The sequence below is a fragment of the Nocardia neocaledoniensis genome (assembly GCF_003182135.1).
Taxonomy (GTDB): domain Bacteria; phylum Actinomycetota; class Actinomycetes; order Mycobacteriales; family Mycobacteriaceae; genus Nocardia; species Nocardia neocaledoniensis.
The window spans coordinates 57,672-114,539 of record NZ_QGTL01000016.1 but is presented as its reverse complement, the minus strand read 5'-3'; the positions used below and the strand labels follow the sequence as shown (position 1 = coordinate 114,539).

54 protein-coding genes (2 of these 54 running past the window's edge) are annotated in these 56,868 nt (G+C 68.5%); 19 read left to right on the top strand and 35 right to left on the bottom strand.

What is annotated here, in order from left to right; all coding sequences use genetic code 11:
- The 3 genes from DFR69_RS30640 to DFR69_RS30630 form a co-directional block, all read right to left on the bottom strand.
- Positions 1-1,846, bottom strand: the 5' portion of a protein-coding gene (locus DFR69_RS30640) for an ABC transporter permease (RefSeq protein ID WP_167456470.1). It extends 209 nt beyond the left edge of the window; 1,846 of the gene's 2,055 nt are visible here — the first part of the coding sequence; its start codon is at positions 1,844-1,846; the stop codon falls past the left edge of the window.
- Positions 1,847-1,966: 120 nt separating this feature from the next.
- Entirely contained in the window at positions 1,967-3,040 is a 1,074-nt protein-coding gene (locus DFR69_RS30635; protein WP_167456469.1) for a sugar ABC transporter substrate-binding protein, read from the bottom strand.
- Between the two features lie 44 nt (positions 3,041-3,084).
- Entirely contained in the window at positions 3,085-4,104 is a 1,020-nt protein-coding gene (locus DFR69_RS30630; protein WP_110041163.1) for an ABC transporter permease, read from the bottom strand.
- A 341-nt stretch (positions 4,105-4,445) separates the two neighbouring features.
- On the opposite strand from DFR69_RS30630, the gene DFR69_RS30625 reads away from it, so the two are divergent.
- Together DFR69_RS30625 and DFR69_RS30620 are read left to right on the top strand one after the other, a co-directional pair.
- The gene (locus DFR69_RS30625; protein ID WP_167456468.1) at positions 4,446-5,489 is read left to right on the top strand and encodes a helix-turn-helix transcriptional regulator; all 1,044 of its coding nucleotides are present in this window, start codon (positions 4,446-4,448) and stop codon (positions 5,487-5,489) included.
- A gap of 111 nt (positions 5,490-5,600) precedes the next feature.
- The gene (locus DFR69_RS30620) at positions 5,601-7,034 is read left to right on the top strand and encodes an MmgE/PrpD family protein (protein WP_110041161.1); all 1,434 of its coding nucleotides are present in this window, start codon (positions 5,601-5,603) and stop codon (positions 7,032-7,034) included.
- A gap of 158 nt (positions 7,035-7,192) precedes the next feature.
- Here the strand turns inward: DFR69_RS30620 and DFR69_RS30615 are convergent, their stop codons facing one another.
- Positions 7,193-8,794: a sigma-54-dependent Fis family transcriptional regulator gene (locus tag DFR69_RS30615; RefSeq protein WP_110041160.1), complete on the bottom strand. Its 1,602-nt coding sequence runs from the start codon at positions 8,792-8,794 to the stop codon at positions 7,193-7,195.
- A gap of 199 nt (positions 8,795-8,993) precedes the next feature.
- Between DFR69_RS30615 and DFR69_RS30610 the strand changes: the two genes are divergently transcribed.
- The 3 genes from DFR69_RS30610 (at position 8,994) to DFR69_RS30600 (ending at position 11,504) form a co-directional block, all read left to right on the top strand.
- Positions 8,994-9,872 carry a helix-turn-helix transcriptional regulator gene (locus DFR69_RS30610; RefSeq protein ID WP_110041159.1) on the top strand — a complete coding sequence of 293 codons (879 nt, stop codon included), beginning with the start codon at positions 8,994-8,996 and terminating at the stop codon, positions 9,870-9,872.
- 107 nt (positions 9,873-9,979) lie between these two features.
- Positions 9,980-10,189 (top strand): hypothetical protein, encoded by a 210-nt coding sequence (locus DFR69_RS30605; protein WP_110041158.1) that lies wholly within the window; start codon positions 9,980-9,982, stop codon positions 10,187-10,189.
- Positions 10,190-10,289: 100 nt separating this feature from the next.
- Positions 10,290-11,504: a CoA transferase gene (locus tag DFR69_RS30600; RefSeq protein ID WP_110041157.1), complete on the top strand. Its 1,215-nt coding sequence runs from the start codon at positions 10,290-10,292 to the stop codon at positions 11,502-11,504.
- Positions 11,505-11,613: 109 nt separating this feature from the next.
- Here DFR69_RS30600 and DFR69_RS30595 read toward each other — a convergent pair whose 3' ends face one another.
- Positions 11,614-12,348, bottom strand: a complete 735-nt coding sequence (locus tag DFR69_RS30595; RefSeq protein WP_110041156.1) for a nitroreductase — start codon at positions 12,346-12,348, stop codon at positions 11,614-11,616.
- Entirely contained in the window at positions 12,345-13,523 is a 1,179-nt protein-coding gene (locus DFR69_RS30590) for a CaiB/BaiF CoA transferase family protein (RefSeq protein WP_110041155.1), read from the bottom strand. The genes DFR69_RS30595 and DFR69_RS30590 overlap by 4 nt, the downstream gene beginning before the upstream one ends.
- Positions 13,524-13,803: 280 nt before the next feature.
- Between DFR69_RS30590 and DFR69_RS30585 the strand changes: the two genes are divergently transcribed.
- Together DFR69_RS30585 and DFR69_RS30580 are read left to right on the top strand one after the other, a co-directional pair.
- Positions 13,804-15,285: an aldehyde dehydrogenase gene (locus DFR69_RS30585; protein WP_110041154.1), complete on the top strand. Its 1,482-nt coding sequence runs from the start codon at positions 13,804-13,806 to the stop codon at positions 15,283-15,285.
- A gap of 23 nt (positions 15,286-15,308) precedes the next feature.
- Positions 15,309-16,703, top strand: coding sequence for an MmgE/PrpD family protein (locus tag DFR69_RS30580; RefSeq protein ID WP_110041153.1), 1,395 nt, complete (start codon positions 15,309-15,311; stop codon positions 16,701-16,703).
- 58 nt (positions 16,704-16,761) lie between these two features.
- Here the strand turns inward: DFR69_RS30580 and DFR69_RS34250 are convergent, their stop codons facing one another.
- The 10 genes from DFR69_RS34250 to DFR69_RS30535 form a co-directional block, all read right to left on the bottom strand.
- Complete coding sequence (locus DFR69_RS34250; protein ID WP_146229469.1) at positions 16,762-16,980, bottom strand: hypothetical protein; 219 nt, start codon at positions 16,978-16,980, stop codon at positions 16,762-16,764.
- Positions 16,981-17,073: 93 nt separating this feature from the next.
- Positions 17,074-18,294, bottom strand: coding sequence for an acetyl-CoA C-acetyltransferase (locus tag DFR69_RS30575; protein WP_208644075.1), 1,221 nt, complete (start codon positions 18,292-18,294; stop codon positions 17,074-17,076).
- Between the two features lie 12 nt (positions 18,295-18,306).
- On the bottom strand, positions 18,307-19,455 hold the full coding sequence (locus tag DFR69_RS30570; RefSeq protein WP_110041202.1) for an acyl-CoA dehydrogenase family protein: 1,149 nt from the start codon (positions 19,453-19,455) through the stop codon (positions 18,307-18,309).
- A 37-nt stretch (positions 19,456-19,492) separates the two neighbouring features.
- Positions 19,493-20,149, bottom strand: coding sequence for a GntR family transcriptional regulator (locus DFR69_RS30565; RefSeq protein ID WP_110041152.1), 657 nt, complete (start codon positions 20,147-20,149; stop codon positions 19,493-19,495).
- A complete protein-coding gene (locus DFR69_RS30560) occupies positions 20,149-21,324 on the bottom strand; it encodes a CaiB/BaiF CoA transferase family protein (protein WP_110041151.1) in 1,176 nt (391 codons plus the stop codon). Before DFR69_RS30560 ends, DFR69_RS30565 begins: the two co-directional genes overlap by 1 nt.
- Positions 21,321-22,112 carry an enoyl-CoA hydratase/isomerase family protein gene (locus DFR69_RS30555; protein WP_110041150.1) on the bottom strand — a complete coding sequence of 264 codons (792 nt, stop codon included), beginning with the start codon at positions 22,110-22,112 and terminating at the stop codon, positions 21,321-21,323. Before DFR69_RS30555 ends, DFR69_RS30560 begins: the two co-directional genes overlap by 4 nt.
- Positions 22,113-22,123: 11 nt before the next feature.
- Complete coding sequence (locus tag DFR69_RS30550; protein ID WP_110041149.1) at positions 22,124-23,281, bottom strand: CaiB/BaiF CoA transferase family protein; 1,158 nt, start codon at positions 23,279-23,281, stop codon at positions 22,124-22,126.
- A 14-nt stretch (positions 23,282-23,295) separates the two neighbouring features.
- Entirely contained in the window at positions 23,296-24,465 is a 1,170-nt protein-coding gene (locus DFR69_RS30545; RefSeq protein ID WP_110041148.1) for an acyl-CoA dehydrogenase family protein, read from the bottom strand.
- 2 nt (positions 24,466-24,467) lie between these two features.
- Complete coding sequence (locus tag DFR69_RS30540) at positions 24,468-26,423, bottom strand: AMP-binding protein (RefSeq protein WP_110041147.1); 1,956 nt, start codon at positions 26,421-26,423, stop codon at positions 24,468-24,470.
- Positions 26,424-26,459: 36 nt separating this feature from the next.
- Positions 26,460-26,921 (bottom strand): MaoC family dehydratase, encoded by a 462-nt coding sequence (locus DFR69_RS30535; protein WP_110041146.1) that lies wholly within the window; start codon positions 26,919-26,921, stop codon positions 26,460-26,462.
- Positions 26,922-27,051: 130 nt separating this feature from the next.
- Between DFR69_RS30535 and DFR69_RS30530 the strand changes: the two genes are divergently transcribed.
- From DFR69_RS30530 to DFR69_RS30510, 5 genes are read left to right on the top strand one after another with little or no spacing between them, the layout of a single operon-like run.
- On the top strand, positions 27,052-28,215 hold the full coding sequence (locus DFR69_RS30530) for an acyl-CoA dehydrogenase family protein (protein ID WP_373866993.1): 1,164 nt from the start codon (positions 27,052-27,054) through the stop codon (positions 28,213-28,215).
- Positions 28,212-29,111, top strand: a complete 900-nt coding sequence (locus DFR69_RS30525; protein WP_110041144.1) for an HpcH/HpaI aldolase/citrate lyase family protein — start codon at positions 28,212-28,214, stop codon at positions 29,109-29,111. Before DFR69_RS30530 ends, DFR69_RS30525 begins: the two co-directional genes overlap by 4 nt.
- Complete coding sequence (gene fabG / locus DFR69_RS30520; protein WP_110041143.1) at positions 29,108-29,854, top strand: 3-oxoacyl-ACP reductase FabG; 747 nt, start codon at positions 29,108-29,110, stop codon at positions 29,852-29,854. The genes DFR69_RS30525 and fabG overlap by 4 nt, the downstream gene beginning before the upstream one ends.
- Entirely contained in the window at positions 29,851-30,714 is an 864-nt protein-coding gene (locus DFR69_RS30515) for an HTD2 family dehydratase (protein WP_110041142.1), read from the top strand. The genes fabG and DFR69_RS30515 overlap by 4 nt, the downstream gene beginning before the upstream one ends.
- A 12-nt stretch (positions 30,715-30,726) precedes the next feature.
- Positions 30,727-31,179, top strand: a complete 453-nt coding sequence (locus tag DFR69_RS30510; protein WP_110041141.1) for a MaoC family dehydratase — start codon at positions 30,727-30,729, stop codon at positions 31,177-31,179.
- Positions 31,180-31,236: 57 nt separating this feature from the next.
- On the opposite strand, the gene DFR69_RS30505 is transcribed toward DFR69_RS30510, so the two are convergent.
- From DFR69_RS30505 to DFR69_RS30490, 4 genes are all read right to left on the bottom strand, one after another.
- On the bottom strand, positions 31,237-32,130 hold the full coding sequence (locus DFR69_RS30505; protein WP_110041140.1) for an HpcH/HpaI aldolase/citrate lyase family protein: 894 nt from the start codon (positions 32,128-32,130) through the stop codon (positions 31,237-31,239).
- A gap of 58 nt (positions 32,131-32,188) precedes the next feature.
- Positions 32,189-33,322, bottom strand: a complete 1,134-nt coding sequence (locus tag DFR69_RS30500; protein WP_167456467.1) for a lactonase family protein — start codon at positions 33,320-33,322, stop codon at positions 32,189-32,191.
- A 294-nt stretch (positions 33,323-33,616) separates the two neighbouring features.
- A complete protein-coding gene (locus DFR69_RS30495; protein ID WP_110041138.1) occupies positions 33,617-35,116 on the bottom strand; it encodes an aldehyde dehydrogenase in 1,500 nt (499 codons plus the stop codon).
- 128 nt (positions 35,117-35,244) lie between these two features.
- Complete coding sequence (locus DFR69_RS30490) at positions 35,245-35,958, bottom strand: GntR family transcriptional regulator (RefSeq protein ID WP_110041137.1); 714 nt, start codon at positions 35,956-35,958, stop codon at positions 35,245-35,247.
- Positions 35,959-36,168: 210 nt separating this feature from the next.
- Between DFR69_RS30490 and DFR69_RS30485 the strand changes: the two genes are divergently transcribed.
- A complete protein-coding gene (locus DFR69_RS30485; protein ID WP_110041136.1) occupies positions 36,169-37,302 on the top strand; it encodes a PucR family transcriptional regulator in 1,134 nt (377 codons plus the stop codon).
- 40 nt (positions 37,303-37,342) lie between these two features.
- Here the strand turns inward: DFR69_RS30485 and DFR69_RS30480 are convergent, their stop codons facing one another.
- The 6 genes from DFR69_RS30480 to DFR69_RS30455 form a co-directional block, all read right to left on the bottom strand.
- Entirely contained in the window at positions 37,343-37,666 is a 324-nt protein-coding gene (locus DFR69_RS30480) for a nuclear transport factor 2 family protein (protein WP_167456466.1), read from the bottom strand.
- Positions 37,667-37,906: 240 nt separating this feature from the next.
- The gene (locus DFR69_RS30475) at positions 37,907-38,347 is read right to left on the bottom strand and encodes a nuclear transport factor 2 family protein (RefSeq protein WP_110041134.1); all 441 of its coding nucleotides are present in this window, start codon (positions 38,345-38,347) and stop codon (positions 37,907-37,909) included.
- 48 nt (positions 38,348-38,395) lie between these two features.
- Complete coding sequence (locus tag DFR69_RS30470) at positions 38,396-39,892, bottom strand: aldehyde dehydrogenase family protein (RefSeq protein WP_110041133.1); 1,497 nt, start codon at positions 39,890-39,892, stop codon at positions 38,396-38,398.
- Positions 39,889-40,338 (bottom strand): VOC family protein, encoded by a 450-nt coding sequence (locus DFR69_RS30465; RefSeq protein WP_110041132.1) that lies wholly within the window; start codon positions 40,336-40,338, stop codon positions 39,889-39,891. The genes DFR69_RS30470 and DFR69_RS30465 overlap by 4 nt, the downstream gene beginning before the upstream one ends.
- A 69-nt stretch (positions 40,339-40,407) precedes the next feature.
- On the bottom strand, positions 40,408-41,961 hold the full coding sequence (locus DFR69_RS30460; protein ID WP_110041131.1) for an aldehyde dehydrogenase family protein: 1,554 nt from the start codon (positions 41,959-41,961) through the stop codon (positions 40,408-40,410).
- 169 nt (positions 41,962-42,130) lie between these two features.
- Positions 42,131-43,105 carry a lactonase family protein gene (locus DFR69_RS30455; RefSeq protein ID WP_167456465.1) on the bottom strand — a complete coding sequence of 325 codons (975 nt, stop codon included), beginning with the start codon at positions 43,103-43,105 and terminating at the stop codon, positions 42,131-42,133.
- Between the two features lie 343 nt (positions 43,106-43,448).
- On the opposite strand from DFR69_RS30455, the gene DFR69_RS30450 reads away from it, so the two are divergent.
- Both DFR69_RS30450 and DFR69_RS30445 read left to right on the top strand, forming a co-directional pair.
- Positions 43,449-43,742, top strand: coding sequence for a putative quinol monooxygenase (locus DFR69_RS30450; RefSeq protein ID WP_167456464.1), 294 nt, complete (start codon positions 43,449-43,451; stop codon positions 43,740-43,742).
- 8 nt (positions 43,743-43,750) lie between these two features.
- A complete protein-coding gene (locus DFR69_RS30445) occupies positions 43,751-44,899 on the top strand; it encodes a lactonase family protein (RefSeq protein ID WP_110041128.1) in 1,149 nt (382 codons plus the stop codon).
- Positions 44,900-44,969: 70 nt separating this feature from the next.
- Here DFR69_RS30445 and DFR69_RS30440 read toward each other — a convergent pair whose 3' ends face one another.
- Entirely contained in the window at positions 44,970-45,884 is a 915-nt protein-coding gene (locus DFR69_RS30440) for an alpha/beta hydrolase (protein WP_110041127.1), read from the bottom strand.
- A 314-nt stretch (positions 45,885-46,198) separates the two neighbouring features.
- On the opposite strand from DFR69_RS30440, the gene DFR69_RS30435 reads away from it, so the two are divergent.
- Entirely contained in the window at positions 46,199-47,428 is a 1,230-nt protein-coding gene (locus DFR69_RS30435) for a CaiB/BaiF CoA transferase family protein (protein ID WP_110041126.1), read from the top strand.
- Positions 47,429-47,676: 248 nt separating this feature from the next.
- Here the strand turns inward: DFR69_RS30435 and DFR69_RS30430 are convergent, their stop codons facing one another.
- Genes DFR69_RS30430 through DFR69_RS30405 form a run of 6 tightly spaced genes read right to left on the bottom strand, consistent with a single transcriptional unit; the run spans position 47,677 to position 53,538 of the window.
- Entirely contained in the window at positions 47,677-48,828 is a 1,152-nt protein-coding gene (locus DFR69_RS30430; RefSeq protein ID WP_110041125.1) for a CaiB/BaiF CoA transferase family protein, read from the bottom strand.
- Complete coding sequence (locus DFR69_RS30425) at positions 48,821-50,155, bottom strand: CaiB/BaiF CoA transferase family protein (protein ID WP_244198537.1); 1,335 nt, start codon at positions 50,153-50,155, stop codon at positions 48,821-48,823. Before DFR69_RS30425 ends, DFR69_RS30430 begins: the two co-directional genes overlap by 8 nt.
- Before the next feature lie 46 nt (positions 50,156-50,201).
- Positions 50,202-50,624: a Zn-ribbon domain-containing OB-fold protein gene (locus DFR69_RS30420; RefSeq protein WP_110041201.1), complete on the bottom strand. Its 423-nt coding sequence runs from the start codon at positions 50,622-50,624 to the stop codon at positions 50,202-50,204.
- An 18-nt stretch (positions 50,625-50,642) separates the two neighbouring features.
- Positions 50,643-51,848: a thiolase family protein gene (locus DFR69_RS30415; protein WP_110041124.1), complete on the bottom strand. Its 1,206-nt coding sequence runs from the start codon at positions 51,846-51,848 to the stop codon at positions 50,643-50,645.
- Between the two features lie 4 nt (positions 51,849-51,852).
- Positions 51,853-52,356: a MaoC family dehydratase gene (locus tag DFR69_RS30410; protein ID WP_110041123.1), complete on the bottom strand. Its 504-nt coding sequence runs from the start codon at positions 52,354-52,356 to the stop codon at positions 51,853-51,855.
- 36 nt (positions 52,357-52,392) lie between these two features.
- Positions 52,393-53,538: an acyl-CoA dehydrogenase family protein gene (locus DFR69_RS30405; RefSeq protein WP_110041122.1), complete on the bottom strand. Its 1,146-nt coding sequence runs from the start codon at positions 53,536-53,538 to the stop codon at positions 52,393-52,395.
- A gap of 359 nt (positions 53,539-53,897) precedes the next feature.
- Here DFR69_RS30405 and DFR69_RS30400 point away from each other — a divergent pair, with 359 nt between their 5' ends.
- Positions 53,898-55,253 (top strand): phenylacetate--CoA ligase family protein, encoded by a 1,356-nt coding sequence (locus DFR69_RS30400; protein WP_110041200.1) that lies wholly within the window; start codon positions 53,898-53,900, stop codon positions 55,251-55,253.
- 79 nt (positions 55,254-55,332) lie between these two features.
- Positions 55,333-56,277, top strand: coding sequence for a LysR family transcriptional regulator (locus DFR69_RS30395; RefSeq protein WP_110041121.1), 945 nt, complete (start codon positions 55,333-55,335; stop codon positions 56,275-56,277).
- Positions 56,278-56,340: 63 nt separating this feature from the next.
- On the opposite strand, the gene DFR69_RS30390 is transcribed toward DFR69_RS30395, so the two are convergent.
- Entirely contained in the window at positions 56,341-56,520 is a 180-nt protein-coding gene (locus DFR69_RS30390; RefSeq protein ID WP_110041120.1) for a hypothetical protein, read from the bottom strand.
- 6 nt (positions 56,521-56,526) lie between these two features.
- The gene (locus DFR69_RS34695; RefSeq protein WP_167456463.1) at positions 56,527-56,700 is read right to left on the bottom strand and encodes a hypothetical protein; all 174 of its coding nucleotides are present in this window, start codon (positions 56,698-56,700) and stop codon (positions 56,527-56,529) included.
- Positions 56,701-56,759: 59 nt separating this feature from the next.
- Between DFR69_RS34695 and DFR69_RS30380 the strand changes: the two genes are divergently transcribed.
- Positions 56,760-56,868, top strand: the 5' portion of a protein-coding gene (locus DFR69_RS30380) for a low temperature requirement protein A (protein WP_110041199.1). It continues 1,037 nt past the right edge of the window; 109 of the gene's 1,146 nt are visible here — the first part of the coding sequence; its start codon is at positions 56,760-56,762; its stop codon lies off the right edge, out of view.

Genomic DNA, 56,868 nt, shown 5'->3' with positions numbered 1-56,868 from the left:
CTTCGCCGCGATCGTTGAACTTCATCACGCACGAGACGTTGAGCTGCGGCACCACCCAGCTGTCGAGCGGCACCTCCTTGGTCATCCGCCTGCGCACCGCCGGGTAACGGTTGAGCAGATCCGACATCGGCGTCCGCATCGAGACGAACGGCAGCCAATAGTTGCCGTCGGAGGAGCGGTTGAGATTGTCGGGATTGCCGGGCAGGTTCTCCAGGACCGGTTCCAGCTGTCCCTGTTTGGTGCCGGCGATCCAGAGCCGATCGACCCGGCACAGGCCGGTGCTGGCGATGAGGATCGATTGTCCGTCATGGGACGTACAGATGCCGTTGGGGAACACGCTGTTCGAGACGACCACCTCGGTGCCGCCGTCGGGATCGATGCGGACCACGCGACCGTTCGCCCGCGACTCCACCAGTTCGACCAGGTACTCGGCCGCGTTGGTCCGCGTCGAGAAGTCCGAGACGTAGATCGAGCCGTCGGGCGCGACGTCGAGATCGTCCACGGCTCGCAGACCGGAATCGTCGAGCAGGGAGAAGCGGCTGCGTCTGACCTTCGTCGCGATCGGTTCGGACTCACCGTCCGGGGAGAGCCGGTAGATGCCCATGCCGCCGACAGCGACGAGCAGCTGCCCGTCCCGGTCCCAACCGTGCCCGAGCGGGAAACCGCCTGTGCGCGCGAAGATCTCGCCCTCATCGGGGTTGTCGGCGGAGAAGCGCCACACCCAGCCGCGGCGGTCGCCGCAGTAGACGTTGCCCTCGGGGTCGACCGCGCAGTCCTCGGCGCCTTCGATCTTGCCGAGGCCGATCGGCGGCGCGTCGGTGGTCCTGTTGTTGATCGTCCACACCGTGCCCGGTTCGGTGACGTCGAGGAGGGGGCCCAGCGTGATCCGGCCGGGATCGATCTTCAGCTTGTCGGCCGTGCGCTGCCGGTACTTACCCCACTGCAGGTCGAGCACCGCGAACACCAGCAGCGCGGTCGCGAGAACGACCGTGTAATAGGAACCTTCGAGGCGCAGTGCCACGGTGGCCTGCTGGATCACCTGCACGACGATGATGCCGACGGTGGCCCGCAGCACCGAGCCACGCCCGCCCTTGAGGCTGACACCACCGAGCACGACTGCGGTCAGCGCGATGATCTCCCAGCCCTGCCCCACGTCCGGATCGGTACGCCCGACGCGAGCCGACGTGAGCAGCGCCGCCAACCCGGCCAGCGCACCCGAGAGGACGTAGACGCAGAAGGTGACCCGGTCGACCGGGATACCGTTGCGCCGCGCGGATCGCCGATCGCTGCCGACCGCGGCGACCCACCATCCCCAGCGCGAGCGGGTGAGACCGACGTGCACGGCGATCAGCACGCACCCGAAGAAGAACCAGCCGGTCGGGATCAACGCGATGGTGCCCTCGCCGAGGAAGTCCCACACGATATCGGGCTTGGGCATGCTCAGCTCGAAACTGAACGCCGACTGCAACGCGGCGGCTGCACCGCCGAACGCGACCAGCGTGACCAGCGTCGTGATGAACGGCCGCATCTTGCGGTAGGCGATGAAGTAGCCGTTCACACTGCCGAGCAGGGCACCGAAGACGACGGCGCCCGGAGCGACGAGCGCCATCGGCCAGTCCCAGGCACGGGAGGCGACCATCGCGCCGATCGCGGTCAGCCCGACCATCGAACCGATCGACAGATCGATGCCACCGCACACCAGCACCACGGTCAGCCCGATGGCGAGCAGCCCCTTCTCCGACACCTCGTCCATGATGATCGGGGTGTCGGCGGGACCCACCGGAGTGAAGAAGACGAACAGCATGCTGAGCAGCAGGGCGAGGCCGAGCGGGACCGCGCCCTCCATCCAGCGCTTCTCGAACAGATCCGACAGGGTCCTCGCCGGCGCGAACCGATCACGCCGCTTCCCGCCGGTCAGGGGGAACGCATCGATTCCCCGGGATCGTGAGAGCAGTGTCATCGCCGCTCACTGACCCTTGTAGCAGGCGATGGTGGTGTTGTCGACGTTCGCGCGGTCCACGATGGTGTGCGGCACGAACGCGACGGTGTGGCTGCTGCCCGCCGGTGCGCCGGTCTGGACGAGCTGCTGGGTCGTGACCACCGCGGCGGTGCCGACGCCCTGGACGTCGTAGGAGGCCGAGGCCGTCACCTTGCCCGCGCGCAGCGCGTCGCACCAGAGGGTGTCGGTCGCCATCGTGTAGGTGCCGAGGGAGTCGGCCGGAATCACCCCGCGCGAGACCGCGCTCTGCACCGCGTCACCGACCGCGACCGAGTTCAGGTCGTAGGTGACCAGGAACCCGCAGAAGTTGTTCTTCTGCTGCTGGATGATCGACTCGGCAGCCTGCTGCGCGAGGGAGTTCTGCCACTGGGTGTGCGCGGTGGTCACCACCTCGAAGCCGGCGGGATCGAGCACGTTGTGCACGCCCCGGGACCACAGCAACGAGGCCGCGTCGTTGCCCGGACCGTCGATGATCGCCAATCGCTTGGGCGCGCCGCGCTTTTCACAGTCCTGCACCGCCCGCTGGGCGATGTCCTCGGCGGCGGCGATGTTGTCGACGCCGATGTAGGCGTCGCCGAGGCGGCTGGAGATCATGTTGACCACCACCGTGTAGATCCCCGCGCGCTGGGCGTCCTCGATCTGCTTCGACAGCACGCCGACGTCGGGGTTGTGCAGGATCAGCACGTCGGCCGCCTTGCGGGCGATCAGGTCGCTGATGATCCTGGTCATCTTGTCGGTGTCGAAATTCGGGTCGTAGACCTGGAATTCGGCGCCGAGGTTGCCGAAGGCGCGCTCCATCGAGGCGCCCCAGTTCATCGTCAGGTTGTAGCCCTTGTAGAGGATCGGCACGAAGGCGACCTTCTTGCCCTGCATCGACTCGTGCACCTTCTGCGTCGCGTCGAACAGCTGGACGTTCTCGCCGAAGGTCTGACCCTCACCACCCGCTGGACCGGTGGCGGCGGTGCGTCCGCCGGTGGAACAGCCCGCGAGCACGACGGCGGCTACCGAGGCCAGCGCGAGGGCGATCATATTCTTCTTCATCGTTGAAGACTCCTTGTGAGCGAAGGTGTTTCGGGGCGAGGGCATTACAGTTCGCCGCTCTTGGCGGTCTCCTCGTCGCGCGGATGCAGCCACGAGTCCAGCGCGATGGCCGCGATGAGCACGCCGCCGCGGATGAGGTCCTGCACCGCGGACGTGAGGCCGTGCAGCACGAGCAGGTTGTTCAGCACGCCGATGAACAGCGAGCCCGCGAGCACACCGAGGATCGAGCCGCGGCCACCGGCCAGCGAGATGCCGCCGATGACGGTCGCGGTGAGCGCGGTGAACAGCAGCGGGTCGAACGAGGTGACCGTGGTCTGCACGCTGCCCTGGATCGACACGGTCAGGTAGCCGGCGAGCAGCGCGAGCAGCGCCGAGATCACATAGGTGAGCACCTGCAGCGGCCGGACGGGGGCACCGGTGGCACGGGCGGTGGCGAAGTTGTCGCCCATCGCGCGCACCAGCCGGCCCGCCGAGGTATAGGTGACGAAGAGCCAGGCCAGCACGAACACCGCCGCCGCGATGACGATCGGCCGCGGGACGCCCAGGACCGATCCGTTGCTCAACTCCGCGATCCACGAGCCGCCGGGCAGCGCGTAGTAGTTGCTGTCGAGCAGCAGCATGTCGACCGCGCCGATGACCAGCAGTCCGGTCGCCAGGGTGACGAACAGCGAGGGCACTTCGACATAGGCCACGAGCACGCCGTTGACCAGCCCGACGATCAGCGCGACCGCCGCGGCGATCGCGATCGCCTGCCATTCGGGCATGCCACCCGACATCAGGGCGAGCGTGGCCTGCGCGCAGCCGAGCGCGACACCGGCGATCGAGAGGTCGATCCCCTTGCCCAGCACGACGATCGCGACGCCGACGGCGAGGATCCCGAAGGCCGCCGACAGCCGCAACAGGCTGGCGAAGTTGCCGGTGGTGAGGAATCCCGGCGTGGTCGCGGCGCCGATCACACAGAGCACCGCGGTGATACCGAGAACGAAATAGGCCTGCTCCGAGCGACCGAGCTGGTCGCGCAAGCTGGGGCGGGGCGTGGTGCCCGCCGCGGTCGAGGTCGTCATGATGCTCCCGTGCAGAACTCGATGACGGCCTTGCCGCCTGCTTGTCTGTCGAACTCGGCTACTTCGAGGTCGCGATCACCGTTGAACACAACACCCCGCATTGCTTCTCCTCTGAGATTCAGATCACTCCCGTAAACTGTGCGAAATATTAAATATGTGGTGTTCTGGCTCACAAGAGGTGTCGTCACCGATCAACCGAAGGATCGACAGCGCTACGACCAGCGGCCGATGGCGGAGCCGAGATTCGGGCACGATTCGGGCCAACCTCGCGCCATCCTTCGATATATTGCATATTCTGTAGATACGTGGTACTGGACCGGAGTAGACACATGGTGACCGACATGAGGACCTCCAGCACCGACGTCGTCGTCGAGGCCGAGTTGATCGCGGTCGCCGCCGAGGCGTCGGAGATTCTCGGGCGCCGGATCCCGCCGACCGATGCCCACTCTCCCGCCGCGGCCGCACGCCTGCTCACCCAGCTGTGGGACGACGCGGTCGCCGCCCTGTCCGGCACCACAGCCCCCACGGACATCCAGCGAACGATCGCGCTGCTGGGCCGCATTCGCGCAGTCGAGGCCGAACTGGCCGCACTCGATGCCGGGCGCTCGGCCACTCACCTGCGGATGGCCGCGCAGGCGATCGCCCGGCTCCAGGGCGCCCGCGGGGTCGACGATCTGCTGAGCAGAGCCGCGGAGGCGATGGGCACCATGGGGTTCGACCGGGCACTGGTGTCGACCACCGAGGGCAGGCGATGGGACCTGCACACCATGTTCGTGGTCGACGACAAGCCCTGGGCCGAGGCGATTCTGGCGGCGGGGCGCGAGTCGTCACCCACCCTCGACGGGCATCTCGTCGAGAGCGACATCGTGCGGCGGGCCCGACCGGGGCTCGTCTTCGACGTCCAGCGCAATCCCCGGGTGATCCGGCCGCTGGTCGAGATGACGCACTGCAGCTCCTACGCCGTGGCACCGCTGACCGTGAACGGTGCCGTCGTCGGCCTGGTCCACGGCGACTACTACTTCCAGCAGCGCGAAGCCGACGCGACAGCCAGGGCCATGCTGGCCGTCTTCGCCGCCGGCCTCGGGCACGCCCTCGCGAGCGCGCGCCTGCTCGACGGCGTGAGCGCGCTGCGCTCCGGTCTGGACCGGCTGGTCTGCGACACCCCCGCGGTCGCCGAGCACGTCGAAGGAGCCGCGCTGTCGGCACGCGAACGCGAGGTCGTCGAACAGCTCGCCGCGGGCCGGGCGAATCGCCAGATCGCCCGCGAGCTCGCGATCTCCGAGGCGACGGTGAAGACCCACATCACTCATATTTTGCGCAAACTCGGTGCGGCGAACCGGGCCGAAGCCGTCGCCTACTGGCTGCGCGGCACCGTCGTGCGCTGAGTCGTACCCTGGGCGACATGGTTGCCGGAAACCCGTTCGCAATGCTTACATAATATATAGTGCAATGACTGGTGTGCTGCACTGCCGCGCACCCCTGTGAGAGGACAGTCCATGGCCGACACCATCGTCGAGCAACTGGCCCGGTTCACCACCGGCGCGAACTACGACACCCTGCCTCCGGAGGCGGTCGAGGAGTCCAAGCGGTTGCTGCTCGACGCAATGGGCTGCGCGCTGGGCGCTGTCGAGGAGCCCAAGGGCAAGATCGGGATCCAGTACGGCAAACTCACCGGCGGCACCGACGGCGACGCCACCATCATCGGCACCGACGACCGGGTGTCGATCTTCGGCGCCTCCTTCGCCAACGGTGAACTCATCAACGCCCTCGACTTCGACGCGGTGCTGCCCCCCGGCCACGTCTCCCCCTACGTGCTGCCGACCACCATGGCCATGGCCGAGAGCCGGGGCCGGTCCGGTCGCGAGGTCCTCGCCGCGGTCGCCCTCTCGCACGAGATGTCCTACCGCTTCTACAAATCGATGGACTACCTGCGCGACGTCCAGAACGACTCGATGGACCTGTCCCCGGTGATCGGCTACAGCGTCACCGTCTTCGGTGGCACGGCCGCAGCGGGCAAGCTGGCGGGCCAGTCCACCGAAACCCTCGCCAACGCGTTGGGCATCGCCGCCGCGACCGCACCGGTCAACGCCATGCGGCCGTGGATCAAGCACGCCCCGAGCTCGACCCTGAAGTACCTGCTCGCCGGCACGCTCACCCAGGCCACGCTCACCGCGGTGCACATGGCCGAGCTCGGCCACACCGGTGATCTGGAGATCCTCGACGACGCCGAGGTGGGCTTCCGCAAGTACATCGGCACCCGGCGGTGGGAACCGCAGAACATCACCGACGCGCTCGGCACCGAGTGGCGGTTCCTGGCCGAGCAGTCCTACAAGCCCTACCCGCACTGCCGCATCCTGCACGCCCCCTTGCACGCGCTCACCGAGATCCTCGAGACGAATGACATCCGGCCCGAGGAGATCGACGCGATCCGGTGCTGGGGTGAGGCCGCGGTCATGCACCCGCTGTGGCAGAGCCGGGTGATCGAGAAGACCCACGACGCGCAGTTCGACATCGCCCACGGCCTCTCGGTCGGCGCGCATCGGGTGACCCCGAGCCGGGCGTGGCACGCACCGGAACTCGTGTTCAGCGACTCGGTGCTCGGCCTGATGGACAAGGTCACCTTCGCACCGCACCCGGACTACTTCGCGGCGCTGTCCGCGCACCCGTCCGCCCGGCCTACCAAGGTCGAGGTCGACGCGCGCGGGACCACCTTCGTCGCGGAGCGTACCTACCCCAAGGGCAGCCCCTCCCCCGACCCCAGCACCCGGATGACCACCGACGAACTGGTCGCCAAGTTCCGGATCAACGCCCAGGAGGTGCTGTCCGGGAGCCGGATCGATCAGGTCGTCGAGACCGTCCTCGGCGTGGACAAGGTCGACGACTTCGCCACGGTGATGCGTCTGCTCGCGCCACACAGCGCGAACGCCTGATCCCACGCTGCCGAAAGGCCCCGCTCGCCCCCTACGCGAGCGGGGCCTTTCGGTTTCCAGCTCGGCCGCTGTCCGGCCGGCCGGTGCTGACCACAGTAGTCGCGACAGCGGGCACGGCATGTCCAACTATCTGGACATGCCGTGCCCGGCAACATCTTTCACGCGATACGCAGCGCCCTGATGCGGTTGTAGAGCGTCGAGCGGCTCACGCCGAGCGCACGCGCGGCCTGGATCTTGTTGCCGCCGGCGGCCTCGAGGGCCGCCATGATGACCTCCCGCTCGGCTTCACGGATCGGTGAGCCGGGTGCCTGCCCACCGCGGTGGGAGGCGGGCAGGTCGGCCGGGATGATGTCGCCCGCCGACCGGACACTCGCCACCACTTCGACGACCCGGTGCAGCTCCGCGAGGTTGCCCCGCCACGGTTGCGACGCCAGCACCCGCATCGTCTCGGCGGTGAACCGGGTGCTGGAGCTGCCGGTGACCTCGGCCAGCATCTGCTGGGCCAGTCCGGGCACCTCGTGCCGGCGCCTGCGCAGCGGGACCAATTCCCTGCGGTCGTTGCACAACGCGGGCAGGACGGCGTGCTCCGCGTCGAGGTGGGCCCCCGGGGTCGAGGTCAGCACGACATCGCGGGTGGCCTCCCGGAGCCGCTGGGCCAGCAGGGCGGTCAGCTGTTCCGACAGCAGCTGGATGTTCTCGATGACGACCGCGGGCCCGTCACCGGCGAGCGCCGCGTCGAGCTGGGCGGCCCAGCCGTTGTCGCCCACCAGGACGATGTCGGTCGCGTCGAGGACGACGGCGTCACTGCCCGCCAGATCGCGCGCCTCGGTGGTCCGCCCGGTCCCCGCCTCGCCGACCACGAGCAACGGCCACCGCGGTGGCCGCTCCGAGGCCACGCCGCCGCGCCGCATGCCGGATTCCTGGGTGATGTCGACGAGCACACCCTCGGTGCCCTCGATCGATTGGCAGATCAACCGCACCGTGCGGCCCGAGGCCAGCACGAGCGTCTGGCTCTCCTGAGCTCCGACCGGGACGGCCTCGGCGCAGGCGCGCAGCGCCGCGTGGTCGGCCGGCTCGAGCAGGTCGACCGCGGCGGGGGTGGCCAGCACCAGTCCCTCACCGATGACCACGACAGCCCGCCCCCGGCGATTGGCCGCCGCCTGGAAGGCGCTCATCAGCCTGCTCTGCGCGCGGGGGGAGTCCCGCTGCAGCCGCTCTTCGATGTCGCGGACCATCCGCCGGGCCAGCAGTGCCGACAACCGGTGGTCGGCACTGGTTTTCGCGCCGATGCCGAGCACGCCTTCGAGGCGCCGGGTCACCGGGTGGAAGATCGGGTGTCCATAGCAGGTGAATCCGCGGAACAACTCCAGATAGTGCTCGTCGGCGCGCACGAGCAGGCTGCGCCGGGTCTCCAGGGGCGTACCGAGCGCGTTGGCGCCGATCCGATCCTCACCGAGTTCGACGCCCGGCACGATGCCGAGGTCGGTCACCGCGTGGCGCATGGATCGGGCCGCACCACGGATGTCGACCACCCGGCCGCCCTGATCGGCGAGCACCAGCGCCATCGGCGTGCCTTCGAGCTCACTCGCGACCCGGCGCAACACCGGGCTCGCCGCCCGCTCGAGGACGCTCTCGACGCTTCTCGTCGCGAGGGCGAACGGCGGCCTCGCGTCTTCGCGGACACCGTTGAGCCGCGATCTGGCCCACGCCGACTCGATGTCCGGTCGAGTCGAATCCCGGTGAGCCTGCAATACAGTCATGGACACTCAACACCACCTTGTCCCGGCCGCCTGAAAACGCGCGGTCGACACCCGGTCTCCTGTGACCGAGCACACTTGTATTTTATACACAATATCTGCTTGGTTCCTCGGGATTCGGCGCCGATTCCGGCGATTTTCCGCCCGGCATGGGAAGAAATTGTCCCAGGCACGGCGCCGGCGGAAGGCATAACGTGGAGAAATGACCGAGAGAGCGCCACACCTGCGCGAGCTGGGCGGATTCCTCAAAGCCCGCCGCGCCGAGCTGAACCCCCAGGACGTCGGGCTGACCGTGCACAGCGCCGTGACCCGCCGGGTGGCCGGGCTGCGCCGGGAGGAAGTCGCCGACCTGGCGGCGATCAGTCACGACTACTACACCAGGATCGAGCAGGGTCGCCTCGCCCCGTCGGAGCCGGTGCTGGACGCGCTGGTCCGCGTCCTGCGCCTGGACGACGCGCAGCGCGACTACGTCGAGAATCTGGCCCGCCGCACCGATCGCCGTCCGGCCCGGCGCGGCCAGAAATCCGTCCGCCCGCAACTGCAACGGCTGCTCGACCAGCTCAGCGAGACGCCGGCGCTGGTGTTCGGTCGCTATCTCGACATTCTCGCCTGGAACCATCTGGCGGCGGCGTTGATCACCGACTTCGGGGCGATGCCACCCCGGCAGCGCAACTATGTCCGGATGGTCTTCACTGATCCGGCGATGCGTACCCTCTATGACGACTGGGAGAGCGTCGCGCGGACATGCGTGGCCATCCTCCGCATGGACGCGGCGGCCAATCCGACCGATCCCCAGCTCACCGCGCTCGTCGGCGAGCTGTCCATCGCCGACGAACAGTTCCGGCAGTGGTGGGCGGCACGCAACGTGGCCAGGCAGGAGTTCGGTTCCAAAACCCTCCAGCACCCGGATGTCGGCGAGATGACCCTGAATTGGGACACCTTCAGCTCCTCGGGCGATGCCGAGCAGCAGCTGGTGCTCTGGTCGGCGGAGCCGGGGACCACGTCCCACGAGAAGCTACGCATCCTCATGTCCTGGTCGGCACCGACCACCGACCGCGACAAGGTGGAGCGCCCGAGCTGACCTCCGCTCCTGGCCACGGTGGCAAGCCACGCGAGCAATCAATATATTATGCGTAATTATCGGCGGCCGTCACGACGAGCCGCCACGACCGATCCCCGGAGCGAACCGTGCCAGCGCCCGTCAGTACCACCGTTCACGAACTCCTCGACTACTTCGGACGATGCGGCGCGTGCGGCTACCCGGCCTCGGCGTCGCGGGTCGTCCAGCACTTCGCCGACGGCTCCGTCCAGCACGAGGTCGTGGCCACCTGCGGACTTCCCTGCGGCTGGCGCGCACCCGTCTCGATGCGCAGGATGACCGACCCTTCCGGCGGCTGAGATATATTATATTTCAACCAGGAGGAGCGGTTCGCCGCGAACGAAGGAGCAACGCGATGCAGATGCCAGGCCAGGTCGATCACTCCCCGGCGGTGCGCGCGTGAGCGGGCAGCCGCTGGCGGGCCTGCGCGTCGTGGAATTCGCCAGCTTCGTGGCGGGGCCGTCGGCGGGCATGACCCTCGCCCAGCTCGGTGCACAGGTGATCCGCGTCGACCCGCTCGGCGGCGGGCCCGACTACCACCGCTGGCCGGTCGCCGCGCGCAACGGCGAGAGCCTGTACTGGAACTCGCTCAACCGCGGCAAGCGGTCCGTCGCCGTCGACGTGCGCAGTGAGCGCGGCCGGGAACTGGTGCTGGCACTGGCGACGGCGCCCGGCGCGGACGCGGGCATCGTCGTCGACAACGCCGTGGGCCGGCCGTGGTTCTCCTACGAGGCGCTCGCCGCCCGCCGCGCCGACGTGATCAAGGTGCACATCGGCGGCCAGGCCGGCGGCGGTCCCGCAGTGGACTACACCGTCAACACCGAAGTCGGCGTCACCGATCTCACCGGACCCGCCGACACGCGCACCCCGGTGAATCATGTCCTGCCCGCGTGGGATCTGATCGCGGGGATGACCGCGACCACCGCCTTGCTCTCGGCACTGCACCGGCGCGAACGCACCGGCGCGGGCGCGCATCTGCAGATCGCGCTGGCCGACGTCGCGCTGGCCGGTGTCGCGAATCTGGGCTGGCTCAGCGAAGTTCGCGAACGTGGCGACCGCGCTCGCCACGGCAACTACATGTACGGCTCGTTCGGCGCCGATTTCGTCACCGCCGACGACGGGCGCGTCATGGTGGTCGCGCTCACGCCGCGCCAGTGGGACGCACTGTGCACGGCGACGGGCACAGCGAAGGTGATCGCCTCGCTCGAGCAGACCCTCGGCGTCGACTTCGCCGACGAAGCGCACCGCTACATCCATCGCGAGACCATCGCGGCCGTCATGCGTCCCTGGTTCGCCGGGCTGCCGCTGGATGCCGTCGGCACGGCACTGACCGACGCGGGCGTGCTCTGGAGCCGCTACCGCCAGATGAGTGACGTGGTGGCCGATTTCGAGGCGGGCGCGGGGAGCCAGGTCCTGACCGAACTCGACCAGGCCGGCATCGGTCCGGTCATCTCGGCGCACAGTCCCATCCGCGAGGACGGCGAGTACGGGCCGGTGCGCCCGGCCGCCGCCCTCGGCGCCGACACCGAGCAAGTCTTCGCCGAAGTCCTCGGCCTCGGCGACAGCGAACTCGGCGAGCTGCGCGCGACGGGCGTCTTCGGTACCGCCGGATAGACAACGAACGGGCCGGTGCGCGAACACGACAGTGTGTTCGCGCACCGGCCCGCCCCTCGGCCCCGTTGTTCGCGCCGCCCTCCGTCCGTGGCCGGCGCGAACCGGAGGGTCATTCGCTACGCCAGGTCACGACCTCGTCGAGTGGCGCGCGGCTGGTGCGATAGCTGTTGGCGGGATGATCGGCCGCTGCGTAGCCGAAGGAGATGCCCGCCAAGACCTTTCGATCGGCGGGAAGGTCGAAGTACTCCCGGATGAACGCCGACCGACCCGCGAGCGCCGCCTGCGGAATCGTGGCGATCCCCATGCTGGTCGCGGCGAGCAGGAAGGTCCCGATGTAGAGCCCGCTGTCCACCGCCGCGTAGACACCTTGTTCGGCGGGCGTGGTGACGATGGCGACATGCGGCGCCCCGAACAGCCGGAAGTTCTCGAACGCCTGCCGGGCCGAGGCCGCCCGATCGCCGCGTTCGACGCCGACCGCCTCGTACAGTTGCCACCCGGTCGTGCGACGGCGCTCCCGATAGGGCCCGCGATATTCGGCGGGTGGCGGGAAGTCGAACTCCTCGCCGAGCTCACCGCCCTCGGTCGCCGCGTAGTCCGCCAGCGCGGTGCGGAACCGCTCGGTGCCCGCACCGGTCGTGACGATCACCTGCCACGGCTGGGTGTTGCACCAGGACGCCGAGCGCTGCGCGAGGCTGAGCAGACGCTCGATCTGCGGGCGTGGCACCTCCCGCGCTTCGAACGCCCGGCAACTCCACCGGCTCGTGAGCAGATCAGCCAGGACGGCCGAGCGGTCCTGGTCCCGCGCGGAGTCGACCGCACGATCGGCCGTGTCGATGTCGGTCATGCCGGGCCGTCCACCGAGAGCACGCCCGCGGCCACCAGTTCGTCGATCTTCTCGGCCGGGTAGACCTCCCCGGCGACGGCGACGGTGTCCGAACCCACCCGTGGCGCGGCACCGGCGCGGTCGGGCCGCTCGCCCGCGAAGCGCCACGGCGGACGCAGCAGCGCGAGCCCGTCGTCCTGCGGCTCGACCATGCGCAGCCACTCGACCTGTTCGTGCTCGACGTAGCCGGTCATCGACAGCACCGGTGCGAAGGGGACGTCCTCGGCGGTCAGCCGCTTCTCCCACTCCGCGAATGTCCGCTGCTCGAACTCGGCCTCCACGATCTCGGCGAGCTCGAAGTAGTTCGCCTCACGGGGACGGTACTCGGCGAAGCGCGGGTCGACCGCGAGGTCGGCACGATCCATCGCCCGGCACAGGGCCTGCCAGAACTTCTGCGACGAGGACAGGTGCACGGCGATGTAGTCCCCCGAGGCGGTCGGCGCGCAGAAGTTCTGGGCCTGCGGATGCCTGCTGCGCCTCGTCGGATCGGTGCCGAGTTCGAAGGCCTGGGTGATGCCGTCGGTGGCGAGCACGCTGACGGCCTCCATGATGGAGGTCTCGACGTGCTGCGGTTCGCCGGTGCGGTAGCGACCGACCAGCGCCGCCAACACGCCCGCGGCCGTGCTGAGGCCGGTGACCAGATCGGCGCTCAGACCACCGGTCAGCTGGGGGTGCCCCTCGTCACCGAACAGGGAGTAGAGGCCGCCGAACGCGTTGCCGATGGTGTCGTAGGCGGGACGGTTGGCCAGCGGACCACCGGCACCGAACCCGGTCACCGACCCGTAGACGATGTCGGGACGCAGCTCGCGACAGACCTCAGGGCCCAGGCCCATGGCGGTCACCTTGCCGGGGCGCATGTTCTCGAGCACCACATCGAAACGCGGGATCAGGGCTTTCACCAGGGCGATGCCCTCGGGTCGCTTCAGGTCGACGGCCAAGCTGCGCTTACCGGTGTTGTACTGGCGGAAGTACGGGCTACCGTCGTTCTGGTGGCGGCGGAAGTCTTCGCCGACCACCGGCCGCTCCACCTTCACCACTTCTGCACCGAGGGCGCACAACATCGACGTGGCGAACGGGAGCGAGATGTAGCCTCCGATCTCCAGGATCCGGATGCCGTCGAGCGGCCTGTGCTGCATAGCCTGTCTCCCTCTACTCATGTGCTCATATTATATATTATCTCCACGGCCCGGTGTCACGGGTCACATCGAGCGAAGATTTCCCGGCGCACGAGATGGCGACCGACGCGAGTGGCACAGTGGCGGCGAGCACAGCGACCCTGGCCTGTGCGCTACGTTATATCATATACTTTACATGAACCGGGTCACAGGCCACTGCGGGTGCGATACGCACGAAAACGCCGATGACCTGGGAATTCCCACCCGGACGCATGCGCCGATGAAGACGATAGGTCGACCAATGAGTGTTCAGACAGACTTGTGGCAGGGACAGTTCGACAAACTGTTCATCGGTGGCGAATGGGTGGTGCCGTCCACGGAGCGCACCTTCGAGGTCGTCTCCCCCGCCACCGAAGAGCCTCTCGCCCGCCTCGCCGACGGTAGCGAGGCCGACATCGATGCCGCCGTCGCCGCCGCCCGCACCGCGTTCGATCGCGGGCCGTGGCCGCGGATGGAACTGACGGAGCGCATCGCCGTGCTCACCCGCGTCAGCGCGGCGCTCGCCGCACGGCAGGACGAGATCGCGCGGCTGATCAGTGCCGAGATGGGCTGCCCGATCACGCTGTCCACCCGGATGCAATCGATCGGCACCCGGATGATGCTCGACGCGTTCGTCGAACTCGCCCCGCGGTATCAGTGGTCCGATATCCGCCGCTCGGTCACGGGCAACGCCCTGGTGACCCGTGAGCCCGTCGGAGTCGTCGCGGCGGTGGTGCCGTGGAACGCGCCGCTGCAGATCGCGATGATCAAGTTGGCGCCCGCGCTGCTGGCCGGGTGCACGGCGGTGCTCAAGCCGTCACCGGAGACCGCGATGTCGGCCTACCTGCTGGGCGAGATCTTCGAGCAGGCGGGCCTGCCCGCCGGCGTCGTCAACATCGTCGCCGCGGGGCGGGCGGTCAGTGAACACCTGGTCCGCCATCCCGGCGTCGACAAGGTCTCGTTCACCGGTTCGACGGCCGCGGGCCGCCGGATCGCCGCCGTCTGCGGACAGGATCTGCGCCGGGTCACCCTCGAGCTCGGCGGCAAGTCGGCCGCGGTCCTGCTCGACGACGCCGACCTCGACGCCGCGGTACCCGTGATCCGGGCGCTGTCGCTGCGCAACTCCGGGCAGGTGTGCAGCAACAAGACCCGCATCGTGGTGGCCCGTTCGCTGCGCGACGAGCTCTACGACCGGTTGCGCGACATGGTGGGATCGATGCCGGTGGGTGACCCGTTCGATCCGGCGACGGAGGTGGGCCCGCTGGTGAGCAGCGCCCAGCGCGACCGTGTCGAGAGCTACATCGCGCAGGCACGGGCCGAGGGCAACACCGTGCTCGTCGGCGGCGGCAGGCCCGCCGGGCTCGACCGGGGCTGGTACGTGCAGCCGACGATCTTCGCCGATGTCGACCCCAACGCCACCATCGCCCAGGAGGAGGTGTTCGGTCCGGTGCTGACGGTGCACACCTTCGAGACCGAAGCCGAGGCGATCGATATCGCCAACAACTCCGACTACGGCCTCAACGGGTCGGTCTTCGCCGACGATCCCGCGCACGCGCTGGCGGTGGCCCGCCACATCCGCACCGGCACCGTCGAACTCAACGGCACTCCCGCCGGCTTCTTCGCTCCCCTCGGCGGCTTCAAGAACAGTGGCATCGGCCGTGAAGCCGGGCTCGAGGGGTTCGACGCCTACATCGAATGCAAGTCCTACGGCCTACCGCAGCCGCTGCTCGACACGCTGGCCTGATCCCCCTCTCCGAAAGGTTCTCCATGCCTTCCCTTCCCCCGCTGGAAGCCGCCGTCGCCCGGCTGGTCACCGAGCCCGACTACGACTCGATCCCGGCCGACGCGCTCGCCGGGGCCCGGCGCCTGATGCAGGACCAGCTGGCCGTGCAGATCGGCTGCGCGTCGCTGCCGTGGAGCCGGGCCGTGCTCGAGCTGACCAAGGCCTCGCACGCACCGGGCGCGGCCCACGTCACCGCCTCGGGTGACGCGATGAGCGCGGCCGACGCGGCGTTCGTCAACGCGACCTACGGCCACGGCTTCGAGTACGACGATGCCCATCGCTCCAGCTCCAGCCACCCCGGCAGCGCGGTCGTCTCGGCGGCCGTGGCCGTCGGCGAGGAACTCGGCGCGTCGATGGCCGAGGTGATCACCGGCATCGTCGCCGGGTACGAGGTCTACACCCGGATCGGCATCCTTGCCGCGCCGCAATTGCTCGAACGGGGTTTCCACCCGCACGGCGTCCTTTCGGCGTTCGGCGCCGCCGCCGTGGTCGCGAAGATGCGCGGGTTCGACGCCGAGCGCACCGCGCACGCGCTCTCGATCGCCATGAGCCACAGCTCGGGCACCACCGAGTACACCTCGACCGGCGGCTCGGTGAAGCGGCTGCATTCGGGCATCGGCACCCGCAACGGCATTCGCGCGGCGGAGATGGCGGCGGCGGGCATCACCGGGCCGACCACGTTCCTCAGCGGCGGCAAGGGCTTCTACCGCACCTTCGTCGGCCGTCCGGTCGCCGAGAACGCGGTGGAATTGTTTTCCCCGACAGCCTCTTTCGAGATCACGCGGGTGTGGATCAAGCCGTACTGCTGTTGCGGCATCAACCACGCCTACATCGACGGCGCCCAGCAGCTGGCCGCGCGGGCCGCCGAGATCGAATCCGTCCGTCTCGGCATCCAGTCGGGTGGCGACGTGGTCATCGGGAACCAGAACGCCAATGCCTATGCCCCGCAGATCATCGAGCACCTGCAGTACAGCCTGCCGTTCCAGTTCGCCTTGGCGATCCTGGGGCGCGGGAACGGTTTCCGTGCCCACCACGACTACATGGCCGGGCGCCTCGACCTGAGCGAGGGCAGCGAGGTCGCCGCGATGGCGCGGCGGGTGAAGATCGAGGTCGACACCGAGCTCGACGCCGAATACCCGGGGCGCTGGATCGCCGACATCACGGTCACCTACCGTGACGGCTCCAGCGAGCACCTCTTCGTCGACAATCCGCGGGGCACGGCGGAGAACCCGATGTCGCAGGCCGATCTGGACGCCAAGTTCCGCGATCTCACCGTCGCCGACATGGGTGCCGAACGCAGCGAGACCCTGCTGACGGCGATCAACAGCGGAGATCCGGCCGCCCCGGTCACCGAGTTCGCCGCGCTGCTGCGCACCTGATCCCTACACGTGTGGCCGGGACCTGGTGAGCCAGGTCCCGGCCACACGTGTTCGTGGATCAGGGCAGGAGGTACAGACGTTCGTTCGGGAGCCGGGGCAGGTCGGTGTAGTACGCGCCCGCGACCGTGACCTCGCAGCGGTGACGGCCTGCCACGTCTTGCACGAAGACCAACGCGGCGGTCAAGCAGGCCACGAATTCCATCCGGATGGTGGCGAATTGGACCATCAACCGGATGTCGGGCTCGTGGGGACGTGGCGATCTCTTGACAGGTTTCATGGGGGCCGGCCTGCTCGGTTTCTCACTCCGGAACGGCTGTGCCCCGGCGGGCCTGTTCGGTTCGCCGGGGCACAGCGGGTGCCTGAACGGTGATCAGGCGGTCTCGAACGTGGCGGCCATGCCCTGACCACCACCGATGCACATGGTCGCGAGGCCGCGGCCGCCACCACGACGGCGCAGCTCGTGCAGCAGGGTGGTGACCATGCGCACGCCCGTCGCGCCGATGGGGTGGCCCAGCGAGATGCCGGACCCGTTGACATTGAGGCGGTCGTGGTCGCGCCAGCCCCAGCCCTCCAGCACGGCGAGGACCTGCACCGCGAACGCCTCGTTGACCTCGACCAGATCCATCGCGTCGAGCAGCGAGACGGTGTCGGTGCCCTGGCGCGCGGCCAGCTTCGCGACGGCGGGCACCGGGCCGATGCCCATACGCGAAGGCTCGCAGCCCGCGGCCGCCCAGCCGGTCAGATAGCCGATCGGTTCCAGGCCCAGCGCGTCGAGCTGATCCTCCGCGACCACGAGAAGCCCTGCGGCGGCGTCGTTCTGCTGACTCGAGTTGCCCGCGGTGACCGTGCCGTCGGGCAGGATCGTCCGCAGTTTCGACAGGGTCTGCGGCGTGGAATCCGGCCTGATCCCCTCGTCGCTGGCGAAGACCACCGGATCGCCCTTGCGCTGCGGCACGGTCACCGGAACCACTTCGTCGGCGAAGCGCCCGTCCGCCCACGCCGCGGCCGCCCGCTGGTGGCTGCGAGCGGCGAAGGAGTCGGCCTCCTCGCGCAGCAGACCGTAGTCGCGCGCGAGGTTCTCGGCGGTCTCGATCATCCCGGAGATCTTGCCGAAGCGGGCCTCCGGCTGCGAGCGTTCGCGGCCGCGGTCGAGCCGGTCGAACAGCTGCACGGTGCCGGCGCGGGCACCCCAGCGGGTACTGGTGGAGTAGTACTCGATGCGGCTCATGGACTCGACGCCGCCGGCCAGCACCACGTCGGCGGCGCCGGTCTGCACCATCATCGCGGAGGTGGCCAGTGCCTGCAGGCCGCCACCGCAGCGCCGGTCGAGCTGCATGCCGGACACGGTGATCGGCAGCCCGGCGTGCAGCGCCAGCCAGCGGCCGACGCACGGCACCTCGGAATTGGCGTAGGACTGGGCGAACACGACATCGTCGATGCGTTCGGGATCGATCCCCGAACGCTCGATCACCGCGTTCACCACGGTGGCGCCCAGGTCCTCGACCGGCACGTCACGCAGCGAACCGCCGAAGGTCCCGACGGGGGTGCGGGTGGGCGCGACGATCGCGGCCCGGCGCAGAGCAGAAGACATCAGTGACTCCGATCAGATCGCGTTGCGCGCGATGAGCTGTGCGGCGATGACGTTGCGCTGGATCTCGTTGGTGCCCTCACCGACGATCATCAGCGGCGCGTCACGGAAGTAGCGCTCCACGTCGTACTCCTTGGAGTAGCCGTAGCCGCCGTGCACGCGGATCGCGTCGAGCGCGATCTGCATCGCGGTCTCGGACGCGAACAGCTTGGCCATGCCTGCCTCCATGTCGGCGCGCTCCCCCGCGTCCAGCTTCTGGGCCGCGTCGAGGGTGAGCAGGCGCGCGGCACGCTGCTTGGTGGCCATGTCGGCCAGCAGATTGCCGACGGACTGGTGCTTCCAGATCGGCTTGCCGAAGGACTCGCGTTCCTGCGCGTAGCGCACGGCGGCATCGAGTGCGGCCTGACCGACACCGAGCGCGCGCGAGGCCACCTGGATGCGCCCGACCTCGAGGCCGCGCATCATGTGGCTCCAGCCCAGGTTCGGCACACCGCCGAGGATGGCGTCGTCGCCGACCTTGCGACCGTCGAACACCAGCTCGCAGGCTTCGACACCGCGGTAGCCGAGCTTGGGGAGCTTCTTGGAGATGACCATGCCGTCGCCGGGCTCGACCAGGATCACGCTCATGCCCTTGTGCGCGGGCTTCGCGTCCCGGTCGGTGACGCACAGCAGGCCGATCAGCCCGGAGTGCGCGGCATTGGAGATCCAGGTCTTGGAACCGGTGATGGACCACTGGTCGCCGTCGCGTGTCGCGGTCGTGCGCATGGCCTGCAGGTCGCTGCCGCCCGCGGGCTCGGTCAGCGCCATCGTCGCCCGGATCGCGCCCTCGGCCATCTTCGGCAGATACTTCGACTTCTGCTCGGGAGTGCCGAAGGTCTTGATGAGGTAGGTGATCACCGAATGACCGCCGATCGCGCCTGCCAAGCTCATCCAGCCGCGCGCGAGCTGTTCGGTGACGCCCGCGAAACACGCGGTGCTCACGTCGACACCGCCGAACTCGGCGGGCGCGAGCAGGCCGAAGAAGCCGAGCTTCTTCATCTCCTCGATGAATTCCTCGGGGTAGACATCGTCTTCCTCGAACTCGCGCACCCGGTTGCGGACTCGCTGGTCGACGAAGTCGGCGACCAGATCGACCATCTGCTGCTCATCGGCTGTGAGGCTCATGCCCACCCTTTCCTAAGTTCACGCATAAAATATTATATCATTTCCAGAAGCCGCGGGTCTCGAGCATGTGCACCGCCCGGTCGCCACCGTGCAGGAAGTGCTTCTCGGTCACCGTGCGCGCCGTGTCGGCGTCGCGCACGCGCAGGGCGGCCAGGATCTCGCGATGATCGCGATCGGCGGTCTCGGACCAATCGTCGTGGGTCTCGTAGAAACCGTGCGGACCCGCGCTGCCGAGCACCTTGAGTTCGGTGAGCAGGCGCCGGGATCCGCTCGCGCGGTTGATCATCCGGTGGAACTCGAAGTTCAGCGTTTCGCGATCCCGGCTCGACGCCGTCACCATCCGGTCCAGGATCCGGCCCAGCGCGTCGAGCGAGGACGCCGCGATCCGCTCGGCCGCGCGGGCCGCGGCCAGGCCCGACACCACGCCGAGCAGCCAGTAGTGATCGCGCACGTCGTCGCGCGTCATCGGGGCGACGAACGCGCCCCGCCGAGGCGGCATGTCGACGATGCTCTCCAGTTCGAGCGCGATCAGCGCCTCGCGCACCGGCAGCTTGCTGATGCCCAGGGCGTCCGCGATCTCGTCCTGGTCGATCTTGTCGCCCGGCCGGAGTTCGCCCGCGAAGATCCGCCGCCGGATCTCCTGCACGGCGGTGGTCTTCAGGCTGGTCGGCGGGGCGACGCGCGGCAGGTCCATCAGGTCTCGCTCGGCTGGGCGATCCGTGGTCCGAACTCGGCCCGGATCGCGTCGGTGTGCGCACCGAGCGCGGGCACCGAGCCGTCGGTCACCGGCCAATCCCGTGCCGTACCCGGCGGCAGCAAGGCGGGCACCGGTCCGGACGGGGTCCCGATCTCGCGCCACCGGCCGCGTGCGCGCAGCTGGGGATGCTCGGCGAGATCCCGGACGCCGTTGAGCTTGGCGTTGCCGATCCCGGCCTTGTCGGCGGCGGCCTGGATCTCGGCGAGAGTTCTTGTGGCACACCACTGTTCGACGATGGTGTCGACTTCGCCGCGGCGCGCGACCCGGTCGTCGTTGTGCAGATAGCGCGGGTCCTCGGCCAGCTCGGGGCAGTCCATCAGCTCGGTCATCCGGCGCCACTCGCGGTCGCTGGTGGTGCCGAGGACGGCCGTCTGCCCGTCCGAGGTCGGGTAGGCGCCGTACGGGGCGATCATCGGCGAGCCCATGCCGACGGGCACGGGCTCGATGTCCGCGTGCAGCACCTGGTTGAGCGCGAAGCCCATCATCTCCGACACCACGTCGAGCATCGCGACCGGTACGACTGCGCCTCGCCCGGTGCGCTCCCGGTCGTAGAGCGCGGCCAGCACCGCCGAGTACGAGTACAGCGCGGTACCGATGTCGGCCACCGGGATACCGGGTTTGGCCGGGTGTCCCGGGGTGCCGGTGATCGCGCACGAACCGGCCTCGGCCTGGATCAGCAGGTCGTAGGCGCGCTTGTGATCGAGCGGACCGCCACGGCCGTACCCGGAGATGTCGACGATGATCAGCCGCGGGAACCGGACCGTCAACTCGTCGACGCCCAGGCCCAGCCGGTCCAGCGCGCCGGGACCGAGATTGCTGACCAGCACGTCGGCCTCGGCCAGCATGGCTTCGAGCACCGCCAGGTCATCGGCGGCGCGCAGATCCAGCGCCGCGGATTCCTTGCCGTGGTTGAGCCAGGTGAAATGCGCCGACAGACCGCCGACCACCGTGTCGTAGTGCCGGGTGGAGTCACCGTATCCGGGCTGCTCGACCTTGATCACCCTGGCACCGAGATCGGCGAGGTGCCGGGTGCACAGCGGGGCGGCGATGGCCTGTTCCAGACCGATCACCGTCACCCCGGCCAGGGGACCCCGCGCGGATTCGGGACTCATGAGAACTTCGGCTCCCGCTTCTCCCGGTGCGAGCCGACACCCTCGACGACGTCGGGGCCGCCGAAGTGATAGAACTCGAGGCCCAGCGAGGCGTCGAAGATCGGCATGGCCTGCCGGTACCAGCCGTTGAGCGCCATCTTGGTGCCCTGGATTCCCGCCCGCGAACCTGCGGCGAGTTTCCGCGCGATCTCCATGGCACGGTCCTGGACCTGGTCGTCGTCGACGCACAGCGACACCATGCCGATCTGTTCGGCTTCCTCGCCGGTGAGCACCTCGTTGGTCAGCAGGTGGTACTTGGCCTTGGCCATCGAGGTGAGCAGCGGCCAGCAGATCGCCGCGTGGTCGCCCGCGGCCACGCCGAGGCGCACGTGGCCGTCGACGATCTTGGCGCGGCGGCCCGCCACCGAGATGTCGGCGAGCAGCGCCGCGACCAGGCCCGCGCCGGCGGCGGGGCCGTTGATCGCGGAGATGATCGGCTGGGGCACCTCGATGATGTTGCGCACCAGGTCGCGCGCCTCCCGCATCACCCTGGTCCGGGACGCGTAGTCACCGATCATGGCCTCGACCAGGTCGAAGCTGCCACCGGCGGAGAAGGCCCGCTCCCCCGCACCCCGGATGACGACGGCGCGCACCGATTCGTCGAGGGCGATCACCGGCCAGATGTCGGCGAGGTGCCGATGCGCCTCGGCCCCCACCGAATTCAGGTTCGGCCCGTCGAGCACGATCCGCAGCACACCGTCGGCGGGCCGGTCGATGGTCAACGACGAGAACTCCTCGTATCCGGGCACTTGCTGTCCTTTCATTCGCTGATCGACACCGCGTCGGCGCCGGTGGGGGCGGCGGCGGTCGCCCACCGCGCCAGGATGTCGTCGAGGTCGCCGAGGCCGGCGGGTGGCCGCGACGGGACCCGCGCCGGTGTCCGGCCGAACCGGGGCGCGGGCGCGGGGTGCAGCACGCCCGAAACCCGGTGGAACACTCCGCGTTCCACGTTGTGCGCGTCGGCGGCGGCCTCGTCGAAGGTCAGTACCGGGGACACGCAGGCATCGGTGCCCTGGTACACCTGCCACCACTCGTCGCGGGTCCGGGTCGCCACCGCGGCGGCGATGAGTTCACGCAGTCGCGGCCACTGGTCGCGGTCGTCCTGGCCCGGCCAGCCCGCGGTGTCGACCTCGAGGCGCGCGAGGAACTCACGGTAGAAGTCGGGCTCGAGCGCGCCGACCGCGAGATACCGGCCGTCGGCGCAGCGGTAGGTGTCGTAGAACGGCGCACCGGAGTCGAGGAAGTTCGTGCCCGGCTCGTCGGAGTACAGGCCCGCGGCCCGCAGACCCTGCAATTTGGCCGTCAGGACCGCGACGCCGTCGACCATCGCCGCGTCGATGACCTGGCCACGCCCCGTTCGCCCGGCCTCCACCAGCGCGCAGGCGATCCCGAAGGCGCCGATCGCCCCGCCCCCGGCGTAATCACCGAGCAGGTTGATCGGCGGCCGCGGCGCGCCGCCTTCGGAAGCGAGGGCGTGCAAGGCGCCGGACTGGGCGACATAGTTGATGTCGTGTCCGGCGTCCTTGGCACGAGGACCGGTCTGGCCGTATCCGGTGAGCCGGACATAGACCAGGCGGGGGTTGCGCGCGGTGGCCACCTCGGGGCCCAGACCCAGCCGCTCGGCGACACCGGGGCGATAGCCCTCGATGAACACGTCGGCCGAATCAGCAAGGCGCAGCACCGCTTCGCGGCCCTGCGGGTCCTTCAGATCCACCGCCACCGACCCGACCCCGCGGTTGACCACATCGGTCTCCTCGGTCAGGCCGACGGTCTGGCTCAGCTCACGCGCCGAGCGGTGCGGCGGCCGCACCACCCGCACGACGTCGGCGCCCATGTCGGCCAGCAGCATCGACACATAGGGCACCGGCCCCATGCCTGCCAGCACGACCACACGCACACCCGCCAACGGTCCCGTCATCGGTACTTCCCCTCCTAGTAGGAACGCGGTAGGCCGAGCACCTGCTGCGAGATGTAGTTGCGCACCATCTCCTGGGAGAAGGGCGCGTTGCGCAGCAGCCGCACCTCCCGCCACAGCCGCTCGATGTGGTACTCCTTCGCATAGGCGTACCCGCCGAGTGTGGAGAACGCGCGATCACACGCCTCGAAACCGGCTTCGGCGCCGAGGTATTTGGCCGCGGCCGCCTCGGGGCCGCACGGCAGACCCGCGTCGAACAGCTCGGCCGCGCGCATGATCATGCCCTCGGCGGCTTCCAGACGGATCCAGGAATCGGCCAGCGGATGCGCCACGGCCTGGTTCTGGCCGATCGGACGGTCGAACACCACCCGGTTCTTGGCGTATTCGGCGCCGATCTCGAGTGCGGCGCGGCCGAGGCCGACGCCCTCCATACCGACCACGATGCGCTCGGGGTTCAGGCCGTCGAGCAGGTAGTAGAAGCCCTTGTCGACCTCGCCGACGAGCCGGTCGTCGGAGACCTCGAGATTGTCGATGAACAGCTCGTTGGTGTCGATGGCGGCGCGGCCGAGCTTGTCGATCTCCCGGACGGTGACCCTGGAGCGGTCCATGTCGGCCAGGAACAGCGACATGCCCCACAGCGGCTTGTCCTCGCGCCGCGGCGAGGTGCGGGCCAGCAGCAGGATCTTGTGGGCGTTCTGGGCGTTGGTGATGAACACCTTCTGCCCGTTGATCACCCAGCCACCGTCGACCTTGGTCGCCTTGGTCTTGATGCGCGAGGTGTCGACGCCCGCGGTGGGTTCGGTGACGCCGAACGCCATCAGCAACTCACCCGAGGCGAGCTTGGGCAGGTACTCGCGCTTCATCTCCTCCGAGCCGTACTTCACGATCGGGGCGGGCGGGAACACGTAGAAGTGGATCGCCGATCCACCGCTCATGCCCGCGCCCGAGGACGAGATCTCGCCGAGCATGACGGCGGCTTCCTTCAGGCCGAGACCGATGCCGCCGTATTCCTCGGGGATCATCGCGCCGAGCCAGCCACCCGCGGCGAAGGCCTTCACGAATTCCCAGGGGTACTCGTGCTTGTTGTCCTTGTCGAGCCAGTAGTTGTTGTCGAACTTGCGCGCGAGCTCACGCGTGGCCTGTCGGACGACTTCGACGTTGTCGTCGGTCGCTGTAGCGGCGGTCATTGCTACTCCTGTTCGTCGCCCGCGGACACGGGGATCGCTTCGAGGGGGGTGGCGGGGTCGAGGGAGGACATGTCTCCGGTCGGCGCCCCGAGATACCGGGACCGGATGGCCCGGCGCATGATCTTTCCGTTCTTGGTCTTGGGCAGGCTCGCCACGACGACGACCGCCGGGGCGAACGAACGCCCCGCGTTCCCCGTCGCGGTGTCCTGCAGGTCTTCCGGCGGCTGCCCCGCGGCGCGGAGCACGGCGAACGCCACCGCGCGCTGTCCGCGCAGTTCGTCGGGCACACCGATCACGGCGACCTCGGCGATCCGACTGTCCCGTAGCAGCGCAGCCTCGATCTCGGCAGGCCCGACCCGGCGACCCGACAGTTTGATGGTGTCGTCGGATCGCCCGTGGATGCGCCACATGCCCTGCTCGTCGACGCTGGCCAGGTCGCCGTGCACCCACACCCCGTCCCACTGGTTCCAGTAGGTCTCGAGATAGCGCTCGCGGTCCTGCCAGAACGCGTGCGTCATGCCGGGGAAGGTGTTGCGCACCACCAGCTCACCGATCTCGCCGGTGACCGGCGTGCCGTCCTCACCGAACACCGCGGCGTCCACGCCGGGCAGCGCGCCGGTGAAGGCGGCCGGTGCGGCGGGCAGGAACGGATACCCGATCAGGATGCCGCCGCCGACCTCGGTGCCGCCGCTGTAGTTGACGATGGGCCGGGTGCCGCCGCCGACCTCGGAGAACAGCCACCACCAGGTGGGTTCGTCCCAGGCCTCGCCGGTGGAGACGAACGTCCGCAGGCTCGGCATCGCATGGGTGACGGCGTCACCGGCGGCCTTCAGCGCCCGCGCCGCGGTGGGCGCGATCCCGGCCACGGTGACACCGTTGCGCTCGATGATCTCCCACATCCGGTGCGCGGTGGGATGCGTGGGCAGGCCCTCGATCATCACGATGGTCGCGCCCAGCTGCAGTGGGCCCGTCATCAGCATCGGTCCGACGAGCCAGCCCAGATCCGTGATCCAGGAGACGACATCCCCGGCGTGCACGTCGAAGCCGTAGCCGAAGTCGACGGCGGTCTTCACCGCGAAGCCGCCGTGCGAGTGCACGATGCCCTTGGGACGACCGGTCGTGCCCGAGGTGTAGACGATGGTCAGCGGGTCGTTGGACTCGGTGTCGGCGGTCGGCACCGGCGCCGGGTCGGCGTCGAGCTCGTCGTAGTAGACATCGCGCCCCACCTGCATCGGCACCTCGGTGCCCAGATGCCGGATGACCACGACCTTTTCGACGGTCGGCGCCGACTCCAGTGCCGCGTCGGCAGTCGCCTTCAGTTCGACCCGCTTGCCTCGCCGCGTCGTGCCGTCGGCGGTCACCAGCAGTACCGCCTCGGAATCCTGCAGGCGGGTCGCGAGCGCGTCCGGGGCGTAGCCACTGAAGGTGGGCACCGACACGGCTCCGATCATGGCGATCGCGAGGAAGGCCACCGCGGCCTCGGGCACCACCGGCATGAACAGCACGACCCGGTCGCCGCGCCGCACCCCCAGCTGGGTGAGGTTGGCGGCGAACCGCCGCACCTGGGTGTCGAGTTCGGCGAAGGTCAGCGTGCGCCGCTCGCCCTCGTCGCCCTCGTAGACGACCGCGAGCCGGTCGGCGGCGGGTCCCGCCGCATGCCGGTGCGCGGCCAGCTGGGCGATGTTGACGCCGCCGCCGGTGAACCAGCGCGGGAACGGCTTGCCGGCCGAGTCGTCGACGACGCGGTCGAACGGGACCGAGAAGTCCACGCCCAGGTCGCTCGTCGCGGCCCGCCAGAACCATTCGGGCTCGGCGATGGCCCGCTCGTTGAGCTCGGTCACCGCCGCGGCATCGTCCCCGAATCCCCACTCCCGCATCGCCGCGAGCAGCCGGCTGCGCTCGCGGATCCGGTCGCCGGGAACCCAGGCGGGCTGCTCGGCAGGCTGAACGTCCACCATGACGTGTCCTCCTCGTTGCTGTTCGTGGTGGCCGGATCAGGCCTGCTCGACCGGACGCTTCATCATCAGGCCGACGCGCACGGCGTCACAGACCACCTCGTCGCGCTGGTTGATGCCGAGGTGGCGGAAGGTCACGATGCCGGAATCGGTGCGGCTCTTGGATTCCCGCTTGCTCTCGATCTTGGTCTGCACGTGGATGGTGTCGCCGTGGAACACCGGCTTGGGGAACTTGATCTGCTCGAAACCGAGGTTGCCCAGCGTGGTGCCCTGGGTGGTCTCCGGCACGGTGATACCCGAGACGAGGCCGAGGATGAACAGGCTGTTCACCAGGCGCTGGCCGTAGATGGAGTCCTTGCTGTACTCGGCGTCCAGGTGCAGCGGCGCCAGGTTCAGCGTCATCACGCTGAACAGCGTGTTGTCGGCTTCGGTGACGGTGCGGCGGTTCACGTGGTCGATGACCATCCCCGGCTCGAACTCCTCGAAATACAGGCCAGCCATGTCGCATCCTCTCGGAATATATTATGTACTAGACAGTGTCGAACGGATGCTACCGCACCCTCTCGCTCATCATATATTATATCATTGTATATTATATCTAGTATCAGCCTCAAACACAGAGGAGCCGAGAGTGTCCGAACTCAGTGCCGAGGACTTCGAGCCGATCCTGGCGCACGTCCGTACGTTCATCCGTACCAAGGTGGTCCCGCGCGAGCAGGAGATCCTCGAGACCAACGCGATTCCTGACGACATCCGTCACGCAGCCGCGGAGATGGGCCTGTTCGGTTACGCCATCCCCCAGCAGTGGGGTGGTCTCGGCGTCGACCTCACCCAGGATGTCGAGCTGGCCATGGAGTTCGGCTACACCTCACTGTCGCTGCGCTCGCTGTTCGGCACCAACAACGGCATCGCGGGACAGGTGCTGGTGAACTACGGCACCGACGCGCAGAAGAAGCAGTGGCTCGAGCGCATCGCCGCGGGTGAGGTGCTGGCGTCCTTCGCGCTCACCGAGCCCGGCGCGGGCTCCAACCCGGCGGGGCTGCGCACCCGCGCCCGCCGCGACGGCGACGACTGGGTGATCGACGGCCAGAAACGGTTCATCACCAACGCCCCGCTCGCCGACCTGTTCGTCACCTTCGCCCGCACCGCCGAACCCGGGCCCGACGGTCCCGGCATCGCGGTGTTCCTGGTGCCCGCCGACACACCGGGTGTCATCGTCGGGCCCAAGGACGCGAAGATGGGCCAGGAAGGCGCCTGGACCGCCGACGTCACCTTCACCGATGTCCGCGTCCCCGCCGACGCGCTGGTCGGCGGCGCCGAGGACGTGGGCTACAAGGCCGCGATGGCGTCGCTCTCGCGGGGCCGCGTGCACATCGCCGCGCTCGCCGTCGGTACCGCCCAGCGCGCGCTCGACGAGTCGGTGGCCTATGCCGCCACCGTCACCCAGGGCGGCACCCCGATCGGCGACTTCCAGCTGGTCCAAGCGATGATCGCCGACATGCAGACCGGCGTGATGGCGGGCCGCGCGCTCGTGCGCGACGCCGCCGCCAAGTACGTCTCGGGCGAGGACCGCCGCATCTCCCCCTCGGTGGCCAAACTGTTCTGCACCGAGATGGTCGGGCGCGTCGCCGACAACGCGGTGCAGATCCACGGTGGCAGCGGGTACATGCGGGAAGTGACCGTCGAGCACATCTACCGCGATGTCCGGCTGCTGCGCCTGTACGAGGGCACCAGCGAGATCCAGCGCCTGATCATCGGCGGCGGGCTCGTGCGCGAAGCGAAGAAGCACGCGTGAGCACGCGTACCGCGACCGATCTCGCCACCCGCGTCCGCGTCGCGTCGACGCTGCTGTTCGTCCCGGCGGACCGTCCCGAACGGTTCGCCAAGGCCGCCGCGGCGAATCCCGGCCTGGTCGTGCTCGATCTCGAGGACGCGGTCGCCCCCGACGCCAAGCCTGCCGCCCGTGCGCACGCCGTCGCCTGGATCGAGGCGGGCAACGACTGCGCCGTGCGCGTCAACGCCGTCGGAACGGCCTGGCACGAGGACGATCTCGCGGCGCTGGCACCGCTGCGCTGCGCGATCGTGCTGCCGAAGGCCGAGATCGGCGTGCTCGATCGCATCGTCGATGCGGTCACCGAGGCCAGGGCGAGCAGTCCGTATCGCCCGAAGGCAGGCGGCAGCGGGCCGCTGCTCGTCGCGCTGATCGAAACCGCCGCGGGCGTCCTGCATTCCGCCGCCATCGCGGCCAGGGCGGGCGTGGACCGGCTCGCGATCGGCACCTTCGACCTGGCCGCCGAACTGGGTGTCGACCCCACCGACCGCGAAGCACTCGCCGGCGCCAGGCACGCGCTGGTCCTCGCCTCCGCCGCCGCGGGCCTGCCCGGCCCGGTCGACGGTGTCACCGGCGTCGTCGACGACGCGGACCTGGTCGCCGACGACGCCCGCTACGGCCGACGCCTCGGCTTCACCGGAAAACTCTGCATCCACCCGCGCCAGCTCGACCCCGTGGCCACCGCGCTCCGGCCGACTGCGGCCGAACAGGCCTGGGCGCGAAAGATCTTCGCCGCCATCACCGACGACTCGGGCGTCGCCGTCGTCGACGGCGCCATGGTCGACAAGCCCGTGCTCGATCGCGCCCGCCGCATCCTGGCGCAGCTCGACACCACCACCGACAGTGAGGAACTGCCATGACCGGACCACTTCTGGCCGACAAGACCGCCGTGATCACCGGCGCCGCCCAGGGCATCGGCTATGCCATCGCCGAACGATTCGTCGCCGAGGGCGCGCGCGTTGTCGTCGGTGACATCGACGGCGCCGCCGCCGAGGCGGCCGCCGACAAGCTGGGCGGCGCGCAGGTGGCCCGGGGGGTGCGGTGCGACGTCACCGTCGCCGACGACGTACAGGCTCTGATCGACGCCGCCGCCGCATCCTTCTCCCCCGTCGACGTGATGGTCAACAACGCGGGCATCACCCGCGACGCGACCATGCGCAAGATGACCGAGGACCAGTTCGACCAGGTCATCGCCGTCCATCTCAAGGGCACCTGGAACGGCACCCGGCTGGCCGGTGCGGTGATGCGGGAACGCGGCAGCGGCGCCATCGTCAACATGTCCTCGCTCTCGGGCAAGATCGGCCTGCCCGGTCAGACCAACTATTCCGCGGCCAAGGCGGGCATCGTCGGTCTGTCCAAGGCCGCGGCGAAGGAGCTCGCGCATCTGGGCGTGCGCGTCAACGCCATCCAGCCCGGCCTGATCCGGACCGCCATGACCGAGGCCATGCCGCAGAAGGTGTGGGACCAGAAGATGGCCGAGATCCCGCTGGGCAGGGCCGGAGAGATCGACGAGATCGCCACGGTGGCACTGTTTCTCGCCTCCGACATGTCCTCGTACATGACCGGCACCGTGCTCGAGGTGACCGGCGGGCGGTTCATGTGACCGACTGGCGACCGCACCTCGAGACCAGCTCCGAACTCCTCGACCCCGCTCCCGTCGCCGCACTGGCCGCCCTGCTCGACGACGGCCTGCCCACCCCCGGCCCCGGTGACCCGCTCCCGCCGCTGTGGCACTGGGTCGCGCTGCCCCGCTGGGCCGCCTCCGGCGTGCTCGGGGCCGACGGACACCCGCGCCGCGGCTCGTTCCTGCCGCCGGTCGAGCTGCCGCGCCGCATGTTCGCCGGCGGTGAGATCCGTTTCCACACACCGCTTCTCGTCGGTTCGACCGTGCGGCGCGAGGCCGAGGTGGTCTCGGTGACCGAGAAGAACGGGCGATCGGGCGCGCTGGTCGTCGTCGACGTGCGGATCCGGCTGTTCACCGACACCGACCAGCTCGCCGTCGAGGAGACACAGAATCTGATCTACCGGGAGGCCGCGCCCGCACCGGACCGGTCGGCACAGCTTCCCGCCGCCGAGGGCACCGTGCCACGCGCTCCCCTGCACCGCGCGGCGGACAACGCCTGGGAGCTGCGGACCGATCCGTCCCTGCTCGCGCGGTTCTCCGCGGCCACCGCCAACGCGCACCGCATCCATTACGACTGGCCCTACGCCACCGGCGTGGAAGGCTATCCGGGGCTGGTCGTACACGGCCCGCTGCAGGCGATCGCGCTGGCGGAGGTCCACCGGTTGATGGGCGGGGCACCGATTCGCGAACTGCGTCACCGCGGCCGGGCACCGCTGTTCTGTGGACAGCCCGCACGCTTGCTCGCCACCGCGGTGCCCGACGGGGTGGCACTCGAATTGTTCGGTCCCGGTGGCGAATCCGCCGGGCCCAACGCCACCGTCGACGTCACCACCGACTGATCAGGAGACACCGTGCCCCGCGTATTCACCACCCTCGACGAGGTCCGCGCCGCCGTGGGTGAGCCTATCGGCCCGAGCGAGCCGTTTCTCGTCGATCAGGCGCGGATCTCCGCGTTCGCCGAGGTCACCGACGACGAGCAGTGGATACACGTCGACCCCGAACGGGCCGCCGCCGGGCCGTACGGCACCACCATCGCCCACGGCTATCTCACGCTGTCGCTGATCTCGCACTTCCGGCCGGAGCTGCTCGACTTCACCTTCGGCTCCGCCCGGGTGAACTACGGCGTCAACAAGGTCCGGTTCCCGGCACCCCTGCCCGCCGGGTCGCGGCTGCGGGCGACCGTGACGATCACGGAGGTCACCGAAACTCCCGCCGGAGCTTCGGTGACCGCGAAGTACGTGCTCGACGGCGGCGCCGCCAAGCCCGCCTGCGTCGCCGAGACGGTGCTGCTGATCGTCGATTGAGCACCTGGTGACACGAAGAAGGGGGTGGCCGCGGCCACCCCCTTCTCGTTGTCCCGGTTACGCGTTGGCCGACACCGCCTCGGCCAGTGCGATCACGCCCTCCGCCGTCTTCACGTGCGCGAGATCGATGTGCTGGCCCTCGAAGTCGACCGCGGCGCTCCCGGCGGCCTCCGCCTCCTGGAACGCCGCGATCATGCGCCGGCAGTAGTCGACGGTCTCCGGCGACGGCGAGAACACCTCGTTGGCGATGGCCACGTGCGACGGGTGGATGGCGACCAGCCCGCGATAACCCAGCTGCCGGTTGTCGAGGCAGAAGCGCCGCGCGCCGTCGAGATCCTTGATGTCCTGCCACACGCCGGTCACCGGATGGTGCAGGCCGTTCGCCTTGGCCGCCAGGATGATCCGGCTGCGCAGGTACAGCGTCTCGAGGCCGCCCGGGGTGAATTCGAAGCCGAGCTCACGCCCCACGTCGGCGTTCGGGCCCGTGGCGCCGAGCAGCGACGCCACCCGGGAGCTCGCGCCCGCGATCTCCTCGCAGTGGGCCATCGAGACCGCCGTCTCGAAGGACACGATCAGCTGAACGGTGCCCACCTCGATGCCCTCACGCTGCTCGATGTGGCTCAGTACCGCGTCCAGGCGCACGATCTCGTCGGCGGTGAACACCTTCGCCAGGAACAGCCCGGCCAAGCCCGGCCGCACGACGGCTTCCAGGTCGCCGCCGAGCAACCCGCTGACCTCCGGGTTGGCGCGCACCCACAGGTCGGGACGCACGCCGTCGGCGGTGAGCCGGTCGATGGTCGCGGCGACCGTGCCGCGCGCCTCCACCTTGTCCGCGGCGGGCACCGAGTCCTCGAGGTCGAGGATCAGCGCGTCGGCGCCGGAGGCGACGCCCTTGTCGGCCCAGGAACCCTTGTGACCGGGGACGAAGAGCATCGAGCGGTACGGTTTCATCGTGTGCCTCCTTGGCAACTGCTGTGCGGATCTCCTCAATATAATATATGTAATATCATCACTGCTCTGCCAGTGCCGCGTTCGCGCCGTCGGCGAAGATCAGCCCCGTGTCGACGGCCGGCTCCCCGGTCGGCGTCAGGCGACCGTCCGGCGCCATCGCGTACGTGTGCACCCGCGACGTGATGCCGACGGTGAGCGTGTCGATGAGGAACACCCGTTGCGTCCGCGAGTCGACGACCACGCGCCCCGGCAGCGTGCCCGCGGGCGCCGGGTAGGGCGATCCGGGCAGCGGGCTCAACGACCCGTCCTCCGCGATCCGGAACCCACCGATCCGCCCCGCCATCGCCTCGGCCATGTACATCCGGCGACTGTCGGCGGTGAAGATCGCACCGTGCGGCAGCGGCATCAGCCCGGTACGGAACGGCGACCCCGGCACGGGATTCAGTGACCCGTCGGCGCCGATCGCGTATCCCGAGATGTCGCCGCCCGCTTCGTTGCTGACATAGAGGAAACGACCGTCGGGCGTCACTCCGGGAAGAGTCGACATCAGACCCGCCCCGACGGAATCGACCAGAGTCAGCCCACCGTCGGGGCCGACAGCGAAGCTGAACGCCGTCGCCTCCAACCAGCCCACGGCGAACACGAAGCGACCGTCCGGCGAGATCGCGAGCTGGCTGAGGCCGCTCACCCCGGGCACCTGGACCGAGCTGGTGAGCACCAGTCCCCCGGAGGCGGTGATCGAGTAGGTGCGCAGATCGTTGGTCACCGACCCGCTCGTCACGAACAGCCGTGTCCCGTCGGGCGAGGCCACGGCTCCGACGCCGGGCCCGCCCAGCTCGATCGCCGCCTCGGGGATCGGGGTCAGCACACCGTCACCGCCGAGGTGGAAACCGTTCACCGTGCCCGACACCGTGTTGACCGAGTACACCGTGCGCCCGTCCGGGGTGACCGTCACCGCCAGCGAGCCGGTCCCGGACGCGAACGGTGAGCCGGGCACAGTCGACAGGCGGCCCGCGTCGTCGAGACCGAGCACGCTGATGTTCGATGACGCGGCGCCACCGATCACGACGAAACGTGCGCCCGATTCGGCCGATGCGGTCGCCGAATGCAGCAGACTCCCCGCGGCGAGCACCAAGGCCATCGTGAAGCCCGCGGTCGCCTGCCGCGCGTGATCACGCCTGGTTCGGAACATCTGAGATACCTCCCACGGCCGGACGAGCACCACTGCTCCCCAACCACCTAAGAATCGCGCGAATTGCGCTGTGACAGAATTTCCGGCTCTTGCCCGCCGTCTGTTCCGCTCCGACGATAGGCACGGTTCCGACCGCCGGGTGTCCAAGAAAATGGACATCGAAAATATTGCGGCCGCACTCGCCCGAAAAGGCGAAAGGCTCCACACATCGAATGTGTGGAGCCCTTTTTCGCGATCGGTCAGGACGGCGCTCGGCCAACGACCGGTGCGATCACGTCGGCATCGATACCGGAATCAGTTACCCAGGCCGGGGATATCGGCCGGCTCGTTCTCGAGCACGAGTGTCTTGGTTTCCAGGAACGGCAGCAGCCCTTCCGAGCCGCCTTCGCGACCGATGCCCGACAGCTTGAAACCACCGAAAGCGATCGAGAAGTCGGTGCGCGGCCCGTTCTGCCCGACCGTGCCGGTCCGCAGCTTGCGCGCCACCCGGTAGGCCCGGTCGGCATCGTTGGTGAACACGGAGGCGTTGAGACCGTACGGATTGTCGTTGGCCAGCGCGACGGCATCGTCCTCGTCCTTCGCCGCGATCACGGCGAGGACCGGGCCGAAGATCTCCTCGGTCGCGATCACCGATCCGTTGTCGACGCCGGCGAACACCGTGGGCTCCACGAAGAAGCCACGCTCGAGCCCGCTCGGCCTACCACCACCGGTCACCAGGCGCGCACCGCCGGATTTCCCCGCGGCGATGTAGCTTTCGACGCGTTCGCGCTGGCGCGCGGAGGCGAGCGGACCCATGGTGACGGCGTCGTCGAACGGGTCGCCGACCCGGACCGCGCTCATCGCCGCGCCGAGTGCGTCGGCCAGTTCGTCGTGGCGTTTCTCGGACACGATGACGCGGGTCAGGCTGTGGCACACCTGACCGGCCAGGTAGCTGATGCCCCCGGTGAGCACCTTCGCCGCCGTCTCGATGTCGTAGTCGTCGAGCACGAGCGCGGGCGACTTGCCACCGAGTTCGAGGGTGCAGCGCGCCATCCGATCGGCGCAGATCGCGCCGATCGTCCGGCCGGCCACGGTGGATCCGGTGAAGGTCACCTTGTCCACACCGGGGTGGCGGACCAACGTTTCCGACACCTGCCGGTCGGCGGTCACGACATTGAGCACCCCCGGCGGCAGCCCCACCTTGTCGCAGATCTCGGCGAAGAGGTACGCCGAAGTCGGCGCCTCCTGCGGCGGCTTCAACACGATCGTGCACCCGGCGAGCAACGCGGGCGCGCATTTGTAGGCCATCAGGCCCGCGGGCCCGTTCCACGGGACGATCGCGGCGACGACGCCCACCGGTTCGCGCACGAGCAACCCGGCACCCCCCGCCGCGGGCGTGTGCTGCTCCCGGAACGGGAACGACTCCGCCAGATCGGCATAGGCGTTGAACGCGCCCGACAGGAACAGCGGCAGCCGGGTCTGCGCCAGGGAGTACACGATGCCGGACTCGATCGACCACAACCGCGCGAAATCGTCACCCCGTCTGGTCAGTTCGGCGGCGATCGCCCGCAGGTACCCGGCCCGCTCGGCCGGCGACAGCAGCGGCCACGGGCCGGTGTCGAAGGCCCGGCGCGCGGCCGTGACGGCGGCGTCCACGTCGTCGGCGCTCGCCGCGCCGACAGAGGTCACGACCTCCTCGGTGCTGCAATTGACGACCTCGAAGGTCTCCGAGGACGACACCGGAACCCAGGTGCCATCGATATAGGACGCCTCGGGGTGCGCGGGCAGCACGCCCGCCGCAACCGACTTCGTCATGGAATGTCCTCTCACCACTGTGACGCAAGTAACTGAACGTAATATATACTATATTTTACGTCGTGACGACAGGCCCTCGAGCAGGCACGCGGCAGCGGAAGACGGCGCCACGCTCCCGCCGCGAGCGATCAGGCGGTGGACTTGCGGGCCTGCTCGGCCCACAGACCCTGCTTCTCCAACATGGCGATCAGCTCGTCGGCGCCGGACATGATGTGCTCACGCATGAGGCTGTTGGCAGCCTTGGCCCGGCGCTTCTGCAGCGCGTCGAGGATCGCGGGGTGATCGCGCAGGGTGTCCTCGCCGTGGCCCTCGATGTTGATGTAGAACCGATTCGGCAACTGCTTGACGACGGTACCGAGCAGCATGGCCAGGCGGCGCGAATCGGCGGCCAGGTTGATCGTGCGGTGGAATTCGTGGCCGTAGACGACCAGCGCCTCGTCGGCATCGTCCTCGGCCGCGCGGGCGTGCGCGGCGACCACCTCGGCCAGATGATCGAGTTCGCGGGTGGAGATCGACTTGGCGGCCCGGCTCGCCAGCTCGCCGGCCATCGCCGCCTGCGCCCAGAACAGATCGTGTACGTCCTGCTTGCTGAACTCCGACACCACGAACCCGCGCCGGGGAACCAACTCGACGAAACCCTCCCCGCTGAGCAGCAGCAAACCCTCGCGCACCGGGGTGTTGCTCACACCGACGGCTTCGGCGATCGGTTCGATCCGCAGGAACTCCCCCGGACGGACGCGGCCGGAGATGATCAGTTCGCGGACATAGGTCGCGACATCCTCCGACAGCTGATGACGCTGCTTGTTCGCACTGCGCGGCAAACGCTGCAGGGTGGTGTCCATCGCGAGGATCCTTTCGGTCGCCTTTCATGCATTATGCCTCATACGTGACATCCACCCCACCTGTGACACCCACTTGCTGAGCAATCGACCATTTCGGGGTGTCCAAATTGCTGGACACCGCGTCGTGAACACCCGGCTTAGGCTCGCCCAACGCCGCTCCGCACGGGTGGCACCCGGCACGCTCCAGCGAGCTGGGTCGAGGAACGCAGGATGGGAGTTCACGAGGTGAACCAGACGATCACCCGGATGGTCGACTCCACCATGTCCACCGACAGCGCCTCCGGCGAGGTACGGGAGCTACTGCTCACCCTGGCCTCCCGAGCCTTCGCCGCCGCAGGCAGGCTCGACGACGACGCGGAGGCGGTGGCCGGTCTCGAACAGGCCGTGGCCGCGTGTGCCCGGCTCGGCGTCGACCTGCACACCACGCTGTCGCTCGTCATCGGCGCCATCGAGCTGGTCGTCGACGTCGCACCCGCGACCTCCCCGTTCGCCACCGACTCCGGGCAGGTGCTGCGCGCGGTGCGGACCGCGACAGGCATCGTCGCGCGTGTGCACGGCCGAGCGGGCCGGCAGACGCAGCAGAGCATCGAGGCCGGGCAGGAGGTCGCGGCGGCACTGCTGCGCGGTGATGCCTCGAAGGTGCTCGGGCAGTGCAACCAGATCGGTGTCGCCGACGCGTACGCGATTGTGGCCCTCTACTTTCCGGGGCGCCGCGGTCGGCAGCCGGGCGCTCCCCGCAGCATCGCCGAACCCACTGTCGCACGGTTGTATTCGGAACTGGGACGACGTTTCGGCCCGAGTGCGCTGGCCTTGCTCGGCGAAACCGGCACCACGATCCTCATCCCCGACACGGCGTTCGCGGAGTTCACCGCGATCGCCGCGTTCGTCGAGACACTCCGCATCGCGGACGGCAACATCCCGACCGGGGTGGCGATGCGCGCGCCGACCAGCGAGTTGCCGCTGGTGGCCGAACAGGTTCACGCCGCGCTGGACGTGGTCGTCCGGCTCGGCATGACCGGGCGCCTGCATCGCTTCAGCGACATCGCGGTCGAATACCAGCTCACCCGTCCCGGCCCCGGCCGCGATGCCCTCGCCACGCTGCTCGACCCGCTCGAGGACCACCCCGATCTGCTCGAGACGCTGCGGACCTACGTCGAGTGCGGCCTCGATCGCCGGCGCACCGCCCGTAGGCTGCACCTGCACCCCAACAGCGTCGACTATCGGCTCAAGCGGATCTTCCGGCTCACCGGCTTCGACATCGCCGACCCCACCGGTTTGTGGAACCTGCGCTCGGCCTTGGTCATTCGCGATCATCACACCGAATTCGCCGCTGTACGAGCGTGATCGGGCATCGGCGCGCGGGAAGGCACCAATGCCCGAGTGCTCAGAACGTCGCTGTCTCGAACACGACCAGGTCGTTGCGCACGTGGTAGGTCTCGGTCGCAGTCCTGCCGTTGCCCAGGTCGAAGGCGAGGTAGACGTACTCGCCGACCGCCTCCTTGCGGATGAACGTGGGAGACGCCGCCGCGTCGACTTCCGCGGCGCCGGCGGCCAGCAATGTCGCCAGAAAGGCTTTCATCGCCGCCTTGCCGATCAGCGGCTCCGGTGCCAGCGTGGTGATGATGACGGTGTCCTCGGAATAGTCCGCGGCGATCGTCTCGACGTCGCGTGTGCTCATCGCGGCGATGTGCCGGTCGACGACCGCCATCGACGCTTCCGCGATCTTGTCTGCTTCGGAAATACTGCTCATGTGCGATAACCCAACTCTCAGCGGCTGAACGGGATCGTCTTCTTGCCGATGCCAGGAGATTACGGACGCACGGCGCCTGCACCTGTCCAGAAATCTGGACACTTCGACTGTGCCGCAACGACTTCCTGGCTCAGCCCACACCACAAGCAGGCCCCGCGACAACCGTCGCGGGGCCTGCTCGGAATTCTGCTGTCGGCGCTACCCGAAAACCGGGCTGTCGGCGACGAAGCTCGCGAAGGCCAGACTCCGGGTCAGCCACTGCCCGTCGCGCTTGACGAATTCGAAGGCGTAGGTGCCCGAGAGCAAGACCTTCGTGCCGTCGGCGGTGAGCCGGAAGTAGAAGACGTCGGTGGCCGCTGTCGCGATGTCGCCCTGGATGTCGATCACCGGATTGGTGATGTGGTGATGGCACTGGGGAACTTCGCGCCACACCTTCTGCACCAGTGCCCGAATTCCCTCGGTGCCGTGTCCTTCACCGCGCGGCAGCAGATAGTCGGCGTCGTCGGACCAGATGCTCATGAAGGTCTGCTCGTCCTTCTGATCGATGCCGTGGCAGTACTTCGCCATCAGAATCTTGATCTGCTCGAGGTCGACGACCCACTGGATCTTCTGCTCCAGACCGTCAGGGAGAGGTGTCATGGTGTGCTCGAACTTTCAGGAGTAGGGATCGAAGGTGCTCGGTGGAGATCAGCGGTCGAGCAAGGTGACGACCGATTTCGTCTCGAGGTAGCCCTCGAGCGCGTCGGGACCGTTCTCCCGGCCCCACCCGGACTGCTTGAATCCGCCCACGGGCATCTGCACTCCGCCCGCCCGATGGATGTTCACGCCGATCCGGCCGCCACGCAGCCGGCGCGCGATTCGGTGCGCCAGCGCGACATCGCGCGTCCACACACTGCCCGCCAGACCGTATTCGGTGTCGTTGGCCGAGGCGATCGCCGCGTCGAGATCGGTGAACGACAGCGCGGCGAGGACCGGACCGAAGATCTCCTCACGGACGATCGCCATCTCGGGCCGCGCGTCGGCGAGGACAGTCGGCTCGTAATAGAACCCCTTCTCCCCCACTCTCTTTCCGCCGCAGACCACGCGGGCGCCCGCGGCGACGCCGCCGTCGACGTACCCGGCCACCCGGTCGAGTTGGCGTCGCGAAACCAGCGGTCCCAGCACGACATCCGGGTCCGCGCCGTAGCCCATCGCCATCGCGCGACCCTGTTCGGCGATGCCGTCCACGAGTTCGTCGTAGATGTCGGCGTGCGCGAACAGCCGGGTGCCCGAGGTACAGATCTGGCCCGAGTTCCAGAACACGCCGAGCGCGATACCCGCCGCCGCGGCCGCCAGATCGGCATCGGGCAGCACGATCACCGGCGACTTGCCGCCCAGTTCCAGCGACACCTTCTTCAGGTTGCCGGTGGCCGCCGCGACGATCTTGCGCCCCACCTCGGTGGAGCCGGTGAAGCTGATCTTGTCGACACCCGGGTGTTCGGCCATCGCCGCACCCGTCTCCCCGAAACCGGTGACGATGTTGATGACACCGGCCGGCACGCCAGCCTCGAGCAGGATCCGGCCCAGAGCCAGCGCGGACAGCGGCGCTTCCTCCGACGGCTTGAGCACACAGGTACACCCAGCCGCCAGCGCGGGCGCCAGCTTCATCGACATGGCGATGAGCGGGGCGTTCCACGGCACGATCATCGCCACCACACCGACCGGTTCGCGGTAGGTGGCGCCCTGCAGCCGCCGCTCGGCGGTGCCGAGGTCGACGGTGGTGCCCTGGATCTTGTCGGCCCAGCCCGCGAAATAGCGGAACTGGTTGACCGCCTCCGCGACCATCGGTTTCGCCTGTGAGACAGGCACACCGACGTCGAGACTCTCCAGTCGCGCCAGTTCCTCGGACCTCGCCTCGATCAGTTCGGCCACCCGCCACAGCACCACGCCGCGCTGCGTCGAGGACAACCGCAGCCACCGTTCTTCGTCGAAGGCGCGCCGGGCCGCGGCGACGGCGGCATCGACATCGGCGGCCGACGCCTCGGCGACCCGGCCGACCACCTCCTCGGTGCCCGGATCGACCACCTCGAACGTCGAACCCGCCGCGGCGGGCACCCACGCACCGTCGATGAGCAGGTGCCCGACGCCGCCGTCGGTGCCGAACGCCGACCGCAGCACCGCTTCCGTGGTCACGACCCCGTTCATGCGTGATCGTGGATGTAGGGCACCGGGTGCGGGATCTTGGTGCCCGGCGGCGGGCTCTGCACCGCGTTCGGGTCACCCGAGACCAGCTCGACCAGATAGCCGTCCGGGTCGGCCACCATGGCCAGGCTGACCGGGCCGAAATCGGTCGGCTCGACGCGCATCTCGTACCCGGCCGCCTTGATCTCGGCGGCCGCCGCGGCGACATCGTCGACGACCAGCACCAGCGGCGCGTATCCGGGGACCGGGGCCGGCGCGGGCAGCAGGTCACCGTTGAGCAGAACCAGCGTGCGCACGCCCTCGGAGTTCTCCAACATCACCTCGGTGACTTCGGGATCGACGAATTCGAGTAGCGCGCCGACCTTCTGATCGAACAGTTTGTAGAACGCCAGCGAGCGGTCGAGATCGCGAACGATCAGTTTGAAGTTGGTGAACTGACCTTTGATCATGAATTCTCCATTGAATCTTCTTCGACGACGAGCCCGGTCCTCGGGCGCGCGGGTGCTGCGGAAAACGTGCTACTCGGCCGAGGGCGGGGTGCCGAGCACCAGGCCGTAGGCGCGCCGGCTGACATCACCGGACAGGTCGATGGTGATGCCCTTGTCCTGGGTGAATTCGTTCAGCGCGTCGGGGCCGAGTTCACGGCCGGTGCCCGACTGCTTGAATCCGCCGAAGGGCAGGTACTGGGAGATGTTGTGGTAGTCGTTGATCCACACCGAACCGGCCTCGATCTGGCGGGCCACGGCCAGCGCGCGCTGGTTGTCGCGGCTCCACACGGCGGCGGCCAGACCGTACTCGGTGTCATTGGCGATCTCGAGCGCCTCGTCCTCGGACTCATACTTCAGCACCGACAGCACCGGGCCGAAGATCTCCTCGCGGGCGATGGTCATGTCGTTGGTGACCCCGGTGAACACCGTCGGTTCCACCCAGTAGCCCTTCTCGAAACCCGGACCGGTCGGCACGCCGCCACCGGCGACGACGGTCGCGCCCTCGGCCTTGCCCTTCTCGATGTAGCCGAGGATCCGCTCGTGCTGGGTCTTGTTCATCACCGCGCCGATATCGGTGGCCGGGTCGAGCGGGCTGCCGATCTTCAGGGTCTTCAGCCGTTCGACCAGGCGCGCGACGAACTCGTCGTGGATCGAGGCGGGCAGCAACAGCCGGGTGCCGGACTCACACGCCTGACCGGCGTGCAGCAGGAAGGCGTAGATCGAACCATCTACTGCCGCAGTGAGATCGGCGTCGTCGAGCACGATGTTCGGGCCCTTGCCTCCGAGTTCGAGCAGCACGCGCTTGACGGTGCCCGAGGCGTCCGCCATCACCTGACGGCCGGTGGCGGTGGAGCCGGTGAACGACACCAGCCGCACATCGGGGTGCTTCACCAGGTGGGCACCGACGGTCGGGCCGTCGCCGACCACGATGTTGAGCGCACCGTCGGGCAGGCCGGCCTCCTTCAGCAGCTGGGCCAGCTCGAGAGCGAAGATCGGGGTCTTCTCGTCGGTCTTGAGGACCACGGTGTTGCCCGCCGCCAGCGCCGGAATGGACTTCCACACGGCGATGACCGCCGGGAAATTCCACGGGACGATGCCCGCGCACACACCGACCGGCTCCTTACGGATGAAGCTCGCCGAAAGAACTTGGCCGGCAACGGGTCCCGAACGCTCCCACTCGTAGGTGCGGGTGAGCTCCGCGTAGTGGCCGAGGTGCATCAGCGGGAAGCCGACGCCGATGGCACCCGCCAGCCGCACCGGCATGCCGGTCTCCTTGGCACTCAGGACGGCCAGTTCGTCCATCTTGGTGCTGAGCGCGGCGATCACCCGCTCGATCACGGCGGCCCGCTCGGCGGGCGGGGTGTTACGCCAGACACCGGACTCGTAGGTCCGCTTGGCGGCGGCCACCGCCGCGTCGACGTGGCTGGTGTCGGCCTGCGCGACGGTGACCACGACCTCTTCGGTGGCCGGATCGATCACCGGAATGGCGGTATCGGTATCGACCCACGCGCCATCGATGAAAAGCCGGTAATGCGGCACACCGTCACGGTCGACAGCGGCGGTTTCGGGAAGGGTGGCAGTCATTTCTCACCTTTGTTTCGAGTTGCCGGTGATTCCGGCAGGGCGGGAATGTGCGAATGGGCGGTGGTCCGCCGTGCAGAAATTGCCGATGCGTAGCGGCCCGATTCGAGAATAGGGAAATACAGATCACACGAGTGTCCAGATTCTTGGACACTCGTTTCGGCCCACATGGTCATCGCCCGGCCACGAGCATCGATGCGGCGGAGAACAGCAGGCCGGTACCGACGGCCGGAGCGGGGTCCGGGGTCAGGGTGCCGTCCGGGGCGATGCGGTAACTGCGCAGCGCGGCGGCGGGCGCGGGCGAGGTCCCCGCCAGATCCACGGCGTAGAGCCGCTGACCGTCGGAGGACACGAAGACTTGCCCCGGCAACGTGCCGACGGGCCCGCCGGGGAACGGCGAGCCGGGCAGTGGTCGCAACGCGCCGTCGGGTTCGACCGCGAAGCCGCTGATGTCGTTCGTGAGCGCGTTCGGGGTGTAGAGGAACCGGCCGTCGGGGCTGAGACCGATGCCGTGAGGTGTGAGTCCGGTGGCCGGGAACGGTGATCCCGCGACCTCGACCAGCGCGCCCGTGCTCGGCTGCTGCCGGAAGACCGAAACACTCGAGGTGTGCTCGTTGGCGGTGTACAGGTACTGCCCGTCCGGGGAGAAACTGGGGCTGACCGGGCCGCCGCCGGTGCGCATCGTTTCCCGCGCGGGTGAGACCGTGCTGTCGGCGCGCAGTTCGAACCTCGTGACCGAACCCGCTGCGTAGTTGCTCACGTACACGTTCAGGCTGTCCGGCGAGACCACCGGCATCGGCACGGGCCCACCCGCCGGCGAGCCGACGGGGCCGATGGCCACCGCCGCTCCCCGCCGGGTCGGGGCGATGGTCAGCACGTAGAGGAACCGATGATCCGCCGACTCCTTCACCGACAGGTTGCCGAAGCCGGTCGCCACATCGGCCACCAGACGAGGTAGTGCCTCGGGTCCGACCCGGTACCCGAGCAAGCGATCGGACGCCGAACCTGCGACATAGAGGTAGTCGGCCCCTGGCGCACCGTGTGCCGGGCTCGCCGGTGCGGCCATCAGTAGCGCGGCGGTGACCGCCAGGACCCCGAGCGACGCCCGGCGCGCACGTCTGCCGACGTGGTGTTCTCGTATTCTCACGCTTGATCTTCCCTGTGAAGTCGGCGGCCCATCGTGGGCGATACAGCCGAAATGCGCCGCACTACCGATTCGACAGTCACCGAGACGCTGCGAACAATGTGGCGGGAGACGAATTCTCCGATGCGTGATTTCGATCATAGGGACGCTCGTCACCGGAGCAATTGACTTTTCCCGAAGCATCGCTTCACCCGCACCGAACTCCACGCACCGGCACACTTCATCTCTGCCGAATTGCTGATTTCCGAAACGTCAATTGGAAGTCGTTGTGATGGGCGTTACAGTCGTTGCGTTCGCTGCCGGAATTCCGCCGAACATTTCCCATTCCGCGACAGGAGTCTGCTTCATGGCTATTCAGGTGACAATCGACATGGCGGCAAAAGAAGGCCGATTCGACGACCTGCGGGAATGGTTCGTCAAGAACCTGCCGGGCACGCGCAGCTTCGCGGGCAACATCAGCGTCGAGGTCGCCCGCAACCAGGACGAGCCCGCGCGCATCCTGTTCGTCGAGAAGTGGGACAGCCGCGCGGATTTCGAGGCCTACCTCGCCTGGCGTGACGAGTCCGGCGTGATCGCCGAACTCCTCGAGATGCTCGACGGCGAGATCACCTTCCGCTACCACGACTTCCTGGGCGTCTGACCGCGATCATGACGATATTCGCAAGGCAGCGGGCGCACCGTCGCGCCGGGCTGTTCCGAAAACCGGCCGCCACGCTCGCGGCGGTTCTCCTCGGCGCCGGGTGGGCGGTGGGCACCACGAGCGCGGCGCCCGCGCAGAACTCGGAGTTCCTGCTGATGGGTGGCACCGCGACGGGGAACGTGGCGGTCATGCGCATCGCTGACGACGGCGGACTCACCGCCGTCGCAGGTTCACCGTTCGGCGCGGGGCCGGGGGTCTTGTCGGTAGCCGCGGCACCGGACAGCCGCAATGTTTATGTCACTCAGGTGGGTGCCCAACGAGTCACCGGCTACCACCTCGACGACAACGGCACCGCGCATCCGATCCCGGGTGGCGAGGTCGCCTTCAGCGGTGGGCCGGTGGTGACCTCGATACTCACGCCGGACGGACGATTCCTGTTCATCGGCGCGGGAGGGGTCCCCGGACGGCTCAGTACGTACGCGGTCTCCCCCACCGGCGCACTGACTTTCCTGCGCGAGACCACCGTCGAGGGATTCGCCGTCTTTCCCATGGTCACCGTCGACCCGAACGGCCGGTATCTGCGGTTCACGAGCGCGGCGGACGCGCTGATCCACAGCTACGCCATCGGTCCCGACGGCGAACTGACCTCACTCGGTGCTCCGGTACCCGGCGGACGTCTCCCGGTGAATCCTGGCTACACCCCCGACGGACGCTTCGTCTACGTGAGCAACGAGCAGGGCAGCAATGTCTCCGGTTTCGCCATCGGTGACGACGGCCGCCTGACGCCGACCCCGGGTTCGCCCTATCCCACCGGCGGGATGCCGCACGCGGCCGAGGTGACCTCCGACGGGCGCTTCGTCTACATCCCGGAGGTCGCGGGCGGCGCGGTCGCGGGCTTCTCGATCGGTTCCGACGGTGCCCTGACTGCCCTGCCGGGCTCACCGTTCAAGCCGCCCGCGGGTTCCTTCCCCGGGCTGGTGAAGCTCAGCGACGACGAGCGCCACCTCTATGTCGCCGACTGCCTGCCCGCCACGGTGACGACGAAGATCCACATCTTCGACGTCGGTGACGACGGCACGCTGACCCGGTCCGCCCTGCCGTCGGTCGATACCGGAACGATCTTCGGTGACGGACCGATCCTGGTGAAGACTCCCTGACCGACACACGAAAATGTCTGCCCCGCACGAGGATCACCCGTGCGGGGCAGACGTCTGTGTGCGGCCGGGATCAGCCGGCCAGGCCCTTACCGAAGAACTCGTCGAGCTTGTCCACGGCCGGGGTGACGTACTGGTCCACGTCGTAGAGGTCGATGTGGCTGGCGCCGTCGACGACGAACAGCTCCTTCGGCTCGGCGGCCTTGGCGATGGCCTCCTCGCTGAAGTAGGCGGTATCGGCCTTGGAACCGACGATCATCAGCAGCGGACGCGGGGAGATCATCGCGATCTTGGCGTACGCGTCGAACTGCGCGATGCGGTCGATGCTCTGCAGCGGCCACTTGTTCTCCGAGCGCGGGTGCTGCGCGCGCGGGGTGCGGTAGTAGTCGTGAGCCTCGCGGTACAGCTCGGGCGCGCCGTCGAGCCCCTCAGCGCTCGGCGGCGCCCAGATCTGGTAGTTGGGCTCGCCGCCCTGCGCCTCGGCGGTGCGCAGCGCACCGGCGGCGTCGAGCATCTCCTGCAGCACCGACGGGTCCTGGGTGCGGCCGAGGCCGTTGCTCAGGTAGTCGCCGATGTCGAGGCCGCTGACGGTGGCCACGGCCTTGATGCGGTGGTCGGTCTGCGCGGCGAAGGGCACGTAACCGCCGGAGGCGCAGATGCCGAGGGCGCCGATGCGGGCGGGGTCGATGTCGTCACGGGTGGTCAGGAAGGTGACGGCGGACTTGACGTCCTCACTGCGCTGGAAGGGGTCCTCCAGGAAGCGCGGTTCGCCTTCGCTCTCGCCCTGGTAGGCGGCATCGAACACGAGGGCGGCATACCCCTTGTCGGCCAGGCGCTGGGCGTAGATGCTGGCGGTCTGCTCCTTGACACCACCGCCTGGGTGCGACACCACCACGGCGGGCAGGCGCTCGCCGCCACGGTTGTCGGGGGTGAACAGGATGCCCGCCAGGCGCAGGCCGTTGCTCGGGAAGGTGACGCTTGTGCGCATCAGGCACGATCCTTTCGATGAGATCTGTTCCGGCTCGAAGCCGATGCGACAACCTTCTCTCCGACAGAAGCAGCCGACAATGGGAAAGATTCTTCCCATGAACAGTCGATCCCAGTAAGAACTACAGTCGCTATGGACGCTGGCGATTCGACCATCGTGAACTCGCGCTTCGGAACATGTCACTGGGTTCGAGCAGCTCAGCGGCTTACCATGAGCTCAGCCGGTGACCGGGCCTCGGGTTCTCCCGGCACGATTCACGACCGCTGCCGGTGAGTTGTCCCGGCCGTGTCCCCGCATCACGAAAAGAGACGAACATGACCGGACCGCTCGACGGCGTGCGCATCCTCGACCTGACCTCGAACTTCATGGGCCCGTTCGCGACCCTGCTGCTGGCCGATATGGGCGCCGATGTGGTGAAGATCGAGTCGACGGCCGGGGATACCACCCGCGGTGTCGGTCCACGCCGCAACCCGGGCATGGGGGCGATCTTCCTGCACCTCAACCGCAACAAGCGCAGTGTGGTGCTCGATCTGAAGTCCGCCGACGGCAACGCCGCGCTCCAGCGCATGCTGGCCTCGGCGGATGTGCTGCTCTACAGCCTGCGCCCGAAATCGATGGCCCGCCTCGGCCTGGCCTACGAACAGGTCCGCGAACGCAATCCCCGCCTGATCTACTGCGGCGCTTTCGGATTCGGACAGAACGGCCCTTACGCCGACCGACCCGCCTATGACGACCTGATCCAGGCCGCCGTCGGTATGCCGGTCCTGCAGAGCCGCAAGACCGGCGAACCCACCTACATCGCCACCGCGATCGCCGACCGCGTCGTCGGCATGGCGGCGGCCAACGCCATCACCACCGCTCTCTACCGACGGGAACGCTCCGGCCACGGCCAGGAGGTGCAGGTCCCGATGTTCGAGACGTTCGCCCAGTTCGCGCTGGGCGACCATCTCTATGGCCACACCTTCATCCCCTCGATCGGCACCTCCGGCTACGCGCGCATGATGAATTCCGACCGCCGCCCCTACCGCACCCGTGACGGCTACCTCGGCGTGAACGTCTACAACGACAAACACTGGCACCGCTTCTTCGCCTTGGCCGGCAAGCCGGAGATGGCGCAGGACCCGCGCTTCGCCGATATCGGCGGCCGCACCGAGAACATCGGTTTGCTGTACGCATTCCTCGCCGAGGTGCTCGAAACCAGGACGACCGCGGAATGGGTGCAGATCCTGGCCGAGGCCGACATCCCCGCCATCGAGATGAACACCCCCGAAACCCTTCTCGACGATCCGCACATGAAGGACGTGGGATTCTTCATCGAGCAGGAACACCCCACCGAAGGGTTGCTGCGATCGCTCGGCATCCCCCAGCAGTGGAGCGAAGACGCACCCGAATTGCGTTATCCCGCGCCACGACTCGGTGAGAACTCGGTACAGGTCCTGAGCGAGTACGGTTTCGGCGCGGCCGAGATCGAGCATCTGGTGTCGACGGGCGCGGCCCACACACCGCAGACCCTGCGGACCCGATCCGGATCCGCAACCGGATAACGACATCCATCCGGCGGCCCTCCGGCGGCCGGGGTTGTGGTCAGCAGACGAAACTTCCGCACGCACGGCGGTGCCCGACCGGCTCATCCGGCCGAGCACCGCCGTCGTCGTTCCCGCCGTTCAGCGTCCGGAGCGAGCCGCCACGCGCCGCGACATGTGCTCGGAAAGATGCGTAGAAATGGGGTTCTTCATTCACTCGGCACGCGGCCACGTCCCCACTCCGCCGTACGGGCGATGGCGAATGGAGGTCAGCTGAAGGCGCCCCGCTCGCGCAGTGCCGCCACCTCGGCCGGGGTGAACCCCCAGTCGCTCAGCACCTCGTCGGTGTGCTCGCCGGGTTCGGCGGGGGGTCGCTGGATGGCACCGGGTGTCCGGCTGAAACGCGGTGCGGGCCCGGGCTGGACCACGCCGTCGACCTCGAGGAAAGTGCCGCGGGCCCGCAGGTGCGCGTCGCGGGGTGCCTCGGTGAGCGAGAGCACCGGAGTCAGGCACGCGTCCTGCCCGGCCGCCAGGGCACACCATTCGTCGCGGGTCCTGGTGCGGAACACCGCGGCGAACCGCTCCCGCATCGCCGGCCACTGCGCCTTGTCGTGCTGATCGGGCATCTGCGTTTCGTCGATGCCGGTGATCCGCAACAGGTTGCGCCAGAAGCGGGATTCGTTGGCGCCCACGCTGATCCAGCCGCCGTCGGCGGTTTCGTAGACGTTGTACCAGGGCGCGCCCGAATCGAGCCGGTTCACGCCGCGCTCGTCGCTCCAATAGCCCGCGGCGAACAGGCCGTAGAACAGCGTCATCAGCGAGGCCGAGCCGTCGACCATCGCCGCGTCGACCACCTGGCCGCGGCCGGAGGTGCGGCTCTCCAGCAGCGCCGAGACCACGCCGAGGGCGAGATACAGTGCGCCGCCGCCGAAGTCGCCCGCGAGGTTGAGCGGGACGGCGGGTGGTTCGCCGGCGCGACCCACCGCGTGCAGGACGCCGGTGAGTGCTATGTAGTTGATGTCGTGGCCGGGGTCGGGCGCCAATGGACCAGCTTGGCCCCAGCCGGTCATCCGGCCGTACACCAGTGCCGGATTCGCGGCCAGGCACTGTTCCGGGCCGAGGCCCAGTTTCTCCGCGACACCCGGGCGGAATCCCTCGAGCACGATGTCGGCCGTGCCTGCCATTCTCAGCACGGCCTCGACCGCCGCGGGATTCTTCAGATCCGCGACGGCGCTGCGCCTGCCCCGGTTGAGCAGATCGAATCGCGCCTCGATCGGCGCGCCGCCGTCGTAGCCGGGCGGGCGATCGAGCCGGATGATGTCGGCGCCGAGATCCGACAGCAGCATGGCGCAGAACGGTGTGGGTCCGACCCCGCCGAGTTCGACCACCCGCACCCCCGCGAGAGGACCGCCCTTACTCATCGCCGACCCCGCTCCCGCGCTGATCGATGTCGTCCGAGGTCTCATTGGTGTCCCGCTGCCCGACGCCACCAGCCGTGGGCCGACCGGCAGCCGGGCGCTCATCGTCACCGCCGGCCGGCCCACCCGCACCGCGGCGCTCAGGCGCGACGTCCGACAGCCCGTCCGCGCCGGGATGCCCGCCGCCGCGCTGACCGAGACCGGCCCGGAGGTCGGCGTCGGCGGCACCGATGTCCGGTGCCGCGGGTAGCGGAGGTGGGCGACGGCCGTCGAACGACAACGGCAACCCGACCACACCGATCTCGTCCTCGGACGGTGCGCCGATGATGCCGAGCGCCTTGGTCTGCTCGTGCGCGACCATCTCCGCGGTGGTCTGCACCGGCGCGACGGGAACACCGAAGTCCTGCAAGTGTTTTCGCCAGTACTCCCGAGGCTGTTCGGCCAGCCGTTCGCCGATCAGCCGGTCGATTTCCGCGCGGTTGGCCAGCCGGCCCGCGTTCGTGGCGAACCGCTCGTCGTCCGCCCATTCCGGCCGATCCAGTGCCTCGCTCAGCCGGGCGAACAGTCCGTCGTTTCCGCAGCTGACGATCAGATCGCCGTCGGCCGCCGAATACGCGCGATGCGGGACGATGAAGGCGACGCCCGAGCCGTGCCGTTCGCCGGGGGTGCCGTCGGCGTTGTACCCGGCGACACCGATCGACATCCACGCGATGGCTGTTTCCAGCAGCGACGCGTTCACCGCGGCACCGTCGAGCTTGGAGGTGCGGCGGTGCAGCGCGGCGAGGATGCCGATCGCGGCCCACATGCCGGTGCCGAAGTCGACGATCGATACGCCGGCGCGGACTGGTGGTCCGTCGTGCTCACCGGTGATGCTCATGATTCCCGAAAAGGCCTGCATCAGCGGGTCGTAACCCGGCAGGGTGTTCATCGGCCCGGTGTGCCCGAACGCGCCGACCTCGCAGTGCACGAGCTCGGGTTTGGTGACCCGCAGGCTTTCGGCGTCCAGACCGTACTTCGCGGCGGAGCCCGGTCGCAGATTGTGCAGGAACACATCGGCCCGTTCGGCGATCAATTGGTGCAGCAGCGCCAACTGCTCGCGATCCTTGATGTCGATGCTGATGGTCCGTTTGCCGCGGTTGAGCGCGTGGAACGCCGCCCCGCTGCCTTTCCACATGCTCGGTCCCCAGCCACGCGACGAATCCCCGCTGGGTCGTTCGACTTTCCAGACCTCGGCGCCGAGTTCGGCGAGGATCTTGCCGGTGAACGGCGCCGAGGCGCTGTCGCCGAGTTCGACCACGACGATTCCGGACAGTGGAAGTTCGTGCTGCATCGGCTGCTCCTGCCCTGGTCCGGGTCGATGGTGTGCTGTCATGGCGCTACCCGGGGTTCGCGGCGGCGAAGACGGGGACGATCTGGGCACCGCGTTCGACGAAGCGGACGGCGACCTCCTGGTCGATCGCGATCGAATCCGGCTCGCCGTCGATCTGCGCGAAGAGCAGGTAGCCCTCGGCCATCTGCACGAACCCCACGGTGTAGGGCGTGATCGACGCCCAGACCGGGGTCGGGCCACGCATCACCGTGCTGAAGGAGTACACCGTGCCACGTCCGGCCGATTCCGCCCAGGTCAGCGCCGCCGAGGCGCAGTAGGGGCAGTAGGAATGCGCGGGCCACACCGCTTCAGCGCAATCGTCACAGCGCTGAAAGGTCAAGCGCCGCTCGGCAAGTGCCGCCCAGTACGGTGCGGCGTCGAGTAGCTGGTACGGCTGCGGCCACTCGCTGTGTGCGGTTGCTTCACTCATCATGTTCTCCGATTCCGCTCAGGCCGCCAGCACCAGGACACTGCCCGCCGCCAACATGCCGCCCGCACCCTGCACGAGCGCGGTCTCCGGCTTGCGGGTCGGCGCCAGCCCCAGCGCCTGCCCGCGCAGCTGGCGCACGGTCTCGATGATCGTGTCCATGTTGCAGGAGATGCCGGGTTGGCCGAAGGACAGCCAGCCGCCGTTGGTGTCGGTCGGCAGGTCGCCGTCGATGCCGGTGCGCCCCTCGCGATAGACGTCGATGCCCCGGCCCTTCTTGGCGAAGCCCAAGTCCTCCATGACGATCGGGCCCATGTGCGCGAAGTTCACCGACATCTGCACCATGTCGATATCGGAGGGACCGAGGTCGGCCATCGCGTAAGCCTGCCGCGCCGCCTCGATGGTGGCGGTGTGGGTCAGGTTGGGCAGGGTGCCGAAACCGTCGAACTTGCAGGAGCGCATGTTCATTCGATCCGACAGATACTCGTGTGTGGTCGCCGACCCGTACCCGTGCAGGTAGACGGGCTTCTGGTGGGGACGCACATTGTCGGGCGCGGTGACGACCAGCGCGCCACCGGTGCCACCACCCCAGGTGGAACACATCCACCGCCGCAACGGCGTCGCCACATACGGTGAGGCGAGCACCGTGGCGACATCGATCCCACCGTGCTTGGCCTTGGCCGCGTGCGGGTGGTGCGCTCCCCACCGCTGGTTGGCGACGGCGACCTCGGCCAGATCGGCTTCGGTGATGCCGAATTCGTGGAAATACCGGCGCGCAGCCTGGGCGTAGAGGGACGGGATCGTCGGTCCGTACATCACTTCGAACTGCGGATCCGCGTCGGCCTCCGCGCCCATGGCCACGGCGTCTACGAACAACTCCGTCGCATCGCTCTGCAGGCACAGCACGTATTCCGCCTTGCCCGCGGCGATCATCTGCGATGCCTGGGCCAGGGTGGCGGTGAGGCCGGCGCCGTGCAGGGTGAGTTCGCTGGTGAACGTCAGCGGCATCTGCATATGCGAGGCGAAGATGTTGTTCCACTGCGAGCGCTTGTCGGCCCACGGCGAGCGGCCGGTGAACAGGGCGTCCACCTGGTTCTTCGTGATCCCCGCGTCCGCGAGCGCCGCGACGGTGGCCTCGACGGCCAGTTGCAGCGGGTCCTTGCGATCGGCGCGGGTGGCATAGGCATCGCCCATGCCGACGATCGCTGCGACGGGTTGTGCGGTCATGGGATCAGCCCCGCACCTTTTCGGTCGGCAGCGAGGCGCCGACGAGCGCGTCGAGGTCTTCGCGCTTGCGCAGCATGAGCAGGCTCCACTCACTGCGCTGGACCACGTCACCGCGCTGGTTGAGCGCCTTCATCAGGAACGTGATGACGCCGAACTTCTCGTCCTTGTCCTTCTTGGCGATCACCTCGGCGGTGACGTAGATGGTGTCGTTGATCAGCACCGGCTTCAGGTAACGCAGGTTGTCGATGCCATAGTTCGCCTGGATCGAGGGGCCGAACTGGATCAGCCCGGTCATCAGCGAGTAGGTGAGCGAGCCCTGGACCAGACGCTCGCCGAAGCGGGTCTGCGCGGCGTAGTGGACGTTGGAATGGATCTCGATCCAATTGCCGGTCAGCGCGCAGTAGTTCACGACGTCGGCTTCGGTGATGGTGCGCCCGCCGGAGCGGAAGACGGTGCCGACCTCGATCTCGTCGAGCGGCATGTCGATGCGGTTGTTGATGGTAGCCATCGGAGTTCTCCTCGGAAGTGGGTGCGAGAGCGTGGATTACAGGCGCATCGACTTGGCGATGATGGTGCGCTGGATCTGCGAGGTACCGCCGCCGATGGTGGACTGCACGCTCTCGCGCAGGTAGCGCTCCATGTCGGCCTCGGGCAGGTTGGCGTAGCCGCCGAGAATCTGCATGCCGTCCAGGGCGCACTGCTTGAGTGTCTCGGAACCGTAGAGCTTGGCCATCGAGGTCTCGCGCGCGGCGGGCAGACCCTCGGCCTTCATCTTGGCGGCGCGGTAGCAGAGCAGGCGCGCGGCGTCGACGCGGGTCTGGTTCTCGGCCAGCATGTGCTTGAGCACCTGGAACTCGTAGATCGGCTTGCCGAACTGAACGCGCTCGTGGGCGTACTTGTTCGCGGCCCGCACCGCCTCCTGGGCATTGCCGACGTAGGCGGCGGCGACCGCACAGCGCTCCAGTTCGAGATGTTCGGTGATGATCTTCCAGCCCTGGCCGACCTCACCCAACAGCGCGTCGGCGGGCACACGCACCTCGTCGAGGAAGATCTCGGTGGTTCCGGTGGCATGGCGCGACAGCGTCGGCAACTTGCGGATGTCGAGGCCGGGAGTGTCGTTGGGGATCAGCAGCACCGACAGGCCGCCGTGCTTGTCGTCGGCATCGGTACGCACCAGCATCGCGATGACGGTGTCCTTGGCGGCGGCGCCCGAGCACCACAGTTTCTGGCCCGAGACGATCCAGTCGCCGTTCTCGTCGCGCCGGGCGCGGGTCTTGGTGTTGGACGCGTCCGAGCCGGCGTCGGGCTCGGAGATCGAGACCGAGAAGCGGATCTGGCCGTCGATGAACGGCTTGACGTAGCGCGCCTTCTGCTCGTCGGTGCCGTACTCGAGGATGTTCATCGCCGTGAACGTCGGCACCAGTACCGAGCAGGCGAAGTCGAACCCGAACTTGCCCAGGCCCTCGGCCATCAATGAGTAGTCGAAGATGTCGCCACCGGAGCCGCCGTCGGCCTCGTCGATGAGGATGCCGAGCCAGCCCTGCGCGGCGATCTTCTCGTACGCCTCATACGGGTATTCGCGCCCCACATCGCACGTGCGCACGTACTCGACGGTGATCTCGTCGTCCATGAACTTGTTCACGACGTCGAGCCAGGCGGCTTGCGCCTCGTCCAGGAAGTTCGAATTCATTCTATGTGCTCCGTAATGCGCTGGATTCGGACAATTGTTTCGCGTAGCAGTACGTTAATTCCCGCCCACTCCGGCGCCAAGTGACGATCTTCGAAATCGCCATTCGGCAGCGTCGAAGTTCGCGCGCTGCGCGCTGACACGGCCGTAGCCACACCGAAACCCCTGCTCAGAGCGACCACATCGGACAACAGGCCGAGTGTCGAGGTCAGGTCCCGAGATCAGCAAGTGAAAAATACCGAAGCCGTGATTCGAAAACAGCGAATTGAATAGCAGTAATAGCCGAACTATGGTCGGAGAACAATCGTCGCCGGACCACAACGGTAGCGCGGCGGCGGGGCAACGGCCATTCGGGAGTCATGATGAGAAGTGTTCCTTTCTCGGCGCAGTACTGGAGTGCCGTCGAGACGCTGTCCACGACCGAGGCGCGGCGGGTCCAGGACGAGCGGCTCCGGGAGCAGCTCGCCTACCTGGCGGCGAACAGCGCGTTCTACCAGGCGAAGTTCGCGGAGCACGGCGTGCAGGTCGACAGGATCACCACGGTCGGCGAGCTGGCGGGTCTGCCCTTCACCGAGAAGCAGGAACTCCGCGAGAGCCTCGCCGCCGCACCGCCGCTCGGCACCCACGTGGCGGCCGCCGAGGCCGATATCGTGCAGATCCAGGCGTCCTCGGGCACGACCGGCTCGCCGTCCTATGTCGGGCTCACCGTCGACGACATCCGCACCTGGAGCGAACTCGGCGCACGAGCCCTGTACGCCAACGGGTTCCGGCCCGGCGATCGCCTGCTGCACGGTTTCGGCATGAGCAAGGGCTTCGTCGGCGGTCTGCCGATCGTGCAGATCTTGCAGTACATGGGGATCGTCGACATCCCCATCGGCGCCGAAGCAGGCGCCGACCGGCTGCTGCGCGTGCAAGCCGACCAGCGACCCAACGCCTTGATCGGCACACCCTACTTCCTCACCCACCTCGCGGAGCAGGCACCGCAGATCGTCGGGCGCGCCGCCGCCGAGCTGGGTGTGCGCGCGATCAGCGTCGGCGGCGAACCCGGCGGCGGCCTGCCGGCCGTCCGCGAGAAGCTGGAATCGCTGTGGGGTGCGACCGCACGGGAAATGCTGGGCGGCACCGACATCGCCTGCACCTATTGGGGTGAGTGCGAAGTCGGCGACGGCATGCACTTCCTGTCACCGGACCTGATGATCGCCGAACTCATCGACCCCGAGACCGGCGACCAGGTCGCGCCCGTCGAAGGCGCGAGCGGCGAACTCGTCTACACCGCGCTGCGCCGCCAGGCCTCCCCCCTGCTGCGCTTCCGTACCCGCGACCATGTCGTGGTCACCGGAACCGACTGTGCTTGCGGCCGAACGGGGTACAAGGTGCGCTGCGTCGGCCGCACCGACGACATGCTCATCGTGCGCGGCATCAACCTGTTCCCCTCCGCGGTCAAGGAGCTGGTGATGGAACTGGCACCGGCGACGACCGGCGAGATGCGCATCCGCGCCGATTTCGAGGGCCACTCCACCCAGCGCCCGCTACCCCTGGTCGTGGAGTACGCGCCGCATCTGAGCTCCGAACAGCGCGACGACCTGCGCACCGCCATCGAGCAGCGGGTGCGGTCGGCGCTCAATGTGAAGTCGATCGTGGAGCTCGTGCCCGACGGCACGCTGAAGCGGCCCGACCACGTCAAGGTCGCTCTGATCGAACGGGTGCCGGCGTCCTGAATGCGACATATCAAATATTTCTTGCAGGTCGCTGCACTAGGATCGGAGTCACCGGACACAGCTCGATCGCGGAGGTGAGATGGGCGCGCTCAACCGGTTGCACCTGATTCGGCAGGTCGACCTGTTCACCCTGCGATTGTTCCTGTCCGCGATCGAGGAACAGCAGATCGGGCTGGCCGCGATCCGCGAGAACATCGCCGCGTCCACCGCGACCAAGCGGATCCAGGTGCTCGAGAACATCGCGGGTGTGAAGCTGCTCGATCGCACCCCCCGGGGTGTGGTGCCGAGTCCGGCGGGAGCGATTCTGGCCCGCCACGCGCGCATGATATTCGACAGCCTCGACGACATGCGCACCGAATTCGCCGCGCTCACCGAGGGTGTGCAGGGCGAACTGCGGATCGTGTCGGCGCGCTCGGTGATCGTGCCGTTCCTGGCCCGCGAGCTCGGCGAATTCCACCGCCAGTACCCGCTCGTCGAGCTGATCGTGCACGAAGTGGAGAACTCCGACATCGTCCAGGCTGTCGCGCGCGGCGAGGCCGATCTGGGTGTCTTCGCCTCGGCGTACGGACTCGACCTGGACGGCGTCGACGTCACCCCGTATCGGCGCGACCGCATCGTCGCCGTGGTTCCGCTCGGGCATCCGCTCGGCGCGCAGACCAGCGTGACGATCCGGGAACTGTTGCCGGAGAACCTGATCGCGCCCCGCGCGCTGGTCGGGGCGCTTCGCGCGGCGGCGCGGCGCATCGGCGAGGAGTACACGCCCACCCACGTGCTCCGCAGCGGCGGCGCGGTGATCAGCCTGGTCAACGCCGGACTCGGGGTCACGGTCCAACCGGAGTGCCTCGTCGGACACGAATGGCGCGGCCGGGTCGCCGTACTCGACCTGGACGAGCCGTGGGCCGAACGCCGTATCCACCTCGCCACCGCCCGTGGACGCGAATGCAGTCCCGCGACGAAGATCCTCATCGAACAGCTCCTGACGCGTCCGGCCGACCGTGAAGAAGAGCTGACGGACGAAATCTGAGCCGCATCGTCTCACCGACACGGAGCCCACGATCCGCGACCGAGGGCTCCGTGCGTACCGCTGTCACATGGACGCGGGCAACCAGGTGACGATGTCCGGGAACAGGATGAAGGCGATGGCCACCAGGACCATGGCGACCGCGTACGGAGCAGCGCCCCGGAACACCTCGACGGTGTCGCGGCGCGTGCCACGACGAAGACGTTCAACCCCAGGCCGCGCCGGTGCGATCCTGTCGCCGATCATCGCCGGCTACGCCCTGAGTGTGCTGACGCCGCGCTCGATGCACCTCGCCGTCATCGTGCTGCTGGCCATCGCGACGATCGTGGCGTCGGTCTTGATGCGCGTACGTCCGCCGAGCGAACCCGAGCCGAACCGCAGACATCGCGAGCCGCTGTCGCGGACCAGCGACACGTGTTCGGGCATTGTCCGTGGGTATGCTGAGGATTCGCCAGCAGGCCGGCGAACAGCGACGGAGGAAGCTGATGCGCGCACGACATCTGCCGCTCGCCCGGGCGGTCTCGCCCCTGGAATTGTTCTTCGACCTGGTCTTCGTGCTGGCGCTGGGTCAGCTCACCCACCACTTCGTCGCGC

Coding starts and splice junctions, on each gene's coding strand:
- DFR69_RS30410 (WP_110041123.1), bottom strand. CDS start 52,356: ATGGCTACCATCAACAACCGCATCGACATGCCGCTCGACGAGATCGAG.
- DFR69_RS30400 (WP_110041200.1), top strand. CDS start 53,898: ATGAGAAGTGTTCCTTTCTCGGCGCAGTACTGGAGTGCCGTCGAGACG.
- DFR69_RS30420 (WP_110041201.1), bottom strand. CDS start 50,624: ATGAGTGAAGCAACCGCACACAGCGAGTGGCCGCAGCCGTACCAGCTA.
- DFR69_RS30560 (WP_110041151.1), bottom strand. CDS start 21,324: ATGAGTCCCGAATCCGCGCGGGGTCCCCTGGCCGGGGTGACGGTGATC.
- DFR69_RS30415 (WP_110041124.1), bottom strand. CDS start 51,848: ATGACCGCACAACCCGTCGCAGCGATCGTCGGCATGGGCGATGCCTAT.
- DFR69_RS30610 (WP_110041159.1), top strand. CDS start 8,994: ATGACCGAGAGAGCGCCACACCTGCGCGAGCTGGGCGGATTCCTCAAA.
- DFR69_RS30595 (WP_110041156.1), bottom strand. CDS start 12,348: ATGACCGACATCGACACGGCCGATCGTGCGGTCGACTCCGCGCGGGAC.
- fabG (WP_110041143.1), top strand. CDS start 29,108: ATGACCGGACCACTTCTGGCCGACAAGACCGCCGTGATCACCGGCGCC.
- DFR69_RS30390 (WP_110041120.1), bottom strand. CDS start 56,520: ATGATCGGCGACAGGATCGCACCGGCGCGGCCTGGGGTTGAACGTCTT.
- DFR69_RS30500 (WP_167456467.1), bottom strand. CDS start 33,322: ATGTTCCGAACCAGGCGTGATCACGCGCGGCAGGCGACCGCGGGCTTC.
- DFR69_RS30585 (WP_110041154.1), top strand. CDS start 13,804: ATGAGTGTTCAGACAGACTTGTGGCAGGGACAGTTCGACAAACTGTTC.
- DFR69_RS30425 (WP_244198537.1), bottom strand. CDS start 50,155: ATGCAGCACGAACTTCCACTGTCCGGAATCGTCGTGGTCGAACTCGGC.
- DFR69_RS30630 (WP_110041163.1), bottom strand. CDS start 4,104: ATGACGACCTCGACCGCGGCGGGCACCACGCCCCGCCCCAGCTTGCGC.
- DFR69_RS30635 (WP_167456469.1), bottom strand. CDS start 3,040: ATGAAGAAGAATATGATCGCCCTCGCGCTGGCCTCGGTAGCCGCCGTC.
- DFR69_RS30440 (WP_110041127.1), bottom strand. CDS start 45,884: ATGCGCACAAGCGTCACCTTCCCGAGCAACGGCCTGCGCCTGGCGGGC.
- DFR69_RS30480 (WP_167456466.1), bottom strand. CDS start 37,666: ATGGCGGTCGTCGACCGGCACATCGCCGCGATGAGCACACGCGACGTC.
- DFR69_RS30465 (WP_110041132.1), bottom strand. CDS start 40,338: ATGATCAAAGGTCAGTTCACCAACTTCAAACTGATCGTTCGCGATCTC.
- DFR69_RS30445 (WP_110041128.1), top strand. CDS start 43,751: ATGACGATATTCGCAAGGCAGCGGGCGCACCGTCGCGCCGGGCTGTTC.
- DFR69_RS30485 (WP_110041136.1), top strand. CDS start 36,169: ATGGGAGTTCACGAGGTGAACCAGACGATCACCCGGATGGTCGACTCC.
- DFR69_RS30475 (WP_110041134.1), bottom strand. CDS start 38,347: ATGACACCTCTCCCTGACGGTCTGGAGCAGAAGATCCAGTGGGTCGTC.
- DFR69_RS30625 (WP_167456468.1), top strand. CDS start 4,446: ATGAGGACCTCCAGCACCGACGTCGTCGTCGAGGCCGAGTTGATCGCG.
- DFR69_RS30470 (WP_110041133.1), bottom strand. CDS start 39,892: ATGAACGGGGTCGTGACCACGGAAGCGGTGCTGCGGTCGGCGTTCGGC.
- DFR69_RS30565 (WP_110041152.1), bottom strand. CDS start 20,149: ATGGACCTGCCGCGCGTCGCCCCGCCGACCAGCCTGAAGACCACCGCC.
- DFR69_RS30620 (WP_110041161.1), top strand. CDS start 5,601: ATGGCCGACACCATCGTCGAGCAACTGGCCCGGTTCACCACCGGCGCG.
- DFR69_RS30490 (WP_110041137.1), bottom strand. CDS start 35,958: ATGGACACCACCCTGCAGCGTTTGCCGCGCAGTGCGAACAAGCAGCGT.
- DFR69_RS30580 (WP_110041153.1), top strand. CDS start 15,309: ATGCCTTCCCTTCCCCCGCTGGAAGCCGCCGTCGCCCGGCTGGTCACC.
- DFR69_RS30460 (WP_110041131.1), bottom strand. CDS start 41,961: ATGACTGCCACCCTTCCCGAAACCGCCGCTGTCGACCGTGACGGTGTG.
- DFR69_RS30535 (WP_110041146.1), bottom strand. CDS start 26,921: ATGGCTGGCCTGTATTTCGAGGAGTTCGAGCCGGGGATGGTCATCGAC.
- DFR69_RS30450 (WP_167456464.1), top strand. CDS start 43,449: ATGGCTATTCAGGTGACAATCGACATGGCGGCAAAAGAAGGCCGATTC.
- DFR69_RS30395 (WP_110041121.1), top strand. CDS start 55,333: ATGGGCGCGCTCAACCGGTTGCACCTGATTCGGCAGGTCGACCTGTTC.
- DFR69_RS30590 (WP_110041155.1), bottom strand. CDS start 13,523: ATGCAGCACAGGCCGCTCGACGGCATCCGGATCCTGGAGATCGGAGGC.
- DFR69_RS30575 (WP_208644075.1), bottom strand. CDS start 18,294: ATGTCTTCTGCTCTGCGCCGGGCCGCGATCGTCGCGCCCACCCGCACC.
- DFR69_RS30570 (WP_110041202.1), bottom strand. CDS start 19,455: ATGAGCCTCACAGCCGATGAGCAGCAGATGGTCGATCTGGTCGCCGAC.
- DFR69_RS30550 (WP_110041149.1), bottom strand. CDS start 23,281: ATGACGGGACCGTTGGCGGGTGTGCGTGTGGTCGTGCTGGCAGGCATG.
- DFR69_RS30405 (WP_110041122.1), bottom strand. CDS start 53,538: ATGAATTCGAACTTCCTGGACGAGGCGCAAGCCGCCTGGCTCGACGTC.
- DFR69_RS30615 (WP_110041160.1), bottom strand. CDS start 8,794: ATGACTGTATTGCAGGCTCACCGGGATTCGACTCGACCGGACATCGAG.
- DFR69_RS30540 (WP_110041147.1), bottom strand. CDS start 26,423: ATGGTGGACGTTCAGCCTGCCGAGCAGCCCGCCTGGGTTCCCGGCGAC.
- DFR69_RS34695 (WP_167456463.1), bottom strand. CDS start 56,700: ATGCCCGAACACGTGTCGCTGGTCCGCGACAGCGGCTCGCGATGTCTG.
- DFR69_RS30435 (WP_110041126.1), top strand. CDS start 46,199: ATGACCGGACCGCTCGACGGCGTGCGCATCCTCGACCTGACCTCGAAC.
- DFR69_RS30505 (WP_110041140.1), bottom strand. CDS start 32,130: ATGAAACCGTACCGCTCGATGCTCTTCGTCCCCGGTCACAAGGGTTCC.
- DFR69_RS30430 (WP_110041125.1), bottom strand. CDS start 48,828: ATGAGTAAGGGCGGTCCTCTCGCGGGGGTGCGGGTGGTCGAACTCGGC.
- DFR69_RS30545 (WP_110041148.1), bottom strand. CDS start 24,465: ATGACCGCCGCTACAGCGACCGACGACAACGTCGAAGTCGTCCGACAG.
- DFR69_RS34250 (WP_146229469.1), bottom strand. CDS start 16,980: ATGAAACCTGTCAAGAGATCGCCACGTCCCCACGAGCCCGACATCCGG.
- DFR69_RS30495 (WP_110041138.1), bottom strand. CDS start 35,116: ATGACGAAGTCGGTTGCGGCGGGCGTGCTGCCCGCGCACCCCGAGGCG.